This window comes from Ruegeria sp. BG7 (assembly GCF_056535685.1).
Window position 1 is genome coordinate 338,412 of sequence record NZ_JBQFIU010000001.1, and the last position, 57,671, is coordinate 396,082.

A 57,671-nucleotide genomic window follows, 5' to 3' on the forward strand; every position below is an offset into this window, starting at 1 on the left:
GAGCAAGATGGCGGAATATGACGGCCCGATCCTGGAGATCGACAAGCTGTCAATTTCATTCTTTACCCGCCTGCGGGAAATTCCCGCCGTGATGGACTTCTCGGTCAGTGTGCAGCCCGGCGAGGCTGTGGGATTGGTCGGCGAGTCCGGGTGCGGAAAATCAACCGTTGCGCTGGGTGTCATGCAGGATCTGGGCAAAAACGGTCGGATCGTGGGTGGTACGATCAAGTTCAAAGGTCGGGATCTGGCGGAAATGTCGGCGGAAGAATTGCGCGACATTCGCGGCAATGAAATCGCGATGATCTATCAGGAACCGATGGCCTCGCTGAATCCGGCGATGAAAATCGGCAAACAGCTGATGGAAGTGCCGATGATCCACGAAGGCGTGAGCGCGGAAGAAGCCTATTCACGGGCTTTGGAAGTGGTGACGGATGTGCGTCTGCCTGACCCGGAGCGTATGTTGAATTCTTTCCCGCATCAGCTTTCAGGTGGTCAGCAACAGCGGATCGTTATTGCGATGGCGCTGATGTCAAAACCGGCGCTGCTGATCCTGGACGAGCCTACAACGGCATTGGATGTGACTGTTGAGGCCGCGGTGGTCGAACTGGTCAAGGACCTGGGTAAAAAGTACGGCACGTCGATGCTGTTCATTTCGCACAACCTCGGTCTGGTGCTGGAAACCTGTGACCGTCTTTGCGTGATGTATTCGGGTGAAGCGGTCGAGCGCGGCTCGATCAAGGACGTCTTTGACGAGATGCAACACCCCTATACGCAAGCGCTGTTCCGCTCGATCCCTTTGCCGGGTGCCGACAAGAACTCTCGCCCACTGGTAGCCATTCCCGGCAACTTCCCTCTGCCCCATGAGCGGCCTCCAGGCTGTAACTTTGGGCCGCGCTGCGATTATTTCGAAGAAGGGCGCTGCGACGCGAAAGACATTCTGATGGAGGCTGTGCCCGGAAACGACAGGCACCACACACGCTGTCTGAAATTCCAGGAAATCGACTGGAACGCACCAATCACCGTGGGTGAGCAGAAAGAGAAAGGTGAGATTGGCCGGACCGTTCTGAAGATGGACAACCTTAAGAAATACTACGAGGTTGCGGCAAATGCTCTGTTTGGCGGCGGCGAAACGAAGGTCGTTAAGGCCAACGAGACGCTGAGCTTTGAAGCCCACGAGTCCGAAACGCTTGCGATTGTTGGCGAGTCCGGCTGCGGCAAGTCTACCTTCGCCAAAGTACTGATGGGGCTTGAAACAGCTACGGACGGTCAAATCCTTCTGGACAACCGCAATATCGAACAGGTGCCCATTGAGGAACGGGATGCCAAGACCGTTGGCGAAGTTCAGATGGTGTTCCAGAACCCATTCGACACGCTGAACCCATCGATGACCGTGGGGCGTCAGATTATTCGCGCGCTAGAGATTTTTGGCGTCGGAAACTCTGAGGCAGAGCGCAAGAAGCGGATGCTGGAGCTGTTGGATCTTGTGAAACTGCCACGTGCCTTTGCAGACCGGATGCCGCGTCAGTTGTCGGGTGGTCAGAAGCAGCGCGTGGGTATCGCGCGCGCGTTTGCCGGTGATGCACGCATCGTGGTAGCGGACGAGCCGGTCTCGGCCCTGGATGTGTCGGTGCAGGCGGCCGTGACCGACCTGCTAATGGAAATCCAGCGCGAGCACAAAACCACCTTGCTGTTCATCAGCCACGACTTGTCCATTGTGCGTTACCTCAGCGACAGGGTGATGGTGATGTATCTGGGCCATGTGGTCGAGCTGGGCACCACCGATCAGGTTTTTGCCCCACCTTATCATCCCTATACCGAGGCGCTGCTGAGTGCGGTTCCCATTGCGGATACCTCGATCGAGAAACAGCATATCGTTCTGGAAGGCGATATCCCTTCTGCCATGAACCCGCCCCCGGGTTGCCCGTTCCAGACACGATGCCGCTGGAAGTCCGAAGTGCCGGATGGACGCTGCGAATCTCATGTGCCACCGGTGCAGACCCTCGCGGATGGGCATCAGGTGAAATGCCATCTAACCGAAGACATTCTGGCGAAGATGGAGCCGGTGATCAAAGTCGCCGCAGAGTAACCTTGCAAATCAGACTTAGAAAGGGCCGGTCAATGACCGGCCCTTTCTGTTGGCGCCGCGTTTTGCGGGGAGACAGGCGGCGCATAGGAATATGCGTGAGTGGCGGTTCCCGGTGTGTCCTCAGCCTGTCATGACATTGTTTCCGAAGTGCATGAACTCTTGGTTCATTCCGGCAACGTCACCGGCCTCAAGCTGCAAGCTGGCACTTTCGAGCATTTTATAGCTTTGCTGCCCTTTCACCCAATCGTCCGCCGATTGCAGCGTGGTCAGTGTGTAAGAGGTGACCTCGTTCAGGTAATGGGTAGGAATGATAACCTTAGGCTTGAGCTTAGACACAATATCATTGCCCTGCTCAAAGCTGAGGATATGTTCAGATCCGTCCACTGGCAGCGTCAGAACATCCACCTGTCCGATGGCATCCCAGAACTCCTGCGGCGGGTTGTGACGGTTGTCGCCCCATATCAGCGTTCGAATTCCGCCGGTTTCAACCAGATAGACCACCATATCCATGTGGCCCACATTGTTCGGCGGACAGGCTTCTGCCCCGAACTCGGCCAGCGCATTGGTCCAATCGTACCACCCGGGCGCAACGCAGGCGTGCTTGTCTGCAAAGCCGGTGATCTTGAGATCGGCGAATTCAAAATTGCCTACCATCCGGTCCAGCACCATGGTCGAACTTGGCCGTTCAATTGCGTCATGGTCAAAATGCGCGTGCGTCGACAGAGTGATATCCACAGGGATCTGAGGAAACTCGTTTCGGAACCACAAACCCCACGCACCCGACGGATCGTCACGCCAGGGATCGAACAGAGCCGTCGCCCCATTGGGGGATGTGATCTTGATAGCGCAATGACCATAATAATCGATACCTACCGCACCGGTGCTGGCCTGCCCGGTTGTCCCCTGCAGGTCGATCACATGGTTGTTGTTCCCCGGCTGCAACCACGCCTGTGATTGCGCTTGGGCTGGGTTCGCCCTCAGAACAGAAGCTGTCGCGCCAACACCAGCAGCGCCTGCCGCCATGAAGAACGACCGTCGTGAAAGCCCCGGTGCCAGGTGATCCTTGTCCCCTTTCATGATGGTCGGCTTCAGATCTTTGCGATCCATGGGATGTTCCTCTCTGTTGGATGTGTGCAGTTCGTCCGCACCTCATGACAGAGCGTAACAAGCCAAGGCATATTGGCTCAGACTGAAAAAATAGGGGTGAAATATGGGGGCGTTCCCCATATTCGATGTTCACGAAATCGAGAGCAGATGGCTTCGCAGGTTCTGGTCGCGCCCTTCAAGACCCAGCTTTCGGCGGATGTTATTGCGGTGGAAATCGATTGTCGACGTCTCTCGGGACAGGGCCTTGGCAATGTCTTTGGTTGTTTTTCCAAACATGACCATCTGCGCAATCTCAATCTCGGTCGGGGTCATTACTGCAAAGGCGTCCGTTAGTTTGTCGGACAGAGACGACGTAATCTCGCTCAGGTTTTTTTCAGCCAGATCGAGATAGACATTCTGTGCCTCGTCATCGGCAAGTTGCGCGCGCACTTTCTCAAGATACGGCAAAACCCGGCCACGGACCTGTTCAACGATCTCGAGATCGCGGCTTTTTCGATCATCCTCCAGACTGGACAGCAATACCCGCAATGCGGTGTTTGTTTCCTGCAACTCGCGGGTGCGGTCCGAGACACGGGTTTCAAGTTGCGCCAGCGTTTCGTTCAGCTTTTCTTCCAGCGCGCGACGCAGGTAAACCTCTTGCAACAAAGCCAAATCTGACTCGACCATGCGCGCAAACTGGGTCAACCCTTCGCGAAACAACAACGCCCTGCGGTTTTGTTTGCGATCAAGAACGCAGATTGTGCCAAACACCGATCCATCGGGCCACTTCAACGGCAGCCCAATGTAGAACGTCATCCCGTGTTCCAGGTCTTCGTTATCGGACCAAACCGGGTCACAGGAGGCATCCTCGACCACCAGCTCTCCGTCCCGTTGAAGCACACCCTGACAATAAAGCTTGGGATTCAACTGAAAACTCATCCCAACCGGATAGGGGTTTTCCGGATGGTCCGATGTAATCAGAACCGCATGATCCGGCGCATCGGTCTTCATGATCAGGCTTGCAGGCACGTCTGCCAACTCGGCCACCAGATCAACCAATTGTTGCCAGTTGGCCAGCGTTTCCTTTGGAATCTGTGGATGATCAGTGGGCACGGCGGACCTCAGTTGTGACTGGGCGATACCCGATCAGGTTAGTTGGTCCGAATGCAGAGAATCAAGAAACGCGCCCTCTGCGCCGCAGCATCATGCCTATCCGCCCCAGATGACCTTCACGTAGTTCTGGGTTTCTTTGTATGGCGGTATGCCACCATGCTTTTCGACCGCCTTTGGACCCGCGTTATAAGCGGCCAGGGCCAGCGGCCACGATTTGAACTTGCGATACTGCCACGACAAATAACGCGCCCCACCCTCAAGGTTTTGCTTTGGGTCGTGTGGGTTGACCCCCAAAAGCTCGGCGGTCTGAGGCATCAGCTGCGCCAGTCCCAGCGCGCCTTTGTGAGATTTCGCCTGCGGGTTCCAACCGCTTTCCTGCTGCACGAGCCGCAGAAACAGATCTTCGGGGATGTTGTGCAACCGGGCTGCCTGACGCGCCAGATCCAGATATTGGCCGCGATACTTGCCGGTATAACGCTTGCTGCTTTGCGCACGCGAGGTTTTGGGCTTGAGACGCTCAGAATCCCGATACTGCGTGGCTGCGCGCGAATCCAACACTTTGGATTGCTTCAGGAAAATATCCTTTCGGCTTTTGGTAGACAGCGTTTGCGCCTGCACAGGCGCAACAGCCAGCACAAGGCAGACAACAGAAAACCCAGCAACCCAAGAACGCATCAATGACAATCCTGCTCGATCAGAAACCAGTGGGAGTATAGGTATTCCCGACAAAAATGAAAGCTTGGTAAACATCAAAGTAAGACTCTTGTTGAACACTGTTGTATCAACTGTGTTCCAACCACGATGCAGGCCGTATAGGGTCTCACGAAACAAGCCGCGCCGGATTCGGCGCATATACGCGAAACAGAACGAGGAATTACATGGCGGGTTCAGTCAACAAGGTCATTCTGGTAGGTAATCTTGGCCGCGACCCCGAGGTTCGGTCGTTTCAGAACGGCGGCAAAGTGTGCAATCTGCGCATTGCAACCTCGGAAAACTGGAAAGACCGCAACACAGGCGAGCGTCGCGAACGTACGGAATGGCATTCGGTCGCCATCTTCTCAGAGCCTTTGGCCCGCATTGCCGAGCAATATTTGCGCAAGGGCAGCAAGGTCTACATCGAAGGTCAGCTGGAAACCCGCAAGTGGCAGGATCAGTCCGGTCAGGACCGGTATTCGACCGAAGTGGTTCTGCGCCCCTATCGCGGTGAACTGACCCTTCTGGACAGCCGTGGCGAAGGTGGCGGCGGCAGTGGCGGTGGTTATGGCGGCGGCCAAGCTGGCGGTGGCTACGGCGACCCTTACGGTGGCCCGTCCAGCTCACCAGCGCCTGCATCGGGTGGAATCGACGACGACGAGATTCCGTTCTAAACGAAACGGAGATACAACATGACATGGTCCTTCTCTCTCGGCCGGTTGCTCGGGTCCGAACTGAGGGTCCATGTCACCTTCTTTCTGCTGTTGGCCTGGGTCGGCTTTGCAGCCTATTCCGTGGGCGGTCTTCCAGCGGCCATCGACAACCTTGTTTTTGTGCTTGCGCTATTTGCTTGTGTGGTTGCGCATGAATTTGGCCATGCTCTCATGGCCCGGCGCTATGGTATCAAAACCCCTGACATTACTCTGCTGCCCATCGGTGGGTTGGCCCGGCTTGAACGCATGCCGGAAAAACCGATGCAAGAGGTCTATGTGGCGCTTGCGGGCCCTGCCGTGAATATCGTCATCTGGATCGTGCTTGTTGCCCTTGGCGCGGGGGCGCCCTTTGAAACTTTTTCGCAAATAGACGCGCCCGGCACAGGGTTGTTGGACAGGCTGGCCTATATCAACCTGCTGCTGGCTGCTTTCAATATGATACCCGCCTTTCCCATGGACGGGGGGCGGGTGTTCAGGGCTCTGCTGTGCCTGCGCATGGACCGGGTCAAGGCAACGCGTTTGGCCGCAATAGGTGGCCAGATCGTCGCCATCGGCCTTGGCTTTCTTGGTCTTAGCACCGCAAACCCCATCCTTGTCCTGATTGCGGTGTTCGTTTTCATCGCAGCCAACGCAGAAAGCCAGGATGTTGCATTGCGGTCCGCCGCCCGCCGCGTCTTGGCCCGGGATGCGATGATCACCGAGTTTCACGCCTTATCCCCCAGCGACACGCTCAGCACGGCGGCGCAAGCCGTCATTCATACAACACAGCACGAATTTCCTGTCCTGGAGGATGATAGTGGCCTGCTGGGTTTCGTAACTCGGAATCGCTTGTTCGCCGCCCTGGCCAGCGATCAGCCCCGATCAACCTCTGCGCTTTCGGTGATGGATGCCGATATTCCCTCAGTCGCCCTGACCACTGGGCTCGAAGAGGTGCTGGAGCATCTTCACAAAGGCGCTCCGGCCATCGCAGTTGTCACGCAGGACGGGCGCATGGTGGGCTATATCACCCGTGAGAATATCGGTGAACTCATGGTGATTCAGGGCCGCTAGGGCCCTGTTTCACACCGTCGCCAAAGCGTCTGACAGGACTGACAGAACAGCGTCTTTCGGAACATCAGACGTAACAAAAGCCTGCCCGATGCCGCGCGCGAGGATGAAGCGCAATTGCCCGTCCACAACCTTCTTGTCCTGCCCCATCAGTTCCACCAGCGCGTCGGCACTTGGTAGATCACCCGGAATATCGGCAAGATCGGTTTTCATCCCCATCGCACGCAGATGCGCCCGCACCCGGCTTGGGTCTTCCTGCGAACACAGGCCAAGACGCGAGGACAGTTCAAACGCAAGCGCACAGCCGATGGCGACGCCTTCGCCATGCAGCAACCGGTCGGAATACCCTGTTGCCGCCTCAAGCGCGTGGCAGAATGTATGCCCCAAATTCAGTAAAGCACGATCACCCTGTTCGGTTTCATCCCGCGCAACGATATCGGCTTTCATCTGCACAGAACGCGTGACAGCCCGCACGCGTGCCGCCATGTCTCCGGCGGACACACTTGGTCCGTTTTGTTCGAGCCAGTCAAAGAATTCCGCGTCACCCAGCAGACCGTATTTCACGACCTCACCATACCCCGACAGAAAATCCCTCTGGGTCATGGTCCCCAGAACCGATGTATCCGCCAGAACGAGTGAAGGTTGATGGAACGCCCCAATCAGGTTTTTACCCTGAGGCGCATTGATCCCGGTTTTGCCCCCAACCGAGCTGTCGACCTGTGCCAGCAGCGAGGTGGGGATCTGCACAAACCTGACCCCGCGGCGCAGAACAGCCGCAGCAAAACCTGCAAGGTCGCCAATGACACCACCACCCAAAGCCACAACCACGTCACGGCGTTCGACTTTCTCGGACAAGAGCCATTCAACGGCGCGTTCGAAATGTGGCCAGCTTTTTGTGGCCTCGCCAGCGGGCAAAGCCAGCGCGGTCATCTCGATCCCCGCAGCGCTGAGCCCCGCGCGCAACGCGTCCAAATGCAGGTCAGCCACGTTTTCATCGGTTAAGACAGCGACTTTGGGGCGCGGCAATAGTGGGGAAATCCACTCGCCAGCCCGCGCCAGCAGATCCGGCCCGATTTCAACATCATACGAACGGTCGCCCAGGTCCACATGTACTGTTTGATGCATTACTTCTGTTCCAAAACATCGGGGCGCGCCAGCAAAGCGTCGACAACCCTGTCCACCATATTTTCGATCGAGGTTTCGCCATCCGACTCTGCGATCAAATCCGCCTCGGCATAAACGGGCACGCGCGCCTCGTAGAGAGCCTTTAGTGTCGCATAAGGATCAGCCGTTCGCAGCAGCGGGCGCGTGTCTTTGTGGCGTACCCGGTTCCACAAAACGTTCAGATCGGCCCGCAGCCAGACCGAAGCGCCCTTCTGGCTGATTGCAAGGCGATTTTGAGGTTGTAGAAACGCCCCTCCTCCGGTGGACAGGATGCCCTTTTTCTCGTCCAGAAGACGTCCGATAACCTGCGTTTCTTTCGCACGGAAAAAGGGTTCGCCATCCCGTTCGAAGATTTCCGGAATGGTCATGTTGGCGGCTGATTCGATCTCAGCGTCGCTGTCTAGAAACGGAACGCCAAGGCGCGCGGCCAAGGCGCGGCCCACAGCGGTCTTACCTGCCCCCATCATCCCCACCAGAACCACGGTTTTGTGCAGATGAAATCTGCCCTGTGTGTCCGAGATGTGCGTGTTATGCTTAATTTCGCTCATTTCACCGTGAATGACGTGATCTTGGGAAAAATGCCAGTTATAACTTGGCCAAAATCAAAAATTGAGGCAGCGTGGGGCCATGGGCCGTCTGATCAAATTCGTGATATATGTTCTTTGCCTGGGTTTCATTGGGCTGGTGGCTTATGCCTATGTCGGGCCGTTCTTCGGCGCGGATTTTTCGGCGCCTCAAAGTGAAATCCGCGAACCGGTCGAACTGGATGTCAACTAAACTGGCGCTTTTCGCCGTCTTTCTGGCAGGATCGGCGCAGGCACAGGACCCTTTGTCGGCCATCGAATGGCTGACAAATCCTCCTGAAAACCTGCCTGGAACTGTTTTGTTGGAACCGCCCGTGACGCAGAACGGCGCGTTGCCGGATATCGAAGTCACTTCATTGGAAGCCTTGTCGCGTCCGCTCGGTCTTGTGTCATCATCTGTGACCGGCCTTCCGATTGATCTTTGGCAAAGCAGTGATCCCAAGCGTCTGGCTGACCTGATTGCCAAGACCCCGGTCCGTCACAACCCCGCCATGCAGCGCTTGTTGTTCACGTTGCTTTTGTCAGAAACACGCGCCCCATCCGGGTCAGACGCGCAAGAGGTTTTGCTGTTGGCGCGTCTGGATCGGCTGATGCAACTGGGTGCTGCAGATCCGGCGCAGTCGCTTGTGCAATTGGCTGGGCCGACGGACACGCAAGAGCGGTTTCAACGCTGGTTTGACGCGACATTGCTGACCGGCGATGAAGACCGCAGTTGCACTGCGCTTATTGCTGAACCGCATCTGTCGCGGGACTATGCGGCGCAGATCTTTTGCAAAGCCCGACGCGGGGATTGGGTGTCCGCAGCGCTGACTCTGGAAGCCGCACATGCGCTTGAACTTCTTCCACCAGAAGAATTGGCGGTTCTTGATCGGTTTCTCAGCCCCGAGTTGTACGAAGACGCGGCATATCTGCCGCAACCCGAGGCCCCCGACCCGCTGAATTTCCGCCTGTTCGAGGCTATCGGAGAACGCCTGCCATCGGCACCTTTACCTCGTGCATTTGCAAATGCAGATCTGCGTGACGTTGCAGGCTGGAAAGCCCAGATCGAAGCCGCCGAACGGCTGACGCGGATTGGCGCTTTGACCCCAAATCAGCTTTTGGGCCTCTATACCGAACGGGATCCCGCCGCATCTGGCGCTGTCTGGGACCGAGTTTCGGCAGTACAACGGTTTGAAAGCGCGTTGGACACGGGCAACGCGGACGCCATCGGAAAAACACTGCCTGCTGTTTGGCAACAAATGCGCAGTGTGGGCCTTGAGGTTCCCTTTGCAGAGCTTTTCGCAGAACGCTTGTCGCAGGTTTCCTTACCAGTGCCCGCGACTGAAAACCTGCGATGGCGCATCCTGATGTTATCGGACATGTACGAACGCGCCGCCCTTGCGACACCGGACAGTTCGACCGACACTTTGTTTCTGGCTGCGCTTGCCCAGGGCGATCCTGGCCGCGCCGTATCGCCTTCACCCAAGGCAGATGCCATCGCACAAGGGTTTGAATGGTCGGCACCCGTACCCAGTGATATCGACACACTGCTGTCCAACGGTCAGTTGGGCGAGGCCATTTTGGAAGCAATGCAACTGTTTGCCCATGGCGCGCGCGGTAATCTGGTGGATCTAACCGGAGCAATCGCGACCTTTAGAAAGGTGGGGTTAGAGGATACAGCCCGCCGCGCCGCCCTGACACTATTGATCCTGCAAGAGCAGTGACCATGAACGGTCCGGCATCTAACGAGCTTTGGATCTCAACCTTCCTGCAAGCACAGGCGGCTGAACTTGGCGCGGCGACAAACACGTTGCTGGCTTATGGTCGTGATTTAAAAGATCTTGCTGCTTGGCTGGAGCACAGAGCGACCGGGTTTGAACAGGCCGACCGTGATCAGATCGAAGCCTACCTGATCGACTGCGATGCCCAGGGATTGTCCCGATCAACACGTGCACGGCGCTTGTCGGCCATCAAGCAACTCTATCGGTTTGCTTTTGAGGAAGGTTGGCGCGACGTGAACCCCGCCATTCAGATCAAAGGTCCGGGGCGGCAGAAACGTCTTCCAAAAACTTTGGATGTGCCCGAGGTGGACCGGCTGCTGGACGCCGCACGGCAAACCGGACGCACCCAGGCGGACCGCGTACGCAACACATGTTTGATGGAATTGCTTTATGCGACCGGCATGCGCGTGACCGAGCTTGTGTCCCTGCCCGTCTCTTCGGCGCGCGGCGATCCGCGTATGCTGCTGGTGCTGGGCAAAGGCGGCAAGGAACGGATGGTGCCCCTGTCCCCACCCGCGCGGGATGCATTGGCCGCTTGGCTGACCGTGCGCGACGACGCCGAAGAGCAGACCGTGGAGAAAGGTGGCCAACGGTCCCGCTTTTTGTTCCCTTCGCGCGGAAAATCGGGCCATCTGACGCGACACAGGTTCTTTCTGCTGGTCAAGGAACTGGCCGTACACGGCGGTGTTTCACCCGAAAAAGTCACGCCACACACATTGCGACATGCCTTTGCCACGCATCTTCTGGCCAATGGCGCTGATCTGCGTTCGATCCAGACCCTGTTGGGTCACGCCGACGTCGCAACAACCGAGATTTACACCCATGTTCTGGACGAACGTCTGGCGGAACTGGTGTTGCAGCATCACCCGCTGAGCAAAGACCCCAAGAAAGACGAAGGCTAAGCCCTTGATCCGGCGGGGTGGCATCCCCATAACGGATGCAGAACTCTAACTCTCAAGGACCAATGGAACCCTCACCTTCTCTGATCGACAGCACTTTCTGGTTTACCTCTGGTGCTATCCTCCTTTTGCTCGTCTTGTCCGGCTTCTTTTCTGGCTCGGAAACAGCGCTTACGGCCTCTTCTCGCGGAAAACTCAGGGCGCAGGCCGACAAAGGATCACGCGGGGCAAAAAAGGCGCTCGAGATCACCGATGACAACGAGCGTCTGATCGGATCGGTTCTACTGGGCAATAACCTGGTCAACATTCTGGCGGCGTCTCTGGCGACTGCACTTTTCACACGACTGTTTGGTGAAAGCGGCGTGGCCTTGGCAACGTTGGTGATGACCTTGCTGGTTTTGATCTTTGCCGAAGTGCTGCCGAAGACCTACGCCATCACCAATTCTGAAAAAGCTGCATCTGCGGTTGCACCAATCATCAGCGTGGTTGTAACGGTGTTTTCGCCTATCGTTGCCGCTGTGCGATTGCTGGTGCGCGGTGTCTTGCGCCTGTTTGGGGTGCAGATCGACCCCGATAGCAACATTCTGGCCGTGCGCGAGGAAATCGCCGGAGCCCTACAACTTGGCCATTCCGAAGGCGTGGTCGAAAAGGAAGACCGCGACCGAATTCTGGGCGCGCTGGATCTGGGTGACCGCGCGGTGGAAGAGATCATGTTGCACCGCTCGAACATCGAGATGATTGATGCCGACGCCGCACCCGAAGCGATCCTGAAGCAATGTCTGGAAAGCCCACATACGCGCCTGCCCGTCTTTCGGGACGAACCGGAGAACATTGTGGGTGTTGTGCACGCCAAAGACTTGTTCCGCGCCATGTATGCGCAAGCCGGTGGCAGCGATGGCGGCACTGACCGTCTGGCCAGCTTTGATATCGGTAAAGTTGCCAATGACCCCTATTTCGTGCCGGAAACCACCACTCTGGACGACCAGATGCGTGAATTCCTGCGGATGCACAGCCATTTTGCACTGGTGGTTGACGAATACGGATCTTTGCGCGGCCTGATTACGCTGGAAGATATTCTGGAAGAGATCGTAGGCGAAATCGCAGACGAATTTGACATCGAAGAAGAGGTGCCGGTCACCCGTACAGATGATGGTCAGTTCGTTGTGGAAGGTGCTATGACCATCCGCGACGCCAACCGTGCGCTGGACTGGTCCTTGCCGGATGAAGAAGCCAACACCCTTGCGGGTTTGGTCATACACGAAGCACAGATGATTCCGGTCGTGGGTCAGGTGTTTTCGTTCCACGGATTCCGGTTCGAGGTCACCGCTCGCGAAGGCAATCGCATCACTGCACTGAAAGTACGCCCGCTTTAAGCCTTAGCTGAAACCGGTGCCCCAAATCCGGGCACCGGTCGGTGTCAAAGCCTTAGGCGAACCAGGTCCGGCTGGCGACATAACCATCCATCAGGTCGCCGTTTGCATGCGCGGACCAACCTGTCACCTTGTCCGAATACCCATCAATGAACTGGTTGAACATCGGGTTGATCAGACCGCCCTCTTCCCAGACGATCCGGGCCATCTGACCGTAGATATCCTTACGCTTGCTCTCGTCCAACTCGGCGCGCGCCTTCAGCAGCAGGGCGTCGAACTGTTCGTTCTTGAAGCGGGTATCGTTCCAGTCTGCGGCGGACAGGTAACCGACGGACCACATCTGGTCCTGCACCGGGCGCCCGCCCCAATAAGACGCGCAGAACGGCTTGTTGTTCCACACCTCGGACCAATAGCCATCTGCCGGTTCACGCTGGATCTCCAGCGGGATGCCCGCCTCTTGCGCTGACAGCTGAAACAGCTGCGCCGCGTCGATCGCACCAGCAAATGCCGCGTCTGAGACATAAAGAACGATGGGTGATCCGTCATGCCCGGATGCCTTGTAATGCTCGGCAGCTTTGGCCAGATCAAACGCACGCTGCTCCATCGAATCGTCGAACAGAGGATAGGCTTCGTTGATCGGAATATCATTGCCAACCGAGCCATAGCCGCGCAGCACTTTGTCCACCAGTTCCTCGCGGTTGATGGCGTATTTCAGCGCCAAACGCAGGTCCTTGTTGTCGAAAGGCGCGGTGTCGCAATGCATGACAAAGATGTAGTGCCCACGGCCCGACGATGCGTTGAGCGTTACGCCTGGTGCGCGACCAAACAGTTTGGCGGTGCGTGGCGGAACGACGTTGATCGCGTGCGCCTGCCCCGCCTGCAGAGCAGCAGAGCGGGCGGTGTCATCGTTCAGAACCAAAATCTCGTGGCTGTCATAGTGACCAACGCTGTCATCCCAGTGGTTGGCAAACTTTTCAAATGCGTAACGCACACCCGGTTCATCCGCGACCACCTTATAGGCCCCGGTCGAAATCCCGTCTGCCGGGTTGTCCATGCCGCCGCCCGGCTGCATGATCAGGTGATAATCCGACATCAGATAAGGCAGGTCAGCATTCGGAGTGGTCAGGGTGATGACCAGGTTGTCGCCATCGACCCGAATATCCTCGATCCCGCGCATGATCCCCAGCGCACCGGATTGAGCGTCGTCGTTCGAGTGGCGTGCCAACGTCAGTTGAACATCCTCTGGCGTCAGGGTTTTGCCGTTGTGGAACTCTACGCCTTTGCGGATACGGAAGGTCCAGACCTTGCCATCCTCTGTTGCTTCCCAGCTTTCTGCGATGCTTGGGGCAATGCCGCCCTCTGCGGTGACAACGGTCAGCGTGTTGCCAAACGCTCGCAACGCCTTGGCGGTCACATGCGACGCCGACAGGGCAGGATCCAGCGTGTTGGTGCTTTCGCCCCCTTTCAATCCCAGAACAAAATGTCCCCCTTTCTTGGGCGTGTCCGCAAGACCCGCTTCGGCCCAGATCGTGCTGGCCACAGCTGCGCTCAGGCCCAGGGCCGCGGATTTCGCCATGAATTCCCGGCGGCTCAGCGCTTGGGGGTTGAGATCGAATTTACTCATTTCTTTTCCTATCTGAGTGTCTCATGAAGGTGCAGTCGCGCGGCGCATAGATTGATTCTGTAACAGGCGCGTGACCGACCTCTGGCGCGTCTATCCCGCACTGCAAACGACTTCCACGACAAGTTTTGTCGCATTTGGCATTGCGCCTAAGGGCGCGCTGCGCACACTGGCGGAAATCAATCGGAGGTCCCTATGAAATTGCAAACCCGCGTGGTGGTCATCGGCGGCGGTGTCGTCGGCTGTTCCGTTCTGTATCACCTGACCAAACTGGGTTGGTCAGATGTCATGCTGCTGGAACGCTCTGAACTGACCTCGGGCTCGACCTGGCACGCGGCGGGTGGGTTTCACACGCTGAACGGCGACACCAACATGGCCGCGCTTCAGGGCTATACCATCCGGCTGTACAAAGAACTGGAAGAGATCACAGGCATGTCCTGCGGTCTGCATCATGTGGGTGGCGTGACGCTGGCCGACAATCAGGACCGCTTCGACATGCTGTTGGCAGAACGCGCCAAGCACCGTTTCATGGGGCTTGAGACGGAAATCGTCGGGCCAGACGAGATCAAAAAGATCGCACCTATCACCAATACCGATGGCATCATCGGCGCGCTGTTTGATCCTCTGGACGGGCATCTGGATCCGTCGGGCACCACTCATGCCTATGCCAAGGCCGCACGCATGGGCGGGGCAACAATCGAAACCCATTGCATGGTACGCGAAACCAATCAACGCCCCGATGGCACTTGGGAAGTCGTGACGGACAAGGGCACCATTCACGCCGAGCATGTAGTCAACGCAGGCGGCCTATGGGCGCGTGAAGTGGGCGCGATGGCCGGTGTCTACTTCCCTCTGCACCCGATGGAGCACCAGTATCTGGTCACGGATTCGATCCCGCAGATCGAAGCGATCATTGATGCGGGTGGCGAGCATCCACATGTGATGGACCCGGCTGGCGAAAGTTATCTTCGGCAAGAAGGACGTGGGCTTTGCATAGGGTTCTACGAGCAGCCTTGCAAACCCTGGGCTGTGGATGGCACGCCGTGGGAGTTTGGTCACGAACTGCTGCCTGATGACTATGACAAAATCACCGACAGCATCGAGTTCGCCTACAAACGTTTCCCGGTTCTCGCCGAAGCTGGTGTGAAGTCTGTAATCCACGGGCCGTTCACCTTTGCGCCCGACGGCAACCCGCTGGTCGGGCCGGTGCCTGGAATGCGCAATTACTGGTCGGCTTGTGGCGTGATGGCCGGATTCAGCCAGGGCGGCGGGGTTGGCCTGACACTGGCGCAATGGATGATTGAGGGCGAGCCAGAGCGCGATGTCTTTGCCATGGACGTGGCCCGGTTCGGCGACTGGATCAGCCCCGGTTATACGCGCCCCAAAGTGATCGAGAATTACCAGAAACGCTTCAGCGTCGCCTACCCGAACGAGGAACTGCCAGCTGCGCGCCCGAACCGCACGACGCCGATGTACGACATCTTCAGCGATCTGGGCGCAGTCTGGGGCCAGCAATTTGGGCTCGAAGTCGCCAACTACTTTGCCCAAGGGGATGAGCCGGGCTACGAAACGCCTTCGTTCCGTCGTTCAGACGCCTTCGAGGCGACGGGACGCGAAGTGCGTGCCGTGCGCGAGAACGTTGGCATAAACGAGGTCCATAACTTCGGCAAATACCGGATCACCGGACCAGCGGCGCGGGATTGGTTGGACCGGATAATGGCAGGACGTATGCCAAAACCCGGACGCCTGTCCCTGACACCGATGCTGTCGCCTAAAGGCAAACTGATTGGCGATTTCACCGCGTCGTGCCTGAGCGAAACCGAGTTTCAGTTGACAGCCTCCTATGGCAGTCAAGCGTTCCACATGCGCTGGTTCCTGCAAAATGCGCAGGATGGCGTTTCCATCGAGAACATCAGCGACCGCTTGAACGGGTTTCAGATCGCTGGTCCCAAGGCAACGCAGGTTCTGGCCGCCTGCACCCGAGATGACCTCAGTGAATTCCAGTTTCTTGATGTTCGCCGCATGACCGTTGGCATGACCGAATGCATCGTTCAGCGGGTCAGCTATACCGGCGATTTGGGGTACGAGATCTACTGCGATCCTATGGCCCAGCGGCAACTCTGGTGGGCTTTGTGGGAAGCCGGCCAAGCGCATGGCATGGTTCCTTTTGGGATGCGCGCAATGATGAGCCTGAGGCTGGACAAGTTTTTCGGCTCGTGGATGCGAGAATTCTCGCCCGACTACACCGCTGCGGAAACCGGGCTGGACCGCTTTATCTCATTCCGTAAGAACAGCGACTTTATCGGCCGCGCCGTTGCCGAGGCAGAACGTGCTGACGGAACCAACCGCAACTTGGTCGCCTTCGAAGTCGATGCAGACGACGCAGATGTGAACGCCTATGAACCAATCTGGCTGGACGGTACTGTGGTCGGTTTCTGTACATCGGGCGGGTACTCTCACTTCGCGCAAAAATCCATTGCAATGGGTTTCTTACCTTCTGACCGCGTCTCCGATGGATTAGAGGTCGAAATCGAAATCCTTGGGCAGATGTGCAAGGCAAAAGTACTCTCAAAGCCTTTGTTTGACCCGGACGGTGCACGCATGAGGGGATGACACTGCGTTCTACCGGCGGCATTGTGACGGCATGACTGATATTCCCATCATCCTGCTGGCCGCCGGACAATCCAGCCGCATGGGCGGCGTGGACAAGTTGTTGCAAATGATTGACGGGGTCCCCTTGTTGACGCGATCGGCGCGCAGCGCGCAGGCTGTCGGCCCCGTGCTTGCTGCCCTGCCCCCTAAACCACACCCCAGATATGACGCGCTGAATGGTTTGGATGTTCAGGCAGTACCTGTTCCCGACGCCGAAGAAGGCATGAACGCAAGCCTGCGCGCTGCGATGCGACGGGTTTCGTCCGACGCTCCAGCAGTGATGGTCTTGTTGGCGGATCTGCCGGATCTTTCCAGTGCCAATCTGGCTGCGGTCTTGAACGCACGCAAAACCCACCCCGACAAGCTTGTCTGGCGCGGTGCCACTGCGCAGGGCAAACCCGGTCATCCGGTGATCTTTGACCGAAGCCTTTTTGGCCAACTCTCAGATTTGCAGGGCGATGACGGTGCTCAACAAGTGGTGCGGGCTCATCAAGGCAAAGTACATCTGCACCGCTTGCCAGACCGAAATGCTCTGCTTGACCTGGATACGCCCGATGACTGGAACGCTTGGCTCAAAAAGCGGCGCCTAAAATAAACACGGCCCGGTCTTGAAGACCGGGCCGGTGCCCAAAACAGGACTACCACTTTTCTCAATCCCAAAAGCCTGGTCTGCTTGCCTTCACGACAACCCGACTACATAGCAGCCAAACCTAAACAAGACCCCCTCGTTAACACGCCGCTAAAACTCTCGGTGACTGAGTGAACCAGCAGCGCCCCCTAGCGCTTTTGGCTCCCCCTCACTTGGGCATGTTCATCCTCACTGATCTGAACACGCGAAACAACGTAAAATTGGAAGGTATGGTTAACTTAGCTCAACTTTGAATGGTTTTTGAGCAACAACGCTCCACACGTCAATCAACCTATAGGGGATTGAACGATTGTACACACGATAACGATTCGAGGTTATGCACAAACTTATTCGTGCTTACGCCTCGCTCACGTCAAAGTTTTCACATCAAGTCCAGCTAAACGCCAACCTGAGCACAACCATTGAGGGAGCTGTATTTTTCCCCATCCTGTCGAAGGATCATTGTCAACAAAACAAAAATAATTCAATGCTTTTGAAAGTTTGACGTCGATTTCAGCAACAATCCTCCGATTCGCACGCCGACAACCCGGTAATTTTAGCGAATCCCGTACTGACGTCGGCCGCCACAGAACACTGGGTTTGTGGCAAAATTAAGATTTCTTCACATATCCCTAAGGAAAGACCAATCCTGCCGGTCCATCTCTTGTTTCAACGCGCAGTCGCACCTGCGCGACACATACAGGAGACAGAAATGAGCATCCGCAAATCATCGCTATTACTTCCCCGGACCTCCAACTGGATGGGCATCAGTGCCTTGGGCGCAGCCATGCTGGCAACAACTGCCATTCCATCCATGGCGGACGAGGCATTGGCAGATCTGGTCGAAACCGTTTCACCTTCGGTCGTGACCATCATAGCGGAACAAGAAATCGTACCCGGTGCGACACCCGGGCAAAACTTTGACTTCGACGGGCATCCGTTTGGCGAATTCTTCAAACGCTTCGGCGCGCCCGAAGGCTTCAACGCCCCCCAGCAAGGCCCAGCACAGGGTTTGGGCTCGGGCTTTGTTCTGGATGAAGCGGGATACATTGTCACCAATCACCATGTCGTGGAAAACGCTTCAACCGTGACCGTGCGGCTGAACGATGACCGCACCTTTGAGGCCGAAGTGATCGGAACAGACCCACTGACCGACATCGCCGTTTTGAAAATCGATGCAGACACCGCACTTCAGGCCGTTGAGATGGGCGACAGCGATGTCATCCGCGTCGGCGAAGATGTTGTGGCCATCGGTAACCCGTTTGGTCTGAGTTCAACCGTAACCACCGGTATCGTCTCGGCAAAGGGTCGCAACATTTCAGAAGGCCCCTACGCAGAGTTCATTCAGACGGACGCGGCCATCAACAAGGGCAATTCAGGTGGACCCCTGTTCAACATGGATGGTGAGGTTATTGGCGTGAATTCAGCCATTTATTCACCCAGCGGTGGGTCGGTGGGCCTGGGCTTTGCCGTGACGTCGAACATCGTAGAACATATCACCGCCGATTTGCGTGACGATGGCCAGGTCAGCCGCGGCTGGCTGGGTGTTTCGATCCAAAACGTCAGCCCTCAACTCGCGGCAGCCCTGGGGATCGATGCGTCATCCGGTGCATTGGTTTCCGACGTGGTAACCGACAGCCCGGCGGATGGCGTTCTGAAACAGGGTGATGTGATCCTGTCCTTCAATGACGAAGCCGTCGATTCCAGCAGTGATTTGCCCATTCTGGTCGGCACAACCAAAGTTGGTACTGACAGTACTTTGAAAGTCTTGCGTGACGGTAAAGAGGAAACGCTGACTTTGACCGTTGGCCAACACCAGACGGCGTCTGCTCAGGCCGATGCGCCGGTCGAAGCCGAAGTTGCAGGCACGACGCTGGGCGTCACAGTCGCCCCGCTGACCGAGACGGTACGCGCCGAGACCGGTGTGGCCGAGACGGTCGAAGGCGTTGTGGTCACAGACCTGAAACCGGACAGCCCAGCCGCAAAGGCCGGTCTGCAGCGTGGTGACGTCATCGTCAAACTTGGCAACCAGGACACGTTCACACCTGACGCCTTGAAGGCTGCACTGGACAGCGAAAAAACCGATCCGGCGCTGGTGCTGATCAATCGCGGTGGCAGCCAGATCTTCGTCGCGGTCGAACTGGCCTAGCCTTGAACACGCGCGCGCCGCTTGATGGGGATTTTCGGCGCGCGCCTCACCCGGCGGAACAGAGTTGTCCACTATCCGCCGGGCTTGCCGGGTGCATGCCCAGCACCCGGCAAGATCCCCCGAATTCAATGTGCATCACCTGAAAATTGTGTTTAAATCCCGATAGAAAGGAGCCCGACCATGAGCCGCCGTCTGTTGATCGTGGAAGATGACGCTGACACCAGGGACTTCATCGCCAAAGGCTTCGGCGAAGAAGGCTATGTGGTTGAAACCGCAGAAGATGGTCGCGAAGGGTTGTATCACGCCACAGATGGAGGGTTCGACGCCATTGTACTGGACCGGATGCTGCCAGGCTTGGATGGGCTGTCATTGATCAAATCTCTTCGCGCAGCCGGTTTGAAAACACCCGTCCTAATGCTGACCGCCATGAGCGCGGTGGACGAACGGGTTAAGGGTCTGCGCTCGGGCGCGGACGACTATCTGGTCAAGCCGTTCTCCTTTCAGGAATTGCATGCCCGAATCGAAGCTCTGCTGAGACGTCCGCAGGAATCCGAAGAAACGCCAACGCTCACCTGCAAAGACCTTGAGATGGATCTGTTGACCCGAAAAGTCACCCGCGACGGGCACGAGATTACGCTCACCCCGCGCGAGTTCCAGATCCTAGAGTTTTTTCTGCGTCGCAAGAACCGAGTGGTGTCGCGCACTATGCTGCTGGAAGGCGTTTGGGACTATCATTTCGATCCAAACACCAATGTTGTCGACGTCCATATTTCAAAGCTGCGTCGACAATTGGATGAAGGCGGCGATACCCCGTTGATTGAAACCGTCCGCGGTGCGGGTTACATGATGTCTGATGGATAACCTGCGGCTTTCCCTGAACAATTCCAGAACAAGGCTAGTCGCGACCAGCATGTTTCTCAGCACCTTTTTGACTGCTTCGGTGCTGGCTGTGGTGTACGTCACCGCAAACCGAAGCATTGAATCCGAGACACGCTCGGTCGTCTCTGCCGAGTTGACGGGATTGGCGGATGAATATGAACGGCGAGGTCTGCTTGGGCTGATCACCGCAATTGAGCGTCGCCTGCCAAGCGCTTCTGAACGTGACGCGCTTTACCTTTTGACGGATCGGATGGGCGTCAAGCTGGTCGGCAACCTGAAATCCTGGCCCGTAAATGTGGCAGCAGGTAGCGGTTGGGTCGATCTGGAGCTTCGCCGCGCCGACAATGACCAGCTTGTCCCGGTTTCTGCCGCCTCAATCCGCCTGCCGGGTGGCGAACGTCTGCTGGTTGGGCGCGATGCCGCCACACGTCAGCAGTTTGATCGCGTCCTGTTCAGGTCGGTCGCATTGGCACTGGGGATCGCCTTTGTGCTGAGCGTGATCACCGGCTGGCTGTTCACGCGTCTGGTCTTTGCACGCCTTTCGGACATAGCCAGTACGGCCGAAAACATCGTGTCTGGCGATCTATCCAAAAGAATGCCTCTGCGCGGAACCGGCGACGAATTTGACCAGGTCTCGGGCACGTTAAACAACATGCTGGACCGGATTGAAGAATTGATCAGCAACCTGCGCACCACGTCGAATTCCATAGCACATGACCTGCGATCTCCGCTCTCTCGCCTGCGCCAGCGTGTCGAGGCTCTGTCAGAGCCGGGAAAAACCGATCTGGACCGTGAAGTCGATGTCGCCCGTGCAACGGCTGAAATAGACCACGTGCTGCGCGTGCTGGCACAACTGACCGAGATTTCACGCGCCGAAGCCGGGCTTGGGCGCGAACAGTTTGAAACCATCGACTTGCAGCAATTGGTCGGTGATGTGGTTGAACTATACGACCCAGTTGCCGCTGATCAGGGTATTTCACTCGACGTCACTGGCTCTGCCCCCCCGATCGAAGGGCACCGCCCGCTTCTGTCACAGGCCTTGTCCAACCTGCTTGAAAACGCGATGCGATATGCGCCTGCGGATTCGACCATCACGATTTCGCTGGATGCCGAAAACGGATTTGCATGTCTGCACGTGCGCGACCAAGGTCCGGGCGTCCCACCCGAAGAACTAGACCGCCTGCAACTTCCATTCGTTACACTTGACCCTGCGCGGACGGAGCGCAACGCCGGGCTGGGACTGGCATTGGTCGCGGCGATTTCGCATATGCATGGCGGCAGGTTTGCAGCCCAAAACTGTGATCCTGGGCTACAGGCGACGATCTATCTGGCCCAGAACCCTTAAACAGGGATACCTTCTGTCGCCATCGTCTTGTTTTTATAGCGTTTGTCTTCTGTCACATCCGCCCCGAACCAATCCGGTGGGAAAAAAGCCGCGGCATCTTCTTCCGAGTCGAATTCCACTTCAACCAGACGCAAAGACGCCAGATCGCCCGAAAAGATATCCAGCTCGAACATGAGCCCATCCGGCAATTGTCCGGTGTACCGCTCTTTCTCGACACGGCGACCTTCGGTTTCGGGCCAGAACGTTTCAAACTGTTCTTCCGTAATCTGTGCCTCACGCTCAACACGGACCAAACCACCGCCACCTTTCAAAGTCAGAAAAAACGCATCGTTCTTTTGCCTCAACCGCAATTCGGTCGAGTCATCAGGCGCCGTCAAGTATCCCTGTCGCACAACGGCTTTCTGCGCACTACTCAGGTCCGGCAAGGTAGCCACCAGAAACTTGCGTTCGATTTCCTTGCTCATTGGGTTGAAACCGCTCCGTTTTCCAATTCTTCGAACAACGCTCGGTAGGATGCACAGGCCACGCTGCGCCCGGCATAAGTGCTGACCGGGGCGCGGTGTTGACCCATCTTTTCGATGTCCGCCGCAAATGGCACCGTCGTTTGCAAAAACCGTTTAGGATACAGCTTGCGCATCGACAGCATCGTTTCCTGATGCAGAACCTTCCGCTGCTGGACCATCGAAAAGAACGCCCTCAGCTTTTTCTTTCGCAGCTTGTGTTCATCAAAAAAGCTTACCAACTGGTCGAATGTGCGTTCAGACAGCGTTGTGGGAATAACCGGCACGACGATTTCGTCCGCCGCCTTGAAGATGTTTTCGGACAGGGTTGAAAAGTTTGGCGGGCAATCCAGAATGATCACGTCATAATCGCTGCCGGCCGAAACCAGTGCCTTTTTCAGGCGCGAGCGTTTGTTCCGCATCCGGGACAGGAAGACATCGAAATCACGGAAAGTCAGGTTTGCAGGCAGCACGTCCAAACCTTCGAAATCGCTGGCCCGGATTGCTTTGATGAACCGATCCACGTCCTCGAAAAACCGCGCGTCCGTCAGCTTCTTTGAGGGTTTCACGCGAAAATAAAAACCCGACGCGCCTTGAGGGTCGAGATCACACAGCAAAACCTGCTTCCCCGCCTGCGCATAGGCATATGCCAGATTCACCGAGGTTGCGGTTTTGCCGACACCGCCCTTGTTGCTGTAGCAGGCAATGATCTTCATCCCTTACTCCTCATTATGGTGAAACAAACTGCGGAACAGATGCTGGGTTTCAGGGCTGTCAAAATGCCGGAAACTGGTGATGACACGGCTGCGCTCGAATTTTTGGCGTTGATCCAGCACAGAAATCAACCCTCCCGCGGCTAAACCGATCTGTGCATCCACGCGACCCTGCGCGTTGCTTTGCTGCGAGACAAATGTCAGCAACGCCTCTTGTTGCACGGAATAATCATTGAACAGGCCCAGGTTATCTTGCAGCTTTTTCAGAGGCTTGAGGATTTTTTTGAATGCCTTTGCGTCAAAGAGCGGGGCAAAGAACTCCATCAAATAGCGCAGTTTCTTACAGTCGATACGCAGGTCGTGGACCGTCTCATCCGGAGTGTCATCGGTGATACTACGCGCGATTTTGCATACCTTGCGATAGCGTTTCCAGATCAGCGCACAGGCATAATCATAAGCGCCCCGGTCCGAATTTGGCCCGGGTTGCAAATGGGCGGTGCCGTCAAACTTTTCGATCAGCCGGTTCATCGAGGCGTCGTAGTCACGGCTGCGCAATCTGCGAGACAAGCGCGACAATTCCTGTTTGCGCTCTTTCTGAAACTGGTCAAACATCGCCCGCAATCCCAAATGAAGATTGGCCGGTATCAGGCTGAAATACATATCTTTTTCCAAAAGATACACATCCAGATCGCGCAGCCGCCCGGTTGGTGCCATAAGGTCCGAAAAAACGCGTTTCAGATCGGCGGTCTGATCTTCGGAAAACACCCCTTTGAACAGGCTGACCACAGACCGGATTTTACGCAAAGACACACGGTAATCGTGCAGAAACTCTGTATCAATATCGGCGACCATGCCCTCTTCGTTTTGGCGGGCAACCTTCAGATAGGTGTGGATAATATCTGTCGCCACTTCAAGCGAAGGTTCCGTTTTCCCAAGCGCGATCTCGGGCTTTGCCCGGTAGGTCACCAAGCCCGGAAACAGCCCCGCATACAACGCTTCAACGTCCTGTGCGCAGCCCGGCAGTTCAACGATTGAAGAACAGACCTTTTGATAGGCACGCTCGTAACCGCGCAATCCATGCAATCGAACAACCGTAGCCCGCCCCGAGGTTGACGTCATAGACCAGATCACCCCTCTGACCTGGGTCTTTTGCAGCTCATCCAGCACGACAAAAGACTTCTCTTTCAGCTTACCAACCCCGATCTGCATCAGGGCCCGGAGCGTTGGAAAATCCTGCAACGCTGCCCGAACTTCACCGTCAGGCAGGTTCTGAACAAATCGCCCATTACCCATGCCGTTCTGGGACAACGGGCGTTGGCCTTTTTGTAGCAAGTGCAATGCCGCACCGCTTTCGATCAGCACTCGACCCGCTGCGCGCTGGGTCTGATCATGGCAATCCAACAGCGAAAAAGGCTTGCTTGTGCCTTTTGGCTCAATCACCAAAGTTAAACCCGTCAAAGAAGCTTCAAGAGCTTTCGTGTCCATCAGCGAGGACAGAAAGAACAGAGCTTCAGGCGGCACAGTCATTCCCCCTTCTGCCGATCCTTCCTTGGTCTTTTTGTGTTCAAACACTCGACCCTCCGCGAAAGCCTCGCCTCATGCAAACGCAAGCTTGAGAAAACATCAAGACATTCCGTTTTGACCAAACGTAATCCTCGGGTGACAGGGCTGCGGGATCAACGTAAAACGAACGAATGAGCGACCCTGTTTCATCGATCCGAAACCTTGGCCCGGCTTTCGAACAAGCCTGCGCCCGTGCAGGTATTCATTCGGCGGAAGAATTGCGACAGCTGGGGCCAGACGAGGCTTATGCCCGTCTTTTACGCGCCGGAACCAAGGCCCATTTTATCGGCTACTACGTTCTGGTGATGGGGTTGCGGGGCCGTCCGTGGAACGACTGCAAAGGCGAAGAAAAGAAAGCCCTACGGCTGCGCTTTGACGCGATAAAGGCAGGCAACAGTGCCGCGCCGGAAAATAAGATGATCGCCGATCTGGATGCCATTGGCGTGCGCGTTGCACCACAAGATCTAAAGCAAGTCTGAACAAAAAAGGCCGCCCCAAGCGGAGCGGTCCAATACGTTGGCAAAAGCGGTGGCTTAGCCGACCAGTTCGATGCCCGAGAAGAAGTACGCGATCTCAACTGCTGCGGTTTCTGGTGCGTCCGAACCGTGGACCGAGTTTTCGCCAACCGACTCGGCAAACTCGGCGCGGATGGTGCCAGCTGCCGCGTCTGCAGGGTTGGTTGCACCCATGACTTCGCGGTTCTTTGCAATGGCGCCTTCGCCTTCCAGAACCTGAACAACAACCGGAGCCGACGACATGAATTCGCACAGTTCGTCATAGAACGGACGCTCGGCGTGCACTTCGTAGAACTTGCCGGCTTGCTCTTTGGTCATGTGGATGCGCTTTTGCGCGACGATGCGCAGGCCGGCCTCTTCGAACTTGGCGTTGATTTTGCCAGTCAGGTTGCGGCGGGTTGCATCGGGTTTGATGATCGAGAATGTGCGTTCCAGTGCCATGTCGGCCTCTCCTTACAATGTGGCGCGGGGCCCGCGCCGAAATCCATCGCGCGCCGCGTATCACGGTCTTTGGCTTATGAAAAGTGTTATGATAGCCCATTCGCCGCTTTGGCGTTCAGAATGTATCCGGCAACGGGTCGATCCGGTCGAGACGACGGACATACAGCACTGCAAGCAACCCGGCAAAACTGCATGCCCACATCATGCCCAGCACCAGAAAAGGTCCGTTTTCGGGGCTGACAAATGCACCTGTCATCGAGGTAAGGATTGCACCCAGCGCCACCACCATCGCACCAGACAACCCTGCTGCGCTGCCTGCCAGCCTGGGGCGCACGGACATGACTCCTGCCGCGGCATTGGCGTTGGTCAGCCCGTTGCCGAATCCCACGCATATGGCCGAGCCGAAGAACACCCAGACCGACCCAAGGCCAGCAAGAAACAGCAGCAATCCACAGAACGGCCCGGTCGAAGCTACAATCCGTCCGATCAGGATCATCGTGGTCAGACGTGTCCGCGCGGCGATCCGGCCAGTGACGAAGTTACCCACCATGAACCCGCCGGTAATAATCCCTATGCCAAGGCCCAACATCGCAGGGCTCAGATCGAACCAAGCGGCGGCGACCAGAGGCGCGCCGGTTATGAAGCTGTAGAACCCGCCAATCGAAAACGACGCGCACAAGGCGTAACCCCAGAACCTGCGGGCGCGAAATAGATCCGGGTATTCGCGCAGTTGGGCTGTAAAGGTGGACGAGCGGTTCATGTTGGTCTCGCCCATGTCAAACCACAGCAAAACCAACAGCCCTGCCCCCAGCATAGTGTAAAGCACAAACCCCGAGCGCCAGCCAAAGAGCATATCCAGCCCGCCGCCCAGCATCGGCCCAAGCATCGGTGCCAAAGCCATGGCCATCGCCACATACCCCAGTTTGCTGGCCGCCTCGTTCGGTGGATACCGGTCTCTGATCGATGCGCTGGACAGAACCGACCCGGCCACCACCGCAGCCTGCAAAAGCCGGAAACCCAAGAACCCCCAGATCGACTCGGCCAGTGTGCAACCGATTGAGGCGACGACGAAGATCGTCATGCTCATCAACAGGATCGGCCTGCGTCCGAAGCGATCAGACAGCGGCCCCATGATCAGTTGCAGCACGGCTGAAACCGCCAGATAACCGGCAACCGATAGGTTCATCAGGCCGTAATCCACGCCGAAATCTTCGCTCATGTGGGCCAGCGACGGCAGGAACATGTTCAGCGACAGCACCGACAACGCAGTGGCAAAGATCAGCGTGATCAGATGAGGGGGCGTTTGGGCCGCGCGCATGGGAAAAACCGTTCAGAAAAGCAAACGACACAGCGCTAACACATTGCATGAGACTTGAACATGCCAAGCCGCTGGCGGCGGCATCACGCCTCTGCTAAGAGCGGCCCATGCTACGGATCGAAGACATCACCTATGCCGTTGAAGGCCGCCCTTTATTTGACGGCGCAAGCGCAACCATTCCAGACGGGCACAAGGTTGGCCTTGTGGGCCGTAATGGCACCGGAAAGACCACCCTGTTCCGCCTGATCCGAGGGGAACTGGCGCTGGAATCGGGCAATATCTTGGTCCCCAAACGCGCGCGGATCGGCGGTGTCGCGCAAGAAGTGCCCTCGTCCGATGTCTCGCTGATCAACACGGTTCTTGCCGCTGACACGGAACGCAGCGCTTTAATGGCCGAAGCCGACTGCGCCGAAGACCCCGCCCGCATTGCCGAGATCCAGACCCGGTTGGCCGATATCGACGCCTGGTCCGCCGAGGCGCGCGCTGCCTCGATCCTCAAAGGCTTGGGTTTTGACGATGAAGACCAGCTAAAGCCCTGTTCGGATTTTTCGGGCGGCTGGCGGATGCGTGTCGCTTTGGCAGCGGTGTTGTTCTCGCAGCCTGATCTGCTGTTGCTGGACGAACCAACCAACTATCTGGACCTTGAAGGCGCGTTGTGGCTGGAAAGCTATTTGGCCAAATATCCGCACACGGTGATCATAATCAGCCACGACCGAGGGTTGTTGAACCGTGCCGTCGGCTCGATCCTGCATTTGGAAGACCGCAAGCTGACCTATTACGCGGTGCCTTATGACAAATTCGCCGAACGGCGCGCTGAACGTCTGGCGCAGGCGGAATCCGAGAACGCCAAGGCGAAGGCACGCATCGCGCATTTGCAAAGCTTCGTCGATCGCTTCCGCTATAAGGCGTCCAAGGCCGTTCAGGCCCAATCCCGCCTGAAGATGATCGAGCGCATTCAACTGGTCTCAACCCCGCAAGAGGCCGCCCTGCGCGCGTTTTCCTTCCCCGAGCCAGAAGAACTGTCGCCGCCGATCATCCAGATCGAAGGTGGTGTGACCGGCTATGGCGAGACTGAGGTTCTGCGCCGCCTGAACCTGCGGATTGACCAGGATGACCGGATTGCCCTGTTGGGCAAGAACGGTCAGGGCAAATCAACCTTGTCCAAGCTTTTGTCCGACCGCCTGCCCCTGTTGGCGGGCAAGATGAGCCGTTCCAACAAGCTGCGCATCGGCTATTTCGCACAGCATCAAGTGGATGAGCTTTACGTGGACGAAACGCCATTGGACCACCTGCGCCGTCTGCGTCCTGACGAAGCGCCGGGCAAGTGGCGCTCTCGGCTGGCTGGATTTGGACTGAACGCGGATCAGGCCGAAACCGAGGTCGGTCGTCTGTCAGGTGGCCAAAAAGCGCGCCTGTCGCTGCTGATCGCCACGATTGATGCGCCGCATATGCTGATCCTGGATGAACCGACCAACCACCTTGATATCGAAAGCCGCGAGGCTCTGGTCGAAGCACTGACCGCCTATTCCGGTGCAGTCGTGTTAGTCAGCCACGACATGCACCTTCTAAGCCTTGTCGCGGACCGGCTTTGGTTGGTCTCGGACGGGACAGTCAAGCCCTTCGACGGCGACCTTGAAGCGTACCGATCTATGTTATTGGCGCGGGACAAGCCGGTCAAAGAAAAGCCGCAAGTCAGCAAGCCCAAACGCCCCTCGCGCGAGGCTATGCTGGCCTTGCGGGCCGATTTGCGCAAATGCGAGGATCGGATCGAAAAGCTGACGGATATGCATGACAAGCTTTCGGCCAAACTGTCGGACCCGGCTTTGTATGAAGACGACAAGATCAACGATCTGGAAACCTGGAACCGCAAATTCGCGGAAGTGACCGAGGCGATGCAAAAGGCCGAAGCACTATGGGTTGCTGCGGCAGAACGGCTGGAACAGGCAGAAAACGTTGCATGATGAAGCCCGTCGTTGAAACCAAGGCCATGATTGCAGGCATGCGCCCCGCGCTTCAGCCGGGCGAATTTGCGTTTGTTGTCTGGCCACAAGAGGAAGCCTGGCCCGTGGGTACACGGGCAAGCTGCATCGAAGCCGAAGGTCTGTCGCTGATCATCCCCGTTGGCGCCGCACCGGAAGACGCGGTGCCCATGCGCTGCATCACTCTGCAGGTTCATTCGTCGCTTGAGGGGGTGGGCCTGACCGCTGCCGTTTCGACCGCCCTTGCGGAAAACAACATTCCTGCAAACATGGTTGCCGGGTATCACCATGACCACGTGTACGTTCCCAGCACCTTGGCTGAAAAGGCTTTGGCTGTTTTGAAAGAACTTCAGCAAGGGGCTAACCGATGATCGACCTTGCCTTTTTCATCACCGCGTTCACGACCTTGTTCGTGGTGATTGATCCGTTTGGCACAACTCCGATTTTTGTCGCGATGACGCAGGGTATGGATGCCCGCACGCGTCGCATGACGGCCTATCGCACCTGTGCTGTGGCCTCGGGCATCCTGATCGCCTTTGCAGCCTTTGGTGAGGCGGTTCTGGGCTTTGTCGGCATCTCGATGGAGGCGTTCAAAGTTGCAGGCGGCGCGCTGCTGTTCCTGACCGCGCTGGACATGCTGTTCGAACGGCGCACCAAACGGCGCGAGGATCGGGCCGAAGAAGAAGAACACCCCGATCCGTCTGTTTTTCCTTTGGCCATTCCTTTGGTGGCTGGGCCCGGGTCGATTGCGACGATCATCCTTCTGGCCGGTCAGCACCCGGGGTTTCTGGGCATCGCCGAGGCAATCTTGGTGATGCTGGCCGTTATGGCCGTCGTTTTGATCTTCTTCCTGTCAGGCGGTCTGATCGCACGTATTCTGGGCAAAACCGGGTTGAATGTGCTGACCCGGTTGCTGGGGATGCTGCTGGCGGCTTTGTCGGTGCAGTTCATTCTGGATGGCCTAAAGGCCTTTGGTTTTGCATCTTAAACCCCCATATAAACAGCACGTAACTTTGGTGGGGTGAACCACATGGATGGCGGCAGCTTTGGACAACTGGTGTATCTGGTCATACTTGGCACAGTGCTGGTGTTCTGGTTCATCTCGTACAATCGACAGTCCCTGAACAAGACGTTGCAACAGGTGATGGCCTGGGTGTTCATTTTCGTCGGCGTCATCGCGATTATTGGTCTTTGGGAAGATATCCGTTCAACGGTTAGCCCTGCTCCGCAGATGACGGTTACTGGCGAAACGATTGAGGTACCCCGCGCATATGATGGCCACTATTATCTGCCCGTTCTGGTGAATGGCGAGCCGATCAACTTTCTTGTCGACACCGGTGCCAGCCAAATTGTCCTGAGCGCACAGGACGCGAAACGTGCAGGTATCGACCCGGATCAACTGAATTACTTTGGACGCGCCCTGACCGCCAACGGTGAGGTGCGCACCGCCCCGGTCCGGCTTGAAACTCTGACCGTCGGCCCCATCACCGATCAAAACGTATCTGCCTGGGTTAATGAGGGCGAGCTGCACAAGTCCTTGCTGGGGATGGATTACCTTCATCGATTTTCCAACATCCAATTCGCAAATGGGCGCATGATCCTGTCGCGCTGACCCTTTCAGGGTTGCATTCGATCATTGAGAACAAAATAAGAACATGTTAGCCTGCCTATATGGCGGCTCATCTTCTTGATCAAAAACCCGCGCGCGCTGCTCCGGGGTTGAACCTACATAGTCAAATCACCCTGCAACTGGGCCGCGTGCACGAGGCATGTGGCCCTGCCCGGCGCAGCTTTGCCATGTGGCTGGCCAGTCAGGCGCAGGGGCCCGTGCTGTGGATCTCGCCCGCGTGGGAGCCTGGTCAGCTGAACCCGGACGGGATGATGCCCTTTGCCGATCCGGCCCGGTTCATCTTTGTCCGCCCCACCCGCGCCGAAGATCTGTTGTGGTGCATGGAAGAGGCGCTGCGCAGCGGGGCGATCCCGTTGATCATCGGCGACCTGCCGGGCGCGCCGGGTCTGACACCGGTGCGCCGGATGCATCTGGCCGCCGAACAGGGCGGCACGATGGGGCGGGCTCCGCTTGGCCTGCTGCTGACACCTGGTGACGGTGGCGCGCAGGGGGTCGAAACGCGCTGGCACATGGCTGCGGCCCATCAGGGCGAGGCCCGGCGCTGGACCCTGACCCGCCGCCGCGCCCGTGCCCTGCCCCCGGTCACATGGCAGGCCACCATGACCGCCGCCCGGTCCGGCCTGCACCTCAAGCGCATCGCGACCAACGAAGCCCCGGCCTGAAAAAGCCGCGATCACGCAATGTTTGATTGGCCGGTCACAGTGCACGCCCTAGCCTTCGGGCATGACAGTATTGAACCGACGCATTTTCCTTGCCGGGCTGGCGTCCCTGCCCATTGCCCGACCGTCGCACGCGACGCTCAGCCCCTACGTTCTGTCGACAACAGACACCAGGGTCGGCTTCAGCTTCAATCTGTCGGGCGTAATGCAGTCGGGATCCATGCCAATCCGATCCGCCGATGTTAACATCGACACGCGCCAACTGCAGAACAGTCAAGTCTCGGTTGTGCTGGACGTCAGCAAGGCCAGAACGCGGTTGCCTTTTGCCCGAATGCCCATGCTCAGCCCCAGTGTACTAGATGCCAAACAGCACCCAACGATCCGGTTTGTCTCAACGAAAATTGAGCTTGGCGCACAGGGGCGCATCTCGGACGGGGCCCGCATTACGGGGGACCTGACCGTACGAGGCGTAACGCGGCCAATCACGCTGAACGCCAATCTATATCGGCAGGCAGGCACAGCGGCAGACGATCTGAACACGTTGTCCATCGGCCTGACCGGAGCCCTCAACCGGCATGACTTTGGCGCGTCAGGCTATCCTGATCTGGTTCGCGACAACGTCGGTCTGGACATCCATGCCGAGATCAGCCGTGCGCGTTAACTAACAAAGCGCAAAAAACGACTCGATAAAGTCGAATAGATGCGCGCATTGTGCGGCAACGACGCCAATCTGAGATCACTATGCGCACGATCATTTCCTTTGCCGCCCTTTTTCTTTCGGCCATTCTGTTGCAGCTGTCGACGGGCGGGGTTGGTCCGCTCGATGCTATTTCCGGAATCACGCTGGAATTCACGACCGAGCAGATCGGTCTGCTGGGTTCAGCCCATTTTATTGGCTTTTTTGTAGGGTGCTGGTGGGCACCGCGCCTGATGGGCAGTGTCGGCCATTCTCGTGCTTTCGCAGTCTGCACCGCCTTGGGCGCGATGGGATTGATCGGTCACACCCTGACAGACAATCCCTACATCTGGGCGGTTCTCAGGATCGCGTCGGGCACCTGTATTGCGGGATGCTACACCGTGATCGAAGCATGGCTGAACGCCAAGGTCACAAATGAAACGCGCGGGCGGGCCATGGGGACCTATCGGCTTGTAGATCTGGGTGCCTCGCTGGGCGCACAGTTGATGATCGCGGTGCTGCCGCCTGCCTCTTACGTGTCCTACAACCTGTTGGCGATCCTGTGCTGTGCCTCGCTGCTGCCCCTGACCCTGACACGTGCCAGCCAACCGCAAACACCGAACACGCAGCGGCTGCGGCCCAAGCTTGCATGGGCATGTTCCCCACTGGCTGTGGCCGGCGTGATCGTCTCGGCGCTCAGCTCTGCGTCCTTCCGCATGGTAGGTCCGGTCTACGGGCAAGAAGTCGGGCTGGGCGTGGACCAGATCGCGTTCTTCCTTGCCTCGTTTGTTTTGGGCGGGGCGCTGGCACAGTATCCACTGGGCTGGCTGGCCGACAAATATGACCGACGCTGGGTTCTGATCTGGTTGTCTGCCGCCGCTGTATTGAGTTGCGGGTTCACGATGGCTGCAAGCGGGACCGGGACACTTGGGGTGATGCTGGCCGCCGGGTTCTTTGGCCTGACGACCTTTCCGATCTTTTCGCTGTCTTCGGCCCACGCAAATGACTTTGCCACCAGTGAAGAACGGGTCGAACTGTCTGCGGCCCTGATGTTCTGGTACGCCTTGGGCGCAATTGCATCGCCCTATATTTCCTCGACACTGATCGAGCAGTTTGGTCCCGGCGCTTTGTTTGCCTTTGTGGCCGTCGGACATCTGGGGTTGATCATCTTTGGTCTTGCACGGATGCGCACTCGCCCGACGCCGGAAGAGCGGACAAACTACGTCTACGCTCCGCGTACATCCTTTACCGTCGGGCGCCTTTTGAAACGCTCTCGGGAAGAATAAAAAAGGGCCGGGAAATTCCCGGCCCATTTGTTCTTTGTTCGTTTTTTACTGAGTCGGCGACGTCTCTTCCTCGACAATCTCGACCGCGTCTGCTGGTTCAGGCATCGCCTCTAGCGCACCGTTCACCACACCGCCGACACCGTTTTCCATCGATAGGCCCAGCTCCTCGCCCAGTTTCTTGAGCGCGGGCATCTGCACAGCCATGCCCATGATCGAATCCAGCGCCTGATTGACCACCGGCTTGTCGCTGTTGGCCGCTCCACCGCCTGAAGCACCGGCACCGATCCCACCAACCTGATGGATTTTGATCGAGTCGATCTTCTCGGCCGGTTTCACCATTTCCGAGATGATCGACGGCATCGTCTCGATCCGCGCCATATCGACTTTCATACGAATCTGCGCAGCAGACAGAGCGTTGTCGGCTTCAACAATGGCGCGCTTACCTTCCGCTTCGGCCAGCATGTCGTTCTTCTTGGCTTCGGCTCGAATGTTCAACGCATCCGCTTCGGCCTGTGCTTCTTCACGACGCGCTTCGGCACGGTCTGCGGCGGCCTCTTTCTCGGCCTGCGCGGCCAGACGGATCGCAGTCGCCTGACGTTCCGCTTCGCGCGTCGCTTCGATCAATACGATCTGCTTCTGGCGTTCAGCTTCGGCCACTTCACGGGCGGTCACGACGGCCTCGGTCGCCTTTGTCGCCTCGGCCCGGGCGAGGTCAGCAGAAGCACGAGCACGGCTTTCCTCTTCGGATTTCTGCGCGATGATGATCTGGCGTTCCTGCTCGGCCACTTCGATCTCTCGCTCTTTGGCAATCTCAGCATCGCGGATCTTGCGCTCGCGCTCGATCTCGGCCCCGCGGATGGCTTCTTCACGGGCGATCCGGGCACGTTCGGTTTCGCGCACCGAGTCTTCGGTCCGCGCCGCAATCTCGGCCTCTTGAGCCACGCGCAGGGTTTCAACCTTCTGAGTCTGCTCGATCCGCGCCTGTGCCTCGTCCTGCTCGATCAGCAGTTTCTGACGCTCGGCCTCCATCGCGGCCCGGCGTACTTCAACCTCGGCATCCGCATCAATCTGCGCGCGCTCTTTTTTCGAGGCTGCAATCACCTCGGCCAGTTTGCGCATACCCACAGCGTTAAAGGCGTTATTCTCGTCCAGTGCTTCGAACGGTGTCTGGTCAAGCGCAGTCAGCGACACGGATTCCAGCGACAGGCCGTTCTTCAACAGGTCTTCGGACACAGCATTCTGCACCTCTTGCACAAAGTCAGCGCGGTTCTCGTGCAGCCCGTCCATGGTCATCTGCGCGGCCACGGCGCGCAAACCGTCGATCAGTTTACCTTCGATCATCTCGCGCAGCTGTTCGACGTCAAAGGTGCGCGAGCCCAGTGTCTGCGCGGCGCGCGCGATGCCCTCTTCAGTCGCCATGACAGAGACGTAGAATTCGACACCCACATCCACGCGCATGCGGTCCTGAGTGATCAGCGCGGCTTCACCGCTGCGCTGCACTTCAAGGCGCAGGGTTTTCATGTTCACAGGGCTGACCTCATGCAGCAACGGCACAATGACCACACCGCCATCCATGATAACTTTTTTGCCTCCTGCCCCGGTTTTCACCAGGCTCACTTCGCGGGTCGCGCGTTTATACAGGCGGCCAAGGACAAGGCCGATGAATAACAGGACGGCCAGAATGGTGACGACCGTAATCGCCAGGAATGAAACTTCCATACAAAATCCTCCGATTTAAGAGTTGGTAATTTGGTTAGTCCGACAAGCCGACCAGAACGAACCGGTCGCGCCGTCTGTCGCGCAGCACCAACACGTCGGTGCCTTGCTCAAGGATGTCTTTGTCTTGCAGCGGCTCGGCGCGAAGGTGATGGGTGTTTCCGAACCGGTCCATCACGCGCACCTCGGCAGGGCGGCCACGAGACGCCGTTCCTTGTGAGATCACTCCGCGACGGCGGGCCAGCATCCGTTCGGACATCGCCTCAGTCTCGGTCTTCGGCAACAGGCGGGCGAACACGGCTCCAAAGCCACGTGCGAACCACAGACCAAACGCACCTGCCGGGATTGCGGCCATCCAGCTTGGCAGGTCAAAGCCCAACAAATCACGCAGCGCCAATTGCAGGCCGATGCCCGACAGACCAAAACCCGCCAGCAACACAACAAGCCAGATCATGAAGGGCACTTTGCCAATCCCCAACCAAGCCATCGGCCCGGCAGCGGCGGCATCAGGCACGTCCGTCTCAATCTCGGCCAGTTCAAACTCGCCCAAATCAATGTCGGCATCTATGTCGAGATCGAAGTCTGCGACATCCAGATCCGGGACGTCCACAGCATCCAGATCGACCTCGCCCTCGCCTGCCAGCATGCTTCCACCCAGCACCAGAGCGATCAGCTCTAGGGCCAGCAGGCCAAACAGCAGCGCAAGCGCCATGGTAAAGGGCACGAATGCACCCTCAAGCAGGAAGTCGAACATTAGCAATATGCCCTCGTTTTTGTATACTTTTGTATACACTCAATATGGGTAGTCGTAAAAAAAATACAAGAGATCGTGATTCTGTTTTCAACCTATGGGTAGTGTGGACATCTGTTGACCTGCAATCGCTATTCAATTGATAAAGCGTTTTTTGACTGGATCGTGGCATTTCAGGGCATCCACGCAAAACCCGGCCTTTTGCTGGCGGGTTACATAAGGTAGACGAGCGCGCAGACAGTTACGTGGACACGCAAAATGGCTCGGATTCTCATCACCTCGGCGATCCCTTACATCAACGGGATCAAGCACCTCGGCAATCTGATCGGCTCGCAATTGCCAGCCGACCTGTACGCACGCTACCAGCGTGGCCGGGGGAATGAGGTCATGTTCCTGTGCGCCACCGACGAACATGGTACGCCTGCGGAACTCGCGGCCGCCAAAGCCGGTAAGCCCGTGGCCGAATATTGCGCAGATATGTACGCGGTTCAGGCGGATATCGCCAACCGGTTCGGCCTCAGCTTCGATCACTTTGGCCGCTCATCCAGCGAACAAAACAAACGCCTGACTCAGCATTTCGCCGGCAAACTGGATGAAGCGGGCCTGATCCGTGAGGTCAGTGAGAAACAGGTCTATTCCAACGCAGATGGCCGTTTCCTGCCCGACCGCTATATCGAAGGCACCTGCCCCAATTGCGGGTACGACCGCGCACGCGGCGATCAGTGCGAGAACTGCACCAAGCAATTGGATCCGACCGATCTGATTGAGCCACGCTCGGCCATTTCCGGCTCGACCGATCTGGAAGTGCGCGAGACGAAACATCTGTATCTGCGCCAGTCGGCGATGAAAGACCAGTTGGACGCGTGGATCGACAGCAAGACCGATTGGCCGGTCCTTACCACATCAATCGCCAAGAAATGGCTGCATGATGGCGACGGCCTGCAAGACCGGGGCATCACCCGCGACTTGGACTGGGGCGTTCCGGTTAAAAAAGGAGATCAGGACTGGCCCGGCATGGAAGGCAAGGTCTTTTATGTCTGGTTCGACGCCCCCATCGAATACATCGCCTGCGCCAAGGAATGGGCGGATGCCAGCGGCCGAACCGATGCCGACTGGGAGCGCTGGTGGCGCACCGACAAGGGCGCGGATGACGTGCGATATGTGCAATTCATGGGCAAAGACAACGTGCCCTTCCACACCTTGTCTTTCCCAGCCACCATCCTGGGCACAAACGCGCACAACGAAGACACCGGATCGTCCGAACGCTGGAAGCTGGTCGATTACATCAAGTCGTTCAACTACTTGAACTATGATGGCGGCCAGTTCTCGACCAGCCAGGGGCGTGGCGTGTTCATGGATCAGGCGCTGGAGATTCTGCCCGCTGACTATTGGCGCTGGTGGCTGCTGAGCCATGCACCCGAAAGCAGCGATAGTGAGTTTACTTGGGAAAACTTCCAGCAATCGGTGAACAAGGACCTTGCCGATGTTTTGGGTAACTTTGTCAGTCGCATCACCAAGTTCTGCCGCTCGAAGTTTGGCGAAGCTGTGCCGGAAGGCGGCAGCTATGGTGAACGCGAACACGCCCTGATCGACGAGTTGACCCGCCGCGTCCGCGCCTATGAAGGCCATATGGAAGCGATGGAAGTTCGCAAATCCGCGCAAGAATTGCGGGCGATTTGGGTTGCGGGAAATGAATACCTTCAAGCTGCGGCCCCATGGTCAACCTTCAAGGAAAACCCTGAACAGGCCGCCGCTCAGGTGCGACTGGGCCTGAACCTGATCCGTCTTTACGCTGTGCTCAGTGCGCCGTTCATACCGGACACCTCAGCCCGTATGCTCAGCGCGATGAACACACTGGACACAGGCTGGCCCGAAGATGTGGCCGCGGCATTGGACGCCCTACCCGCCGGTCACGCATTTACTGTGCCAGATGTTCTATTCGCGAAAATCACCGACGAGCAACGCGAAGACTGGCAGGAAAAATTTGCAGGTACGCGCAACTGACCCTCTTTCAGTGCAATTAATCTTCGGGGGCCTGTTTGGCCCCCGTTTTGCTTGCGGGCGAGGGCGAAGCAAACTTCTAAACCAGCCAAAGCGCTGAAATATTCTGCGCTGACTCCAGCCGGTTCAGGATTCATCGCGCTTGAGAAACCAAGTTAAAAAAGTCATCCTGATACCAAGTTCTTCCGACTCGGGCCTCCAATGCGGTGTGCCCGGCATTATTTCTTACCGTCACGCACGAGGCTTTCGCCATGTCCCCAGCACTTTTTTCTTCCACCCGGACCAGCAGGCCATTGGCCGCAGCGATTGTGCTGTTGTCTGTGGGATTGGCGTCTCCACTCGCCGGCCAGGAAGAAAGCGCGCCTCCGAAAGTGTCGATTTCGGCAGCTTACACTGAAGAGATTACCGACGAAGCCACCTTTATCGGACGCGCCGAGGCGATCAACAACGTCGATATTGTTGCGCGAGTGAACGGGTTTCTTAACAGCCGCGAGGTCGAGGATGGCGCAACCGTCAAGGAAGGTGATCTTCTGTTCACGATTGAGCCCGACCTCTATGAGGCCACGCTTGAAGCCCGCAAGGCCGATCTGAACCGGGCTGAAGCAAATCTTGAATTGGCCAAGGTCGATCTGGCCCGGAAGGAAGAGCTGTATAAGCGCGACGCCACACCGGAATCGGAACGCGACATTGCCCGCGCCAACGAACTGGTGGCTGAGGCCGAAGTCAAAGCCGCAAACGCAGCGATCCAGCAGGCTGAACTGGACCTGAGCTATACGCAAATCCATGCACCGTTCGATGGGCGTATCGGCAGCATCACCACCAGCGTGGGTGACGTTGTGGGGCCGACAAACCCTCCGCTGGTCAATATCGTGAGTGAAACGCCGATCTACGTGAACTTTTCACTGAACGAAAAGCTGTTTACGTCGGTTTTGCAAACCTACGGCGAAAGTTCCGCCTCATTGGCGGAAAGCTCGCAGAGCCCCAATGTGCATGTCATTCTGCCCAATGGTACCGAGTTGGATGAGGTTGGCCGGATTGTGTTCGTCGACAACCGCATCGATCCGTTAACTGGCGCTATCACCGTCCGGGCGCAATTCGACAATACCGCCCGTCTGATCCTGGATGGTGCCTTTGTGAACGTTCAGATCGAAGCGCTGGAACCCACCTTGCAGGTACTGGTGCCTCAGGCCGCGTTGCAACGCGATCAGCGGGGTGAGTTTGTTCTGGTGGTCAATGACCAACAGATGGTCGAGCAACGCTATATCACCACCGGTGACACGGTTGGCACTGCGATCATCGTGACCGACGGGCTGCGTGAAGGCGAAAGTGTGATTGTCGAGGGCCTGCAGCGGGTCCGCCCCGGCGTGGCCGTAGACGCGGTCGTAGCCTCTGAGCAGCCGGGAGAATAACTGATGTTCTCAGCCCTGTTCATCAGCCGGCCAAAGCTGGCGCTTGTCATTTCGTTGGTGCTGACCATCATGGGCGGCATCGGCTATATGGTTCTGCCCGTCGCGCAGTTCCCAGACATCACGCCACCGGTGGTCAGCGTTACAACCACCTATACCGGCGCCAACGCCGAAACTGTTGAAAACACCGTCGCCGCACCAATCGAAGCGCAGGTCAATGGTGTGGACGACATGATCTATATGACGTCCACGTCTTCGGACAACGGATCTTACTCGCTAAACGTCACATTCGAGGTCGGCACCGACCCTGATATCGCGTCGGTAAACGTTCAGAACCGCGTTGCGCAGGCGATGTCGTCGTTGCCGACCGAGGTGACGTCTTCGGGTGTGGTCACGCAGAAATCGTCGACCAACATGCTGATGCTGGTCACGCTGACCTCGCCCAACGGCACCTATGACAGCGTGTTTTTGTCAAACTATGCCTCAATCAACCTGCGTGACGCGCTGGCGCGTGTGCAGGGCGTGGGTAAGGCGGACGTCCTGACCAACCTGGAATACGCAATGCGGATCTGGATGGACCCGGACAAGATGGCAGCACTGTCCATCACACCCGGCGACGTCATCAACGCGATCCGCGAGCAAAACATCGAAGTGTCTGCGGGATCCATCGGTTCTCCTCCGGTGCCTGAAGGGCAAACGTTTCAATATACAATCAAATCCAAGGGTCGCCTGACGTCAGCGGATGAGTTCGCGGACATTGTCATCCGTACCGGGGCTGACGGCGCTATCGTGCGCGTCAAAGACATCGCCCGGACGGAACTTGGGGCGCAATTCTATTCGGCCTCAGGCTATTTCCAGGCTGTTCCGGCCACGGTGATCGGCATCTACCAAGCGCCTGGTGCAAACGCGCTGGCGGTGTCCGAGCGTGTGCAGGCAGAGTTGGAACGCCTGTCCCGTGCGTTCCCGACAGACGTGGAATATGAAGTGCCGTTCAACACCACCGACTTTGTCGAGGCATCTCTGAACGACGTTGTATCGACCCTGATCCTGACCTTCATCCTTGTGATCTCGGTTGTGTTTGTATTTCTGGGCAGTTGGCGCGCAACGGTCATCCCTGCGGTCGCCATCCCGGTGTCACTGATCGGGACGTTTGCGTTCCTACTGGCCTTCGGCATGTCACTGAACACGATTTCGCTGTTTGCGCTGGTGCTGGCCATAGGCATTGTGGTGGATGACGCCATCGTGGTGGTCGAAAACGTTGAGCGTATCATCGCAGACGAAGGGCTGCCTCCTGCCGAAGCAACCCGCAAGGCGATGGGCCAAATCACCGGCCCGGTCATTGCAACCACGCTGGTTTTGTTGGCTGTGTTTGTGCCGGTGACCTTTATGCCCGGCATCTCTGGACGACTGTATTCGCAGTTCGCCGTCACCATTTCGACCGCAGTTGTGATTTCGTCCATCAACGCGCTGACGCTTTCGCCTGCCCTGTGTGGTCTGGTTCTGCGGGAACGTTCGGGCCCGCCCAAGGGGCTGCTGGCTGTGTTCGAAGGCTTTATCGGCACGGTTCGAAACGGCTATGTCGCGATTGTACGCAAACTGCTGGTCTTCCCTGCCATCGCACTGGCCGTCGTCGTTGGTCTTGGTCTGGGCACCGGGACGATCATGTCGAACACATCGGCCGGGTTTATCCCACTTGAAGATAACGGCTATCTCTTTGTTGACGTACAGCTGCCGGACGCCGCCACTTTGGAACGGACGGAAACCGTGACGGCGCGTCTGGACGATCAGATACGAGAAATCCCCGGAGTGGCCAGCACAGTTCTGGTCAACGGGTTCTCGCTTTTGAACGGCACAATCACCAACGGTGCCGCGATCTTTGTGAACCTCGACAACTGGGCGGACCGGCAGGAAGAAGACCTGAGCGCGGATGCAATCCTGGCCAAGGTCCTTGCCATCGCCAACGCCGAATCTGCCGCCTCAATCGTGGCCTTCAACCCGCCGCCCATTCAAGGTCTGGGCATGTCGGCGGGTGTCGAGATGGAGGTACAGCAGACCGGTGGTGGCTCACCGCAGGATCTGGCCTCGGCCGTAGGGTCATTCGTATACGCTGCGAACCAGAGGCCCGAGATTGGGCAAGCCTACACCACGTTCCGCGCCAACGTTCCGCAGCTTTTTGTCGATCTTGATCGAGAAAAAGCCAAGACGCTGGACGTTTCAGTGGCCGAGGTTTTCCAGACGATGCAGGCGCAGTTGGGGTCCTACTATGTCAACGACTTCAACCTGTTTGGTCGCGTTTACCGTGTGATGATTCAGGCGGACGGCACTTATCGGGACAATGTCGAAGACATTGCCAACCTGTATGTCCGGTCTCAAAAAGGCGACATGGTTCCGCTGGGTACGCTGATTGATGTGGAAAACGTGCTTGGCCCGGTTCTTCTGAAACGCCACAATCTGTTCCGCTCGGCGACGGTAACGGCAGTGCCCGCACCGGGTCTGTCCAGTGGCGACGCCATCACGGTGATGACGGAAGAATCTGCAACCGCCCTGCCCCCCGGCTATGCGTTCGAATGGACCGGCACGGCGCAGCAACAGCTGGCCTCGGGCAGTTTGGTGATCATCATCCTCGGGCTTGCGATCCTGTTTGGATACCTGTTCCTGGTCGGACAATACGAAAGCTGGACGATGCCTGTTTCGATCCTTCTTTCCGTTGTTGTGGCCCTGTTCGGGGCCGTGGCAGCCGTGGCGATCGTTGGCAGCGACATCAACCTCTACACGCAGATCGGGATGATCATGCTTGTGGGGCTTGCGTCGAAAAACGGTATTCTGATCGTTGAATTTGCGATGGAGCAACGTGCCAATGGCTTGTCGATCAAAGATGCTGCGGCAGAGGCCGCTTTCCAGCGGTTCCGGGCTGTGATGATGACAGCCTTGTCATTCCTGCTGGGTGTTGTTCCCCTTTTGGCTGCAAACGGCGCGGGTGCCGCCAGCCAAAAGGCGATTGGTGTTGCCGTTTTTGGCGGCATGCTGGCTGCAACCGTGGTGGGTGTCATCGTGGTGCCAGTTCTCTACGCGTTGATGCAAAGCATGCGAGAGTGGTTGAAAGGCAGTAAAAACGATCCCGGCCCGTCCGAAACCGCCGCATGATCCAAAAAAGCCCCGCAGTTCAGCGGGGCTTTTTTCTTATTGCGATCTTTCGCGCCGTCGTCTGGCGATGTCGTGGATCACCTGTTTTGCGTCGACGGGTGGTTCTTGTTCGACCCTGCGATACTCTGATCCGTCCTTGCGCCGCGTCAGCAACCCGCAGGAAATCATCGTGCGGCGCAAAGTTGCCGGATCGTCAAAACAATGCTCGGCATTGAGACACGCGTTAACCTTGGCCTCATGCAAAGTCTTGCCTGTCGGTACAGCAGCCCAGAGCGCCCAAAGCGAAAGGGTTTGCACCGAACGCTTCGAAGGCCACTGCCTCAACCTGCCCTCTGTGTCGAACAGATGAAGCGTGCGTTCAACCAACCGGGCATTCGGCGCTGGTGGATCGGACCGGTTCTGCAGCCTGCGGTTGGCGGCACTATCGGCCCGCATATGTTGCACATTCTGAAACCCGGCTGCACGCGCGACCATGTTCATCAGCGTCAGGTGCGATGGGCTGGCGGCTCCTAGCTGGTTGGACAAGGTCCGAACGAAGGGGGTCAGATCATCAATATGTAAAGGGACTGGCGTTTTGCTCATCACACATCCACATCGGGCGTTCTGCGCATTCGTTGGCCGCTGACCTGACGAAGCAACGCCCTGAGTGTTGCGATGTCAATTATGTCTCACAGGCAGGTTTAGCACTCTGAACCAGAGCAGCGGCGCCTCGGTGTCTGCCGACCGTCTCCAAGGGCTAACACAACAGGAGTCCACCGCCAAGGGTCTTACGACCCCTGTCACGCGGCGCGACGCTCAGCCATCCATTCATCGATCCGCGCTATCTGATCCTTGTTCAGACGAAGACCCAGCTTGTTGCGCCGCCATACAATGTCATCGGCGGTGCGCGCATATTCCTTGTCCATCAGCCAAGCGACCTCTTGCGCAGTCAAGGTTGCGCCAAAGTCTTCGCCCAGATCGGTGGCCTGTTTTGCACCAGCTAGAACATCACGCGCCTCAGTGCCGTATGCGCGGATCAAGCGTGCGGCCCAAGCGGCGGTGAGGAACGGATACTTTGCAAGAAGGTCGCTTTTTAGAGTGTCAACGGCATCAACTGGAAAGTCTCCACCGGGCAAAGCGACACCTGCTGTCCAGGGACCAGGCAGATTAGGAAAGAACTCGGCCACCTTCTCCAGCGCGCTTTCAGCAAGCCTGCGGTAGGTGGTGATTTTACCGCCAAACACGTTCAAAACGGGTGCCCCACCCTGCGCATCGACCTTCAACGTATAATCACGCGTCGCTGCAGTGGCGCTGTTGGCCCCATCGTCATACAGAGGACGCACACCGGAATAGGTCCAAACAACATCATCGCGGGTCACGGCGCGTTTGAAATACTTCGACGCGAAGGCGCAGAGATACTCCTGCTCGGCCTCGGTACAAACCGGCTTGGTGGAAGGGTCCGGATGATCCTGATCGGTTGTTCCAATCAGGGTAAAATCCTGCTCATATGGAATGGCAAAGATGATGCGGCCATCTTCACCCTGAAAGAAATAGCACTTGTCGTGATCGTACAATTTGGGCGTCACGATATGGCTGCCGCGTACCAACCGAACACCCTCGCGCGAGTTCACACGGATCTTGGTCTGGATGATGTCGCCAACCCACGGACCGCCCGCGTTGATCAGCATTTTCGCCTTGATCACACGGGTCTCATCGCTGTCGCGGTCCCGCACGGTCACTTCCCACAGATCTCCCACACGCTCGGCCGAGATCACCTCGGTCCGCACCATGATCTGTGCGCCGCGCGCCTCAGCATCCCGCGCATTCAGGACCACCAGACGGGAATCTTCGATCCAACAGTCGGAATATTCATAGGCCGTTTCGAACTTGTCCTGCAGAGGGTTTCCTTCAGGGGCCGTACGCAGGTTCAGTGACGTGGTTCCGGGCAAAATTTTGCGCCCACCCAGATTATCGTACAAGAACAACCCCAACCGGATCAGCCATGCCGGACGCCGCCCCCGCATCCACGGCATCACCGTGCTGAGCAAACGCGATGTCGGTGTCTCGGAATCGAACCGCATATCTTTGTGATATGGCAACACAAATCGCATCGGCCAGCTGATGTGCGGCATGGCCCGCAGCAGGGTTTCACGTTCGATCAGCGCTTCGCGCACCAGACGGATTTCAAAATATTCCAGATACCGCAACCCGCCGTGAAACAGCTTGGTCGAGGCCGAAGACGTAGCCGATGCCAGATCGTTCATTTCCGCCAGCGCCACTGAAAGGCCCCGTCCAGCGGCGTCTCGGGCAATACCGCAGCCATTGATGCCGCCGCCGATGATGAAAAGGTCTGTGATCTGGTCTTCTGTCGACTGCATGTCCAATGATTCCCCGCCAGGCATGATCAGGCGCATTAGCCAGAATGTTCTTCGTATGGTCAATGTTTATGTTCGTTTATTTTCTTTTTGCAACGCTGATATGAAAAATACGCAGCGCTTCTTGCCAATTTCACCCAAAAGAACAAAAACGAAAGAACGCATTACCTTGGACCCGCCCTATGTCTCTTTCCTTTCGCCAATCCGACATTCTGGAAATTGCCAGCTCTGAGGGGCGCGTCACCGTTGAGGGGCTAGCCGAACGATTTGGCGTTACTGTTCAGACGATCCGACGCGATCTGACGGAGCTTGCGGATGCGGGCAAGCTTGACCGGGTCCACGGCGGCGCAGTTTTGCGGTCTGGCGTCTCAAATATCGATTATGAAGACCGCCGTGCCCTGAATGCGGATGCCAAAACCAGCATCGCCAAAGCCTGCGCCCAGGACGTTCCGGATGGGGCGTCGATCTTCATGAATATCGGCACATCGACCGAGGCCGTGGCACGGCAATTGCTGAACCACAAGAACCTGATGGTCGTGACGAACAATATGAATGTCGCCAACATCTTGATTGAAAACCCGCACTGCGAAATCGTGATGGCCGGTGGCGTGCTTCGGCGGGCTGATGGCGGGTTGATCGGAAATTTGACTGTATCGACAATCCGGCAATTCAAGTTCGATCTGGCCGTTATCGGGTGCTCGGCCCTAGATAGCGACGGTGATCTTTTGGATTTCGATTTTCAGGAGGTTCAGGTCAGCCAAACCATTATCGCACAGGCGCGTCGTACCTGTTTGGTCGCTGATCAATCAAAATTCCAACGCTCTGCTCCGGCTCGGATCGCCTCGCTCAGCGAGATCGACAGTTTCTATACCGATAAGCACCTGCCCCACGAACTTGGTCAAAAATGCGTAGACTGGAATACGGCGCTGCACATTGCCGATTGACGTAATTTATCCGTGTCTTTTCCCGACCTGTTCTTGCCAGACGGGTAATGGCCTGACAGTATCGCCACAAAGTGATCATTGCAGGGATGGGGAGCCTGGGCGGTGATGCACCCGAGTCAGGTTTTTCTGCCAAGCCCGGTTACAAAACACGCCGACCGATCCCCAGAAAACAACCAGCGGGACCCGCACCCCGGCAGGAGGCAACATGGGACTATTGGGCCAGCCTTTGGGCTATTACGATTACCTGACATTTGTAGCATTGATCCTGCTGCTTGCAGCAGTGATGGCAGTTTTCTTGTTCCTGATGGGGCTTCCAGGACGGATCGCGATCAAACGCAATCACCCGCACGCAGAAGCTGTCAAGATCATGGGATGGATGGGATTTCTGGCCGTTGTGCCTTGGGTTCACGCCTTTATGTGGGCTTTCCACGATGGTGTCACCGTCGACATGCGCCGTGGTCCGGACGAAGAGAAAGACGCCATTCGCGATGAAATCAAACGTCTGGGCGGCAAGGTAAAGCCGGAATATCAGGATCGTCTGGACACAGACGATACCCAGCAAGGCTAAGACCTAAGGAAAGCAAGACCTATGTTCGTCGCCCTTGGCATCACTCTTTTCTACATCATTTTTGTCTGGCTCATTTTCTTCAAGCTGGAATTGCTGAAATTCAACATTGCCTGGGGCATCGTCTCGTTCTGGGTGGGTGCGCACCTGCTGCTGATCTTTCTTGTGGCTTTGCGCTTCTTTCAGCCTTTTTCGGCAGACAGCCATGTGGTGCGTTCAACTATACAGATCGTACCTAAACTGACGCAGCCCACAATTTTGACCGAGGTGCTGGTTGAGCCGAACACTCAAGTGACCAAGGGCGACCCGCTGTATCGTTTCGATGACACAGTGTTTTCGCTGGCGGTGGACAATGCCAAGGCGCAACTGGTCGCGGCCGAGCAGAACGCGAAAATTCTGGAACAGGATGTCATCGCCAAAACCGAAGCTGTTGAGCGGGCGAATGCACAACTGGCCTATGCCATAACGGAACAGGCCCGGTACGAAAACCTGGTCCCGGCAGGTGGCGCACGACAGGACGAGCTGGACCGTTGGAACGAGCAAGTCGCCGAAGATCAAGCCGGCGTGAAACAGGCCGAGGCCAATCTGAACAAAGCACAGCTGGCGCTGGAATCGCAGATCGACGGTGTGAACACCGGCATTCTTCAGGCGCAGGCGCAGCTCTCCGAAGCTGAGTACTTCCTCGAAAACACAACGATTTATGCCCCTGAAAACGGTATGATCGTCTCGCAGCAGGCCCGTCCTGGGCTTGTCGTTGGTGATATTCGTTTGGGCGCGATTGCCAGTTTCGTAACCGAGGACAACCCCTATCTCCTTGCCACATTCCGCCAGCAGAATCTGAAGTTTGTTGAGCCGGGGCAAGAGGTTGAAGTAGCGCTTGACCTTTACCCCGGCGAAATCCTGACCGGCAAGGTCGAGGCGATCTGGTGGGCGACAAGGCAAGGACAGTACATCCCGTCTGGGCGCCTGCCCGGTTTTGAATTGCCCAAACTGCCCGGTCGGATCGCTGTACAGATCTCGGTCGATTTGCCCGAAGGGCATACTTTCCCCGCAGGTGGCCACGCTGCCGTGGCAATTTACACGGGCATGGGAAAAAGCTTTGAATTCCTGAGGCGCATCAACATCCGCCTCTATTCCTTCGCCAACTTCATCCGACCGCTGGATATCTGAGGATGCGCGCTATGACACTCCGCCGGTTTCTGGGAACTGCCCTTTGCGCTGCTACTCTGGTGGCTTGCGCACCAGTGGGACCGGATTTCGTGCGCCCGAACTCTCCGGTCGTGAAGCAATGGATCGAAGTGAACAACCCCAGCACCGGCCAAAGCGGCCTGACATCGCGCAGCGCACCCGTGGTGAAATGGTGGGAGACGTTCAATGACCCCACCCTCAACAGGCTGATTGCAGAAGCTTACGCGCAAAACCTGACCCTTCAGGTCGCGGGGGCACGCGTGTTGCAGGCCCGTGCACAGTTGGGCATCGCATTTGGTGAGCTTTACCCGCAATCCCAAGCCATTGGCGGGTCGTTGCAGCGACGGCAGATCAGCGACAATCTTGGACCCATTGCCGATATCAACCGCATCATTCCGCTGGATACCGAATTCTCGACCTCGCAAGTCGGCTTCGATGCCCAGTGGGAGCTGGACGTCTGGGGCGCACAGCGGCGCGGGGTGCAGGCCGCGCGGTCTAATCTGGCACTTCAGGTGGCCAATTACGACGACGCGTTGGTGACACTGACCGGGGATGTGGCTGCTTTGTACGTCAATATCCGCGCGTTACAGGAATCTTTGGCGGTCGCCCGCGAAAACATCAAGTTGCAGCAAGACTCTGCGGACCTGACCCAATTGCGTTTCAACAACGGTGTCACCACCGAGTTGGACGTGCAGGAGTCTACCGCACTTCTCAACAACACCAAAGCTTTGGTGCCCGAGCTGGAAAGTGACCTGCAACAAACCAAGAATGCCCTGGCCGTGCTGCTGGGTGTCACGCCGTCCCGGATGACCAGCTTGTTGGGGAACTCGGGCCGCATCCCGTCCGCGCGGACAAATGTGGCTGTGGGTGTACCCGCCGAACTTCTGCGCCGCCGCCCGGATGTGCGGGCCGCGGAACTGGCTGCTGCGACGCAATCGGCGCAGGTGGGCATCGCGATGGCGGATCTGTATCCACAATTCGTGCTGTCCGGCTCGATTGGCCTACAGGCTTCGGGCGGACGCGACCTGTTCAGCGGCAACAGCACCACCGGTCTGGCCAGCGCTGGCGTGGTCTGGAACGTGCTGAACTATGGCCGCATCAAGAACAATGTCCGCGCACAGGATGCCGCCTATCAAGCGCTGATCTCCAATTACCAGAACACCGTTTTAACCGCGTATTCCGAGGTTGAAAGCGCCATGGTCGCTTATACTCAGGCACGTAAACAGGTTGGATTCTATCAGCAAAGCGTCGACGCCTCGCGCAAGGCGGCTGAGATTGCGGTCAGCCAGTACACGGACGGCATTGCCAGCTATTCGCGTATTCTGAACACGCAAACCGCCCTTCTGCGCTCGCAAGCCAATCTGATCGAAGCGCGCCAGCAAGTGTCCAGCAATCTGGTCGCGGTGTACAAAGGTTTAGGCGGCGGTTGGCAGATCCGTCAAAATCAGGAGTTTCTGCCCGAGACCGTGTTGGCCGAGATGGCCTATCGCACCGATTGGGGGGATCTGCTGCAGAAAACCCCAACCGGTGCCAGCCTGAACTGATCCTACTTTGTCAGACCGCGCAGCCCGCCTGAGATCAGGATATTGACCTCATAAAGGATACGCGGCGCGGCCAACCCGCCGGGGCTGGCCAGATAATTCGGGCTCCATTCCGGGTCAAATTTCTGCTTGAAGCTGCGCAAGCCTTCGAAATGATAAAACTGTTCGCCGTGCTCATAAACGAACCCTCCGATCCGGTTCCAGAGCGAGGCATGTTGCCGGTTTTCTATGCCTGAAAACGGCGCAGCCCCCAGCGAGAACCAGTGAAAGCCCTGTTCCGAGCCCCACACCATCATCTCTGCAAACAAAGCGTCCATGACAAAGCTGGGGCTGTCAGGCTCATAGCGCATCAGGTCCAGCGACAGTTCGGATTTGTTGCCGCCTTGGAACAGGTTGGCGAACGCCTTGATCTTACCTGTGTTTCCGTCGCGCAATACCGCATGGTCGAAATAAGACAGGTACTGATCGTCAAAGCCCCCAAGCGCAAATCCTTTTTCGGCACCGGCCTTTTGCTCGAGCCAATGATCTGAAATCTCGCGCAATTCTGGCAATACCGGTGCCAGTTTTTCCTTTGGGATAATCTCAAACACATAGCCTTCCCGCTCGGCCCTGTTCTTGGCCTGCCGGAACCGCTTGCGCGACTTTCCGTCCAGCGAAAAATCTTGCAACGGCACGCGCGCGACCTCACCTATTTTCAGGATCGACAGACCCAGGTCCAGAAAGGTTGGCAGATATTTGGTCGATACACTGTAGAACGCACACAGCTTTCCTTCACGATCCGCCATTTCCCGAAGCTGCCAGATCAATTGGCGGCCTGCGACCTCGTCCCCTACTGGCTCCCCTTTTGAGATCACCGCGTTGCCCGTATCGGCATAAGCAATGAAGGCCGTTTTATCCGGTGAAATCAGAAACTGCTTGTCGCCGGTCAGCGAGATCTGGGACTCGGTATCCTCGCTCTCCATCACCAACCGTTCGACAACCTCGGGGATTTCGGTGCGTTGTGGTGTTGGAATTTCGCGCCCGAACAGAGAGTTCACGGCCACAACGCCGACGATCACAGCCACAACAAGGCTCGAGCGTAAAAACCTCGAAGCGTCGCCATTCCAGGCAAACTCCCACCACAAAGCGTTTTGGTATTCGACGTGGGAATAAGCAAATAGCCCAATCCAGAAAATGACCGCCAGCAACACAACAACGCTTATCAGCCATGGGATGTTCAGACGGAAAATCGAAGCGCCGCTGACCCTGTAAAACGCTCCACGGAACAGGCCCAAAACACCTATCGTCCCCAACATCGACACCGCTTCGTGCGTGTCCAAACCCTTGGCGAGAGACGCGAAGAAGCCTGCCGCCATCAACAACATCGCCACCACCCAAGCGCGGTAAAGCTTGCGGAACAAGCCGCGCGAAACCAGTAAAAGCAGAACACCAATGGCGCTGCCTACCAGATGCGAGGCTTCAACAAAGGACAGCGGCAAAACATCCTTCAAAACGCCAAGGTTCTGTGACCCAGCAGGCAGCGCCCCTGACACCAGCAGGATCACCCCGGCCACCGCTGCCACACCGGCCGCAACAATCGGCACCATTGGCCGGATCGCGCGGTACACCCAGGTTGCAGCCCCGCTGATCCGGCGGCGTTGTGTCAGTGCCGACGCCACAGCAATCGACAGGCTGGCAATTGTGAATGGCAGAAAAGTATAAACCACACGATACAACAACAGCGCGGCAATAACGTCGGATCGTCCCGATGCCCCTAGCCCGGCAATCAGTGTCGCTTCGAACACGCCAATCCCACCCGGTGCGTGGCTGAGGATACCTACAGCGATAGCGGCAATAAAAATCGTGAAGAAATACGGGTAGCCAACGCCCAGATCGTCCGGCATCAGGACATACAACACCATGGATGCGCCGAACAGATCGCCAATCGCGGCCAGCGTCAGAAGGCTAGCAAGTTTTCCGCCCGGCAGGTTGAACCCCACACCGGCCAATGAAAACCGCCGTCCACCGGTGGACAACCAGATGAAGAGGACAAGCAGCCCACCCAGCAGACACAGCCCGATGGCGGTTTCCACTGTTGCGCTGACCGGTACCACCTTCGAGATGCCGTCGGGATGAAAGGTCAACAACAGACCCACTATCAGAACCAGACCCATCCAGAACGCCACCCAAGAGGTCGCAATCACCCCGGCCACGCGCCCCAGATCCAGACCAAGCGATGCATAGATCCGATACCGGATCGCGGTTCCGGTGATGTAAGAGAAACCGAGGCAATTTGATACAGCATAACCGCTGGCTCCTGCCATTCCGGCCACCGGCAAGGGTACTTTGCCATCAGCCACGCTCTGCACAGCGAACACGTCGTAAAGTGACAAGGAAAAGAAACTGAACGCCGTCCAGCACAGCGCAATGAACATCAGTTTCCAAGACGTCGCCGAAATGTCGTTCTGCACATCCGACCATTTCACATGGGCCGACAACTCGTGCAAAACCGTCAGTGCAATGCCCGTTACGACAATGGGTATAGCGATGCGCAGCCAGGGCTTCTCCAGAATTGCCGTAATACGTTCTGCCCATTGCAAGGCGAGCGGTTCGTCAGATTTCTGCGAAGTGGTCATGCTGCACGTCCCTGCCTGTCTGCAAATCCAATCGATCCAGCGATTGCTTTGTCATATTTTGCCCAGAAACACTGGCACAAATTGTTTTCATCTCAAAGCACTAGAGCCGCCCCTTTCGCGTGGACAACAACAGATTCGTCTCGGATCGTGTGATACCGTCAAAGCGGCGGATCTGAAACAGAACCTCATCCAGCTCGGCCAGGGTTTCGGCAGAGATCTCGGCTATCAGATCCCAACTGCCATTGGTCGAATGCACTGCTGTCACCTGCCGCAAGGCCGCTATACGCGCCATGACACGTTCTGTCCCGCGCCCTTCAATCTCCAGCATCATCAAACCACGCACCGGACTTTGCGCCAGATCCCGTCGGGTGAGAACGGTGAAGCCGACAATTTCTCCGGACTGTTTCAGCCGCTGCAACCTGCTACGCACCGTGGTGCGCGTCACGCCGAGCGTTTCTGACAGCTCAGACAGGCTGGCGCGCGCATCACGTTGCAACGCATTGAGCAATCGATTGTCCAAATCGTCCATATCTTTTTCTCATTAAGGACTTTCTTGACCCATTTTGAGCATTTTGCTGCCTTCACGCAAGACACTCTGCCAGCCTAAATGAGCATATGGACATGAAAACTATCATATTGGTGGGCGTCCCCATGGACGCCGGAAAACGTCGTCAGGGATGCCGGATGGGCCCGGACGCTTATCGTGTGGCCGGGCTGCAAGAGGCTTTGACCGATCTTGGCCATTTCGTTCAGGACCAGGGTGACGTGATCCCGGACGAGACCGGCCTAGTCGACCACCCTCACCTCTTTTCCTTGCCCGAATGTGTGGGCTGGACCCGCGCTCTCAGCACGACGGCGCAGGCGGCCGCGCGTCAGGGCGTACCTATTTTCATGGGCGGCGATCATGCATTGTCCATGGGCACCGTCGCCGGGATGGCCGCATATGCGGCACAGGTCGAAAGGCCGCTGTTTGTGCTCTGGTTAGACGCCCATAGCGACTTTCACACACCAGACAGCACAGGCAGCGGCAACTTGCACGGAACACCGGTGGCCTATTTTACGGGCAGACCCGGTTTTGATGCCTTTCCCCCCCTGTCTGCCAAGGTTCCAACGGACCGCGTTGGAATGATTGGCCTGCGCTCCGTCGATCCAGCTGAACGTTCGGCATTCGAGCAAGACCACGCCATGCTGGCCGACATGCGCAGTATTGATGAGCATGGGATAAAGGCACCTCTGCTGGCCTTTCTGGACCGGGTGCGCGCCGAAAATGCCTTGCTGCATGTGTCGCTGGATGTTGACTTCCTCGATCCCGCCATAGCGCCCGCCGTTGGCACTACGGTTCCTGGCGGGGCGACCGAGCGCGAAGCCCATCTTGTGATGGAATTGCTGCACGAAAGCGGGCTGGTCAGTTCGTTGGATCTTGTTGAATTGAACCCGTTTCTGGATGAACGGGGTCGCACCGCCAAACTTATGGTCGATCTGGCCGCCTCACTTATGGGCCGCCGCATCTTTGACCGCCCCACCCGGAGTTTCTGATGCTGTCGCTGCAAGCACCCTCTGCTGCTGTCATGATCCGGCCCCATGCTTTTGCGTCCAACCCGGAAACACGCGATGACAATGCGTTTCAAACACTTAGCGGCACCTCTGCCAACGCTACCTCTGCAGCGGCCAGGGATGAGCATGATCAGGCCGTACGGCAGTTACGGGACGCAGGCATTACCGTACATGTATTTGACGATTTCGGCGACCTGAACACGCCCGACAGCGTATTTCCAAATAACTGGTTTTCAACGCATCCCGGCGGTCATATCGCGATATACCCAATGTTTGTTCCTTCTCGCCGCCGCGAACGCCGAACCGATGTCATTGAACTGCTCAAACAAAAGTACCGCGTTCAGGACGTCATAGATTATTCCGGACTGGAGCAAGACAACCTTGCGCTGGAAGGGACAGGTGCGATGGTGTTGGATCACGTTGGGCGTATCGCCTACACGGTTACGTCCAACCGCGCTGACCCAGTCTTGTTGGAACGGTTTTGCACACATTTTAACTATGAGCCGATTGCATTCGAAGCCCGCGACGCCACAGGCCGAGACGTTTATCACACCAATGTATTGATGGGCATCGGGACCCAGTATGCTTTGATCTGCCTCGACATGATTCCTGACCCTGATCGGCGCGCAACTGTTCGTGACCGGTTAGAGGAATCTGGGCGAACCGTGATTGACCTGACACACAAACAAATTGCTGAGTTTGCAGGCAACGCGATTGAGTTGACAGGGCGCGACGGATTGGTGCTCGCGTTGTCGAGCAGAGCGCTTGCTGCCCTTACCCCGGATCAAGTCGTTACAATTCGGGAAAGCGCAACACCCTTGCCACTTTCCGTTCCAACAATCGAAACAGCCGGTGGTTCGGTTCGCTGCATGATCGCAGGCGTCCACCTTTCCCGCCGATAGGAGAAAGCACTATGCAACCATCCGACAAGGCCCTGGTGCCGTTTGTATCCGTCGACAACATGATGCGATTGGTTCATCACATCGGCGTCGAGCAAATGATCACGCAAATCGCCGCACAGATCGAAGCTGATTTCAAACGGTGGGAGAGTTTTGACAAAACCCCGCGTATTCCGGCGCATTCACCGCACGGTGTGATCGAATTGATGCCGACCTCCGATGGTGAGGCTTATGGCTTCAAATACGTGAATGGCCATCCCAAGAATACCTCAGAAGGTTTGCAAACGGTCACGGCATTTGGTCTGTTGGCAGATGTTTATACTGGCTATCCAACCCTGCTAACCGAGATGACGCTGTTGACCGCCCTGCGCACAGCGGCAACCTCGGCATTGGTTGGGCGTTATCTCGCCCCAACAAACGCCACCACGATGGCGATGATCGGCAATGGCGCGCAGTCTGAATTCCAGTGTATGGCCTTTAAGGCAATGTGCGGCATCAGTACCGTCCGGCTCTACGATACTGACCCGAACGCAACGGCAAAATGTGCGAAGAACCTGCAGGGTAAGGATTTGACTGTTGTTCCCTGCACCACGCCAGAGGAGGCCATCGAAGGTGCCCAGATCATCACCACCTGCACCGCGGACAAGAAATACGCCACGATCCTGACCGATAACATGGTCGGCCCCGGTGTTCACATCAATGCCATCGGTGGCGACTGTCCGGGCAAAACGGAACTTCATCGAGATATTCTGCTTCGCTCAGATATTTTTGTCGAATATCCCGAGCAGACCAGAATCGAGGGTGAAATTCAGGCCCTGGAGGCAGATCATCCGGTAACTGAGATGTGGCAGGTCATCACTGGCGCGGCCAAAGGGCGTGTCGATGATCGTCAGATTACGCTGTTCGACAGCGTAGGTTTCGCAATCGAAGATTTCTCGGCCCTGCGCTATGTAACGCAAGCGATCGAAGGCACAGGTTTCTTTGAGCCTTTGGACATGCTGGCCGATCCCGATGATCCGCGCGATCTATTCGGAATGCTGATGCGGGCCGGGTAAGGCGTTGTCATGGGAGCTCTGCCCCCGCCGCGCTGCGCGCGCCTCCCCCGAGGTATTTTCAGCCAGATGAAGATCGGATCCCTTGCTTCATCTGGCCATAAATACCTTGGAGCGCGAGGCAGAGCCTCGCTTCCCTGCTAACCCGCAAGCGACGGCAGGTAGAGCACTATCCCCGGGAATGCCACAAGCATTGCAATCGTCATCGCATCGGCGATGAAAAACGGTGTCACGCCTTTGAACACGTCCTGAACGCTCAGGTCCGGGCGCACCCCGGCCACGACAAAGCAATTCAGCCCAATGGGCGGCGTGATCAGACAGAACTCGGCCATCTTGACCACCAAAATACCAAACCAGATGGCGCACATTGGGCCAGACATGCCAAAGGCGCTGTCGGCTGCGCTGACGGTCTCACCTCCGTTCAGGGCCATGACCGCTGGATAGACAACAGGCAATGTCAGCAGCAGCATCCCAATTGCGTCCATGAACATGCCCAGCACTGCGTAGGCCAGAAGGATGCAGATCAGGATCATCATCGGGGACATCTCAAGCCCGGTAATCCAGTCGGAAAATGCGCCGGGGAGGTCTGCGAAGCCCAGAAACCGCACGTAGATCAAAACACCCCAGATGATCGAAAAGATCATCGCCGTCAGTTTGGCAGTTTCCAAAAGCGCGGATTTGAATTCCTTCCAGCGCATTCCGTGAAACAGGGCGAAACAGAACACAATGAAGGCCCCGATTGCGCCGCCTTCCGTAGGGGTGCCCCAGGCTTTGTCTCCGAACGGGTTGTAGACAAAGCAAATGATGATCAGGATCACGGCCACAATTGGTATCGCACCAGGCAAAGCGGAGAAACGCTCTTTCCAGGTAAAGCCTGTGACAGGTGGGCCAACGGTTTTGAAGATCACTGCAATCCCGACAATCAGCAGGCCATAGATGATTGCAGAAAACGCACCCGGTATGAACCCGGCCAACAGCAGCTTGCCCACGTCCTGCTCGACGATGATGGCGTAGATCACCAGAATGGCCGAGGGCGGGATGAGCGAGGCCAGCGTGCCCCCCGCAGCGACAACACCCGCTGCAAAGCGTTTGTTATAGCCCACTTTCAGCATCTCTGGAATCGCGATGCGGGCAAAGACGGCAGAAGTGGCAACCGACGCCCCGGATACGGCGGCAAAACCAGCCGTTGCGAAAATCGTAGACACGGCAAGCCCGCCCGGAACCCAGGCCACCCAACGTTTGGCGGCTTCGAACAAGGCGCGCGTCAGGCCCGCGTAGTAGGCCAGGTAGCCAATCAGGATGAAGGTTGGGATCAGGCTGAGCGTATGCGCTGCAACCTTGGAATGCGGAACCTGCCCCGCGGTCTTGACCGCAACCGTCAAGGCTTTGCCAAACCGGTCCGGGTCATAGCCAAACTTGGCCCAGAATATCCAAACAAGCCCAACCAAACCCGCAAGCCCTGCTGCGAAAGCCACCCGCATACCGGCAACAACCAGAACCAGCAGACCGCCTGTGACCCAGAGGCCAATATCAATCGTGTCCATGTTCTAGTCCTGCCCTTCGAACTGCTCGGCCTCAGCCGCCGCTTGGGCCGCAGCATCCTGAAGGAGCGGCACCGCAACAGGGGTCTCGAGCCCCAGCACAAATGCACGCCCATAGCCCCACACCTGAAGCACCAGCCGTGCGCACAGCACTGAAAAGGCGACGGGTGCCAACAGCTTGGCAGGCCACAGAGGAATACCGATGTCGATGGAACTGTCCCTGCTCCAGAGCGGCGCACCAAAATCGAAAGATCGGTCGAAGTGGGACCAGCTGCCCCAAACCAGTGCAAGCATCAACACCAGGATCAGAAGGACCGAGATCAGCTCGAACAGCCACAAAGCCCGACCGTGAAGCCGCGAGATGACGATGTCCATGCGGATATGCCCACCATCACGCTGCACGAATGAGATGCCCAGAAAGGCAATCAAAGGCATCGCCTGTTCGATCCAGTCGACATAACCGGGCAACGGCGCATTCAAAGCGTTGCGCCCGCTGACGGAGACCACGGCCAATACCATCAGACCAAAAACCGCCAGGCCGCTGATTAATGCAAGAAAACGTTCAAGCTTTAACAAATGCCGGTCCAGCTGGCTCAGACGGCTTCCGTCTTCCAGCACCGTGGCCTGTCCTGCCATTCCGGTCGTTCCTTGTTATTTGAGAGAGAACCGGGCACCCAACGGGGCACCCGGCTTAAAGGATCAGTTACCGCCGCGCTGTTGCTGCAGCGTGGATTGAACCAGATCATACAGATCTTGAGCCGGCAGCCCCTGATCCGACATATCCGCAATCCACTTTTCCCGGATCGGATCTGCGGCCTTGGTGCGGAATTCCTCGATCACGGCGTCGTCAATCATGACCTTCTGCACGCCTTTTTCTTCAAGGACGCTGTCCCACTGTTCCAGTAGGCCGCCGTAGTTTGCCAGATAGTGATCAATCGCCTCGTCAATTGAGCTATCCAGCGCTTCGCGATGCTCGGCAGGCAGCGCTTCGTAGGCGTCGATATTCACAACCACAGGACAGTTCACCGTGCCGGGGTTTAGGTTGGCCGTCCACCAATCGGCCTCATTGATCGTGCCAAAAGACAGATGCGCGTGCTGGGCGAAGGCCACTGTGTCCACAACACCCGATTCCATCGCGTTGAAGGCTTCGGTCGCGGGGACCGAAGTCGGCACACCGCCCACTGCCTCAAAGGCCTGGCCCAACCCACCAGTTGCACGAACCCGCATTCCATCGAATTCCGCCAACTGATCACGGGGTTCGCCCGTGCCCACGATATTATACTGGGGCATAGGTGAGGTCATGATGATGCGGGCATTCCACTGCGCCATCT

General features: G+C 57.2%; 50 protein-coding genes (2 of these 50 cut by a window edge). 30 read left to right on the top strand and 20 right to left on the bottom strand.

Annotation, left to right across the window (positions count from 1 at the left end; genetic code table 11):
• Positions 1-2,086, top strand: partial view of a dipeptide ABC transporter ATP-binding protein gene (locus ACR3EH_RS01710; protein WP_171089636.1) — the 3' portion only. Its footprint begins 2 nt before the window's first position; only the last 2,086 of its 2,088 coding nucleotides appear in the window; the start codon is cut by the window's left edge — 1 of its three bases falls inside, at position 1; its stop codon occupies positions 2,084-2,086.
• Positions 2,087-2,206: 120 nt separating this feature from the next.
• Here the strand turns inward: ACR3EH_RS01710 and ACR3EH_RS01715 are convergent, their stop codons facing one another.
• From ACR3EH_RS01715 to ACR3EH_RS01725, 3 genes are all read right to left on the bottom strand, one after another.
• Positions 2,207-3,193, bottom strand: a complete 987-nt coding sequence (locus ACR3EH_RS01715) for an MBL fold metallo-hydrolase (RefSeq protein WP_171182902.1) — start codon at positions 3,191-3,193, stop codon at positions 2,207-2,209.
• A gap of 129 nt (positions 3,194-3,322) precedes the next feature.
• Complete coding sequence (locus tag ACR3EH_RS01720) at positions 3,323-4,285, bottom strand: LuxR C-terminal-related transcriptional regulator (RefSeq protein ID WP_171182900.1); 963 nt, start codon at positions 4,283-4,285, stop codon at positions 3,323-3,325.
• Between the two features lie 96 nt (positions 4,286-4,381).
• Positions 4,382-4,960, bottom strand: a complete 579-nt coding sequence (locus tag ACR3EH_RS01725) for a lytic transglycosylase domain-containing protein (protein WP_171182898.1) — start codon at positions 4,958-4,960, stop codon at positions 4,382-4,384.
• A 203-nt stretch (positions 4,961-5,163) separates the two neighbouring features.
• Between ACR3EH_RS01725 and ssb the strand changes: the two genes are divergently transcribed.
• Both ssb and ACR3EH_RS01735 read left to right on the top strand, forming a co-directional pair.
• Positions 5,164-5,652 carry a single-stranded DNA-binding protein gene (ssb, locus tag ACR3EH_RS01730; protein WP_171174437.1) on the top strand — a complete coding sequence of 163 codons (489 nt, stop codon included), beginning with the start codon at positions 5,164-5,166 and terminating at the stop codon, positions 5,650-5,652.
• An 18-nt stretch (positions 5,653-5,670) separates the two neighbouring features.
• Positions 5,671-6,741 (top strand): site-2 protease family protein, encoded by a 1,071-nt coding sequence (locus tag ACR3EH_RS01735; RefSeq protein ID WP_171675523.1) that lies wholly within the window; start codon positions 5,671-5,673, stop codon positions 6,739-6,741.
• 9 nt (positions 6,742-6,750) lie between these two features.
• Here ACR3EH_RS01735 and aroB read toward each other — a convergent pair whose 3' ends face one another.
• Together aroB and ACR3EH_RS01745 are read right to left on the bottom strand one after the other, a co-directional pair.
• Complete coding sequence (aroB, locus tag ACR3EH_RS01740) at positions 6,751-7,863, bottom strand: 3-dehydroquinate synthase (RefSeq protein ID WP_171182894.1); 1,113 nt, start codon at positions 7,861-7,863, stop codon at positions 6,751-6,753.
• Entirely contained in the window at positions 7,863-8,450 is a 588-nt protein-coding gene (locus tag ACR3EH_RS01745; RefSeq protein ID WP_171182892.1) for a shikimate kinase, read from the bottom strand. The genes aroB and ACR3EH_RS01745 overlap by 1 nt, the downstream gene beginning before the upstream one ends.
• Positions 8,451-8,529: 79 nt before the next feature.
• On the opposite strand from ACR3EH_RS01745, the gene ACR3EH_RS01750 reads away from it, so the two are divergent.
• From ACR3EH_RS01750 to ACR3EH_RS01765, 4 genes are all read left to right on the top strand, one after another.
• Positions 8,530-8,679 carry a hypothetical protein gene (locus ACR3EH_RS01750; RefSeq protein WP_171089619.1) on the top strand — a complete coding sequence of 50 codons (150 nt, stop codon included), beginning with the start codon at positions 8,530-8,532 and terminating at the stop codon, positions 8,677-8,679.
• Positions 8,669-10,189, top strand: a complete 1,521-nt coding sequence (locus ACR3EH_RS01755; RefSeq protein ID WP_171182889.1) for a hypothetical protein — start codon at positions 8,669-8,671, stop codon at positions 10,187-10,189. Before ACR3EH_RS01750 ends, ACR3EH_RS01755 begins: the two co-directional genes overlap by 11 nt.
• A 2-nt stretch (positions 10,190-10,191) precedes the next feature.
• Positions 10,192-11,148: a site-specific tyrosine recombinase XerD gene (locus ACR3EH_RS01760; protein WP_171182887.1), complete on the top strand. Its 957-nt coding sequence runs from the start codon at positions 10,192-10,194 to the stop codon at positions 11,146-11,148.
• Between the two features lie 62 nt (positions 11,149-11,210).
• Positions 11,211-12,518 (top strand): HlyC/CorC family transporter, encoded by a 1,308-nt coding sequence (locus tag ACR3EH_RS01765; RefSeq protein ID WP_171182885.1) that lies wholly within the window; start codon positions 11,211-11,213, stop codon positions 12,516-12,518.
• A gap of 52 nt (positions 12,519-12,570) precedes the next feature.
• On the opposite strand, the gene ACR3EH_RS01770 is transcribed toward ACR3EH_RS01765, so the two are convergent.
• Positions 12,571-14,139 carry an ABC transporter substrate-binding protein gene (locus ACR3EH_RS01770; protein ID WP_171182884.1) on the bottom strand — a complete coding sequence of 523 codons (1,569 nt, stop codon included), beginning with the start codon at positions 14,137-14,139 and terminating at the stop codon, positions 12,571-12,573.
• 192 nt (positions 14,140-14,331) lie between these two features.
• Between ACR3EH_RS01770 and ACR3EH_RS01775 the strand changes: the two genes are divergently transcribed.
• The 5 genes from ACR3EH_RS01775 (at position 14,332) to ACR3EH_RS01795 (ending at position 21,789) form a co-directional block, all read left to right on the top strand.
• The gene (locus ACR3EH_RS01775) at positions 14,332-16,749 is read left to right on the top strand and encodes a GcvT family protein (RefSeq protein ID WP_171646853.1); all 2,418 of its coding nucleotides are present in this window, start codon (positions 14,332-14,334) and stop codon (positions 16,747-16,749) included.
• Between the two features lie 31 nt (positions 16,750-16,780).
• Entirely contained in the window at positions 16,781-17,383 is a 603-nt protein-coding gene (locus tag ACR3EH_RS01780; RefSeq protein WP_171646852.1) for a nucleotidyltransferase family protein, read from the top strand.
• Positions 17,384-18,128: 745 nt separating this feature from the next.
• Positions 18,129-19,565: a DegQ family serine endoprotease gene (locus tag ACR3EH_RS01785; RefSeq protein ID WP_171089607.1), complete on the top strand. Its 1,437-nt coding sequence runs from the start codon at positions 18,129-18,131 to the stop codon at positions 19,563-19,565.
• A 180-nt stretch (positions 19,566-19,745) separates the two neighbouring features.
• A complete protein-coding gene (locus ACR3EH_RS01790) occupies positions 19,746-20,426 on the top strand; it encodes a response regulator transcription factor (RefSeq protein WP_171089605.1) in 681 nt (226 codons plus the stop codon).
• A gap of 49 nt (positions 20,427-20,475) precedes the next feature.
• Positions 20,476-21,789, top strand: a complete 1,314-nt coding sequence (locus ACR3EH_RS01795; protein WP_253746387.1) for a sensor histidine kinase — start codon at positions 20,476-20,478, stop codon at positions 21,787-21,789.
• Here ACR3EH_RS01795 and ACR3EH_RS01800 read toward each other — a convergent pair.
• The 3 genes from ACR3EH_RS01800 to ACR3EH_RS01810 are packed head-to-tail and all read right to left on the bottom strand — an operon-like array spanning position 21,786 to position 24,574.
• On the bottom strand, positions 21,786-22,253 hold the full coding sequence (locus ACR3EH_RS01800) for a CYTH domain-containing protein (RefSeq protein ID WP_171089601.1): 468 nt from the start codon (positions 22,251-22,253) through the stop codon (positions 21,786-21,788). The two genes, ACR3EH_RS01795 and ACR3EH_RS01800, sit on opposite strands and share 4 nt — an antisense overlap.
• The gene (locus ACR3EH_RS01805) at positions 22,250-23,005 is read right to left on the bottom strand and encodes a ParA family protein (protein WP_171182876.1); all 756 of its coding nucleotides are present in this window, start codon (positions 23,003-23,005) and stop codon (positions 22,250-22,252) included. The genes ACR3EH_RS01800 and ACR3EH_RS01805 overlap by 4 nt, the downstream gene beginning before the upstream one ends.
• Before the next feature lie 3 nt (positions 23,006-23,008).
• Positions 23,009-24,574 (bottom strand): CHAD domain-containing protein, encoded by a 1,566-nt coding sequence (locus ACR3EH_RS01810; RefSeq protein WP_171182874.1) that lies wholly within the window; start codon positions 24,572-24,574, stop codon positions 23,009-23,011.
• Positions 24,575-24,696: 122 nt separating this feature from the next.
• Here ACR3EH_RS01810 and ACR3EH_RS01815 point away from each other — a divergent pair, with 122 nt between their 5' ends.
• Complete coding sequence (locus tag ACR3EH_RS01815) at positions 24,697-25,044, top strand: TfoX/Sxy family DNA transformation protein (protein ID WP_171675521.1); 348 nt, start codon at positions 24,697-24,699, stop codon at positions 25,042-25,044.
• Positions 25,045-25,098: 54 nt separating this feature from the next.
• On the opposite strand, the gene ndk is transcribed toward ACR3EH_RS01815, so the two are convergent.
• Positions 25,099-25,521 (bottom strand): nucleoside-diphosphate kinase, encoded by a 423-nt coding sequence (gene ndk, locus ACR3EH_RS01820; protein WP_155143779.1) that lies wholly within the window; start codon positions 25,519-25,521, stop codon positions 25,099-25,101.
• A gap of 115 nt (positions 25,522-25,636) precedes the next feature.
• Positions 25,637-26,839 carry a multidrug effflux MFS transporter gene (locus ACR3EH_RS01825; protein ID WP_171182871.1) on the bottom strand — a complete coding sequence of 401 codons (1,203 nt, stop codon included), beginning with the start codon at positions 26,837-26,839 and terminating at the stop codon, positions 25,637-25,639.
• Positions 26,840-26,946: 107 nt separating this feature from the next.
• On the opposite strand from ACR3EH_RS01825, the gene ACR3EH_RS01830 reads away from it, so the two are divergent.
• From ACR3EH_RS01830 to ACR3EH_RS01860, 7 genes are all read left to right on the top strand, one after another.
• Positions 26,947-28,800 (top strand): ABC-F family ATP-binding cassette domain-containing protein, encoded by a 1,854-nt coding sequence (locus tag ACR3EH_RS01830; RefSeq protein WP_171675519.1) that lies wholly within the window; start codon positions 26,947-26,949, stop codon positions 28,798-28,800.
• Complete coding sequence (locus ACR3EH_RS01835) at positions 28,797-29,189, top strand: ACT domain-containing protein (RefSeq protein ID WP_171182867.1); 393 nt, start codon at positions 28,797-28,799, stop codon at positions 29,187-29,189. The genes ACR3EH_RS01830 and ACR3EH_RS01835 overlap by 4 nt, the downstream gene beginning before the upstream one ends.
• Positions 29,186-29,806 carry a MarC family protein gene (locus tag ACR3EH_RS01840; protein WP_171089588.1) on the top strand — a complete coding sequence of 207 codons (621 nt, stop codon included), beginning with the start codon at positions 29,186-29,188 and terminating at the stop codon, positions 29,804-29,806. Before ACR3EH_RS01835 ends, ACR3EH_RS01840 begins: the two co-directional genes overlap by 4 nt.
• A 42-nt stretch (positions 29,807-29,848) precedes the next feature.
• Entirely contained in the window at positions 29,849-30,430 is a 582-nt protein-coding gene (locus tag ACR3EH_RS01845) for a retropepsin-like aspartic protease family protein (RefSeq protein WP_171182865.1), read from the top strand.
• A gap of 59 nt (positions 30,431-30,489) precedes the next feature.
• Positions 30,490-31,110, top strand: coding sequence for an ImuA family protein (locus ACR3EH_RS01850; protein ID WP_171182863.1), 621 nt, complete (start codon positions 30,490-30,492; stop codon positions 31,108-31,110).
• A gap of 61 nt (positions 31,111-31,171) precedes the next feature.
• Positions 31,172-31,768 (top strand): YceI family protein, encoded by a 597-nt coding sequence (locus ACR3EH_RS01855; RefSeq protein ID WP_171646850.1) that lies wholly within the window; start codon positions 31,172-31,174, stop codon positions 31,766-31,768.
• An 80-nt stretch (positions 31,769-31,848) separates the two neighbouring features.
• Complete coding sequence (locus ACR3EH_RS01860) at positions 31,849-33,069, top strand: MFS transporter (protein WP_171089579.1); 1,221 nt, start codon at positions 31,849-31,851, stop codon at positions 33,067-33,069.
• 45 nt (positions 33,070-33,114) lie between these two features.
• Here ACR3EH_RS01860 and ACR3EH_RS01865 read toward each other — a convergent pair whose 3' ends face one another.
• Positions 33,115-34,788: a flotillin family protein gene (locus ACR3EH_RS01865; protein WP_171675517.1), complete on the bottom strand. Its 1,674-nt coding sequence runs from the start codon at positions 34,786-34,788 to the stop codon at positions 33,115-33,117.
• 34 nt (positions 34,789-34,822) lie between these two features.
• On the bottom strand, positions 34,823-35,539 hold the full coding sequence (locus ACR3EH_RS01870) for an OB-fold-containig protein (protein ID WP_171647053.1): 717 nt from the start codon (positions 35,537-35,539) through the stop codon (positions 34,823-34,825).
• A gap of 255 nt (positions 35,540-35,794) precedes the next feature.
• Between ACR3EH_RS01870 and metG the strand changes: the two genes are divergently transcribed.
• The 3 genes from metG to ACR3EH_RS01885 all read left to right on the top strand — a co-directional run bounded on the left by metG (position 35,795) and on the right by ACR3EH_RS01885 (position 42,087).
• Positions 35,795-37,540, top strand: coding sequence for a methionine--tRNA ligase (metG, locus tag ACR3EH_RS01875; protein ID WP_171182856.1), 1,746 nt, complete (start codon positions 35,795-35,797; stop codon positions 37,538-37,540).
• A gap of 248 nt (positions 37,541-37,788) precedes the next feature.
• On the top strand, positions 37,789-38,946 hold the full coding sequence (locus ACR3EH_RS01880) for an efflux RND transporter periplasmic adaptor subunit (RefSeq protein ID WP_171182854.1): 1,158 nt from the start codon (positions 37,789-37,791) through the stop codon (positions 38,944-38,946).
• Positions 38,947-38,949: 3 nt separating this feature from the next.
• The gene (locus tag ACR3EH_RS01885) at positions 38,950-42,087 is read left to right on the top strand and encodes an efflux RND transporter permease subunit (RefSeq protein WP_171089568.1); all 3,138 of its coding nucleotides are present in this window, start codon (positions 38,950-38,952) and stop codon (positions 42,085-42,087) included.
• Between the two features lie 36 nt (positions 42,088-42,123).
• On the opposite strand, the gene ACR3EH_RS01890 is transcribed toward ACR3EH_RS01885, so the two are convergent.
• Positions 42,124-42,669, bottom strand: coding sequence for a DUF2087 domain-containing protein (locus tag ACR3EH_RS01890; protein WP_171182852.1), 546 nt, complete (start codon positions 42,667-42,669; stop codon positions 42,124-42,126).
• Between the two features lie 197 nt (positions 42,670-42,866).
• Entirely contained in the window at positions 42,867-44,444 is a 1,578-nt protein-coding gene (gene glpD, locus ACR3EH_RS01895) for a glycerol-3-phosphate dehydrogenase (RefSeq protein WP_171646849.1), read from the bottom strand.
• Between the two features lie 179 nt (positions 44,445-44,623).
• Between glpD and ACR3EH_RS01900 the strand changes: the two genes are divergently transcribed.
• The 4 genes from ACR3EH_RS01900 to ACR3EH_RS01915 all read left to right on the top strand — a co-directional run bounded on the left by ACR3EH_RS01900 (position 44,624) and on the right by ACR3EH_RS01915 (position 48,682).
• Positions 44,624-45,385: a DeoR/GlpR family DNA-binding transcription regulator gene (locus tag ACR3EH_RS01900; protein ID WP_171182849.1), complete on the top strand. Its 762-nt coding sequence runs from the start codon at positions 44,624-44,626 to the stop codon at positions 45,383-45,385.
• 205 nt (positions 45,386-45,590) lie between these two features.
• Positions 45,591-45,953, top strand: coding sequence for a DUF3302 domain-containing protein (locus tag ACR3EH_RS01905; RefSeq protein WP_171182848.1), 363 nt, complete (start codon positions 45,591-45,593; stop codon positions 45,951-45,953).
• A 21-nt stretch (positions 45,954-45,974) separates the two neighbouring features.
• Positions 45,975-47,120 (top strand): HlyD family secretion protein, encoded by a 1,146-nt coding sequence (locus ACR3EH_RS01910; RefSeq protein ID WP_171182846.1) that lies wholly within the window; start codon positions 45,975-45,977, stop codon positions 47,118-47,120.
• Positions 47,121-47,131: 11 nt separating this feature from the next.
• Positions 47,132-48,682 (top strand): efflux transporter outer membrane subunit, encoded by a 1,551-nt coding sequence (locus ACR3EH_RS01915; RefSeq protein WP_253762014.1) that lies wholly within the window; start codon positions 47,132-47,134, stop codon positions 48,680-48,682.
• Positions 48,683-48,684: 2 nt separating this feature from the next.
• Here ACR3EH_RS01915 and mprF read toward each other — a convergent pair whose 3' ends face one another.
• Both mprF and ACR3EH_RS01925 read right to left on the bottom strand, forming a co-directional pair.
• Positions 48,685-51,294: a bifunctional lysylphosphatidylglycerol flippase/synthetase MprF gene (gene mprF, locus ACR3EH_RS01920; RefSeq protein WP_171182842.1), complete on the bottom strand. Its 2,610-nt coding sequence runs from the start codon at positions 51,292-51,294 to the stop codon at positions 48,685-48,687.
• 100 nt (positions 51,295-51,394) lie between these two features.
• On the bottom strand, positions 51,395-51,823 hold the full coding sequence (locus ACR3EH_RS01925; protein ID WP_171089554.1) for an Lrp/AsnC family transcriptional regulator: 429 nt from the start codon (positions 51,821-51,823) through the stop codon (positions 51,395-51,397).
• Between the two features lie 86 nt (positions 51,824-51,909).
• Between ACR3EH_RS01925 and rocF the strand changes: the two genes are divergently transcribed.
• Genes rocF through ACR3EH_RS01940 form a run of 3 tightly spaced genes read left to right on the top strand, consistent with a single transcriptional unit; the run spans position 51,910 to position 54,802 of the window.
• Positions 51,910-52,830, top strand: a complete 921-nt coding sequence (gene rocF / locus ACR3EH_RS01930) for an arginase (protein ID WP_171675513.1) — start codon at positions 51,910-51,912, stop codon at positions 52,828-52,830.
• Positions 52,830-53,750, top strand: a complete 921-nt coding sequence (ctlX, locus tag ACR3EH_RS01935; protein ID WP_171182838.1) for a citrulline utilization hydrolase CtlX — start codon at positions 52,830-52,832, stop codon at positions 53,748-53,750. Before rocF ends, ctlX begins: the two co-directional genes overlap by 1 nt.
• 11 nt (positions 53,751-53,761) lie before the next feature.
• Complete coding sequence (locus ACR3EH_RS01940; RefSeq protein WP_171182836.1) at positions 53,762-54,802, top strand: ornithine cyclodeaminase; 1,041 nt, start codon at positions 53,762-53,764, stop codon at positions 54,800-54,802.
• A 137-nt stretch (positions 54,803-54,939) separates the two neighbouring features.
• Here ACR3EH_RS01940 and ACR3EH_RS01945 read toward each other — a convergent pair whose 3' ends face one another.
• From ACR3EH_RS01945 to dctP, 3 genes are all read right to left on the bottom strand, one after another.
• Complete coding sequence (locus tag ACR3EH_RS01945) at positions 54,940-56,343, bottom strand: TRAP transporter large permease (RefSeq protein ID WP_171182835.1); 1,404 nt, start codon at positions 56,341-56,343, stop codon at positions 54,940-54,942.
• A 3-nt stretch (positions 56,344-56,346) separates the two neighbouring features.
• Positions 56,347-56,976 carry a TRAP transporter small permease gene (locus ACR3EH_RS01950; protein ID WP_171089546.1) on the bottom strand — a complete coding sequence of 210 codons (630 nt, stop codon included), beginning with the start codon at positions 56,974-56,976 and terminating at the stop codon, positions 56,347-56,349.
• A gap of 63 nt (positions 56,977-57,039) precedes the next feature.
• Positions 57,040-57,671, bottom strand: partial view of a TRAP transporter substrate-binding protein DctP gene (gene dctP, locus ACR3EH_RS01955; RefSeq protein WP_171182833.1) — the 3' portion only. The gene runs 385 nt beyond the window's last position; the window shows 632 of its 1,017 coding nt (coding positions 386-1,017); its start codon lies off the right edge, out of view; the stop codon is at positions 57,040-57,042.

What these genes read in the sequence shown, in the direction of transcription:
- ACR3EH_RS01940 (WP_171182836.1), top strand. Translation starts at nt 53,762, where the DNA reads ATGCAACCATCCGACAAGGCCCTGGTGCCGTTTGTATCCGTCGACAAC.
- mprF (WP_171182842.1), bottom strand. Translation starts at nt 51,294, where the DNA reads ATGACCACTTCGCAGAAATCTGACGAACCGCTCGCCTTGCAATGGGCA.
- ACR3EH_RS01785 (WP_171089607.1), top strand. Translation starts at nt 18,129, where the DNA reads ATGAGCATCCGCAAATCATCGCTATTACTTCCCCGGACCTCCAACTGG.
- ACR3EH_RS01905 (WP_171182848.1), top strand. Translation starts at nt 45,591, where the DNA reads ATGGGACTATTGGGCCAGCCTTTGGGCTATTACGATTACCTGACATTT.
- ACR3EH_RS01775 (WP_171646853.1), top strand. Translation starts at nt 14,332, where the DNA reads ATGAAATTGCAAACCCGCGTGGTGGTCATCGGCGGCGGTGTCGTCGGC.
- ACR3EH_RS01735 (WP_171675523.1), top strand. Translation starts at nt 5,671, where the DNA reads ATGACATGGTCCTTCTCTCTCGGCCGGTTGCTCGGGTCCGAACTGAGG.
- ACR3EH_RS01825 (WP_171182871.1), bottom strand. Translation starts at nt 26,839, where the DNA reads ATGCGCGCGGCCCAAACGCCCCCTCATCTGATCACGCTGATCTTTGCC.
- ACR3EH_RS01910 (WP_171182846.1), top strand. Translation starts at nt 45,975, where the DNA reads ATGTTCGTCGCCCTTGGCATCACTCTTTTCTACATCATTTTTGTCTGG.
- ACR3EH_RS01765 (WP_171182885.1), top strand. Translation starts at nt 11,211, where the DNA reads ATGGAACCCTCACCTTCTCTGATCGACAGCACTTTCTGGTTTACCTCT.
- rocF (WP_171675513.1), top strand. Translation starts at nt 51,910, where the DNA reads ATGGACATGAAAACTATCATATTGGTGGGCGTCCCCATGGACGCCGGA.
- ACR3EH_RS01855 (WP_171646850.1), top strand. Translation starts at nt 31,172, where the DNA reads ATGACAGTATTGAACCGACGCATTTTCCTTGCCGGGCTGGCGTCCCTG.
- ACR3EH_RS01865 (WP_171675517.1), bottom strand. Translation starts at nt 34,788, where the DNA reads ATGGAAGTTTCATTCCTGGCGATTACGGTCGTCACCATTCTGGCCGTC.
- ACR3EH_RS01840 (WP_171089588.1), top strand. Translation starts at nt 29,186, where the DNA reads ATGATCGACCTTGCCTTTTTCATCACCGCGTTCACGACCTTGTTCGTG.
- ACR3EH_RS01885 (WP_171089568.1), top strand. Translation starts at nt 38,950, where the DNA reads ATGTTCTCAGCCCTGTTCATCAGCCGGCCAAAGCTGGCGCTTGTCATT.
- ACR3EH_RS01835 (WP_171182867.1), top strand. Translation starts at nt 28,797, where the DNA reads ATGATGAAGCCCGTCGTTGAAACCAAGGCCATGATTGCAGGCATGCGC.
- ACR3EH_RS01870 (WP_171647053.1), bottom strand. Translation starts at nt 35,539, where the DNA reads ATGTTCGACTTCCTGCTTGAGGGTGCATTCGTGCCCTTTACCATGGCG.
- ndk (WP_155143779.1), bottom strand. Translation starts at nt 25,521, where the DNA reads ATGGCACTGGAACGCACATTCTCGATCATCAAACCCGATGCAACCCGC.
- ACR3EH_RS01880 (WP_171182854.1), top strand. Translation starts at nt 37,789, where the DNA reads ATGTCCCCAGCACTTTTTTCTTCCACCCGGACCAGCAGGCCATTGGCC.
- metG (WP_171182856.1), top strand. Translation starts at nt 35,795, where the DNA reads ATGGCTCGGATTCTCATCACCTCGGCGATCCCTTACATCAACGGGATC.
- ssb (WP_171174437.1), top strand. Translation starts at nt 5,164, where the DNA reads ATGGCGGGTTCAGTCAACAAGGTCATTCTGGTAGGTAATCTTGGCCGC.
- ACR3EH_RS01815 (WP_171675521.1), top strand. Translation starts at nt 24,697, where the DNA reads ATGAGCGACCCTGTTTCATCGATCCGAAACCTTGGCCCGGCTTTCGAA.
- ACR3EH_RS01750 (WP_171089619.1), top strand. Translation starts at nt 8,530, where the DNA reads ATGGGCCGTCTGATCAAATTCGTGATATATGTTCTTTGCCTGGGTTTC.
- ACR3EH_RS01950 (WP_171089546.1), bottom strand. Translation starts at nt 56,976, where the DNA reads ATGGCAGGACAGGCCACGGTGCTGGAAGACGGAAGCCGTCTGAGCCAG.
- ACR3EH_RS01925 (WP_171089554.1), bottom strand. Translation starts at nt 51,823, where the DNA reads ATGGACGATTTGGACAATCGATTGCTCAATGCGTTGCAACGTGATGCG.
- ACR3EH_RS01805 (WP_171182876.1), bottom strand. Translation starts at nt 23,005, where the DNA reads ATGAAGATCATTGCCTGCTACAGCAACAAGGGCGGTGTCGGCAAAACC.
- ACR3EH_RS01800 (WP_171089601.1), bottom strand. Translation starts at nt 22,253, where the DNA reads ATGAGCAAGGAAATCGAACGCAAGTTTCTGGTGGCTACCTTGCCGGAC.
- ACR3EH_RS01760 (WP_171182887.1), top strand. Translation starts at nt 10,192, where the DNA reads ATGAACGGTCCGGCATCTAACGAGCTTTGGATCTCAACCTTCCTGCAA.
- ACR3EH_RS01860 (WP_171089579.1), top strand. Translation starts at nt 31,849, where the DNA reads ATGCGCACGATCATTTCCTTTGCCGCCCTTTTTCTTTCGGCCATTCTG.
- ACR3EH_RS01890 (WP_171182852.1), bottom strand. Translation starts at nt 42,669, where the DNA reads ATGAGCAAAACGCCAGTCCCTTTACATATTGATGATCTGACCCCCTTC.
- ctlX (WP_171182838.1), top strand. Translation starts at nt 52,830, where the DNA reads ATGCTGTCGCTGCAAGCACCCTCTGCTGCTGTCATGATCCGGCCCCAT.
- ACR3EH_RS01900 (WP_171182849.1), top strand. Translation starts at nt 44,624, where the DNA reads ATGTCTCTTTCCTTTCGCCAATCCGACATTCTGGAAATTGCCAGCTCT.
- ACR3EH_RS01725 (WP_171182898.1), bottom strand. Translation starts at nt 4,960, where the DNA reads ATGCGTTCTTGGGTTGCTGGGTTTTCTGTTGTCTGCCTTGTGCTGGCT.
- ACR3EH_RS01845 (WP_171182865.1), top strand. Translation starts at nt 29,849, where the DNA reads ATGGATGGCGGCAGCTTTGGACAACTGGTGTATCTGGTCATACTTGGC.
- ACR3EH_RS01795 (WP_253746387.1), top strand. Translation starts at nt 20,476, where the DNA reads ATGTTTCTCAGCACCTTTTTGACTGCTTCGGTGCTGGCTGTGGTGTAC.
- ACR3EH_RS01915 (WP_253762014.1), top strand. Translation starts at nt 47,132, where the DNA reads ATGACACTCCGCCGGTTTCTGGGAACTGCCCTTTGCGCTGCTACTCTG.
- ACR3EH_RS01745 (WP_171182892.1), bottom strand. Translation starts at nt 8,450, where the DNA reads ATGAGCGAAATTAAGCATAACACGCACATCTCGGACACACAGGGCAGA.
- ACR3EH_RS01780 (WP_171646852.1), top strand. Translation starts at nt 16,781, where the DNA reads ATGACTGATATTCCCATCATCCTGCTGGCCGCCGGACAATCCAGCCGC.
- ACR3EH_RS01830 (WP_171675519.1), top strand. Translation starts at nt 26,947, where the DNA reads ATGCTACGGATCGAAGACATCACCTATGCCGTTGAAGGCCGCCCTTTA.
- ACR3EH_RS01790 (WP_171089605.1), top strand. Translation starts at nt 19,746, where the DNA reads ATGAGCCGCCGTCTGTTGATCGTGGAAGATGACGCTGACACCAGGGAC.
- ACR3EH_RS01770 (WP_171182884.1), bottom strand. Translation starts at nt 14,139, where the DNA reads ATGAGTAAATTCGATCTCAACCCCCAAGCGCTGAGCCGCCGGGAATTC.
- ACR3EH_RS01755 (WP_171182889.1), top strand. Translation starts at nt 8,669, where the DNA reads ATGTCAACTAAACTGGCGCTTTTCGCCGTCTTTCTGGCAGGATCGGCG.
- ACR3EH_RS01715 (WP_171182902.1), bottom strand. Translation starts at nt 3,193, where the DNA reads ATGGATCGCAAAGATCTGAAGCCGACCATCATGAAAGGGGACAAGGAT.
- ACR3EH_RS01945 (WP_171182835.1), bottom strand. Translation starts at nt 56,343, where the DNA reads ATGGACACGATTGATATTGGCCTCTGGGTCACAGGCGGTCTGCTGGTT.
- glpD (WP_171646849.1), bottom strand. Translation starts at nt 44,444, where the DNA reads ATGCAGTCGACAGAAGACCAGATCACAGACCTTTTCATCATCGGCGGC.
- aroB (WP_171182894.1), bottom strand. Translation starts at nt 7,863, where the DNA reads ATGCATCAAACAGTACATGTGGACCTGGGCGACCGTTCGTATGATGTT.
- ACR3EH_RS01850 (WP_171182863.1), top strand. Translation starts at nt 30,490, where the DNA reads ATGGCGGCTCATCTTCTTGATCAAAAACCCGCGCGCGCTGCTCCGGGG.